The organism is Arthrobacter sp. AL12, from assembly GCF_029960645.1.
Classification (GTDB): Bacteria; Actinomycetota; Actinomycetes; order Actinomycetales; family Micrococcaceae; genus Arthrobacter.
This window is the reverse complement of record NZ_JASBQY010000023.1, coordinates 1-47253: the sequence shown is the minus strand read 5'-3', so window position 1 is coordinate 47253 and position 47253 is coordinate 1. Positions and strand designations below refer to the sequence as shown.

39 protein-coding genes and 2 tRNA genes are annotated in these 47253 nt (G+C 68.0%); 27 read left to right on the top strand and 14 right to left on the bottom strand.

Annotated features, from left to right (window positions below; genetic code table 11):
• The first annotated feature begins 356 nt into the window (after nt 1–356).
• Entirely contained in the window at nt 357–1304 is a 948-nt protein-coding gene (locus QK291_RS17915; protein ID WP_282384142.1) for a hypothetical protein, read from the top strand.
• 343 nt (nt 1305–1647) lie between these two features.
• On the opposite strand, the gene QK291_RS17910 is transcribed toward QK291_RS17915, so the two are convergent.
• Nucleotides 1648–1735, bottom strand: a tRNA-Ser gene (locus QK291_RS17910).
• Nucleotides 1736–1907: 172 nt separating this feature from the next.
• Between QK291_RS17910 and QK291_RS17905 the strand changes: the two genes are divergently transcribed.
• From QK291_RS17905 to QK291_RS17875, 7 genes are all read left to right on the top strand, one after another.
• Nucleotides 1908–2891 (top strand): NAD(P)H-quinone oxidoreductase, encoded by a 984-nt coding sequence (locus QK291_RS17905; protein ID WP_282384141.1) that lies wholly within the window; start codon nt 1908–1910, stop codon nt 2889–2891.
• Between the two features lie 129 nt (nt 2892–3020).
• Nucleotides 3021–3557: a PadR family transcriptional regulator gene (locus QK291_RS17900; protein ID WP_282384139.1), complete on the top strand. Its 537-nt coding sequence runs from the start codon at nt 3021–3023 to the stop codon at nt 3555–3557.
• Nucleotides 3558–3755: 198 nt separating this feature from the next.
• On the top strand, nt 3756–6056 hold the full coding sequence (locus QK291_RS17895; protein WP_282384137.1) for a carbon starvation CstA family protein: 2301 nt from the start codon (nt 3756–3758) through the stop codon (nt 6054–6056).
• A 13-nt stretch (nt 6057–6069) separates the two neighbouring features.
• Complete coding sequence (locus QK291_RS17890) at nt 6070–6261, top strand: YbdD/YjiX family protein (RefSeq protein WP_282384136.1); 192 nt, start codon at nt 6070–6072, stop codon at nt 6259–6261.
• Nucleotides 6262–6473: 212 nt separating this feature from the next.
• Nucleotides 6474–7184 (top strand): bacterial proteasome activator family protein, encoded by a 711-nt coding sequence (locus QK291_RS17885; RefSeq protein ID WP_282384135.1) that lies wholly within the window; start codon nt 6474–6476, stop codon nt 7182–7184.
• A gap of 7 nt (nt 7185–7191) precedes the next feature.
• Entirely contained in the window at nt 7192–7647 is a 456-nt protein-coding gene (locus QK291_RS17880; RefSeq protein WP_282384134.1) for a hypothetical protein, read from the top strand.
• Nucleotides 7648–7755: 108 nt separating this feature from the next.
• Nucleotides 7756–8601 carry an aldo/keto reductase gene (locus QK291_RS17875; RefSeq protein ID WP_282384132.1) on the top strand — a complete coding sequence of 282 codons (846 nt, stop codon included), beginning with the start codon at nt 7756–7758 and terminating at the stop codon, nt 8599–8601.
• Nucleotides 8602–8807: 206 nt separating this feature from the next.
• Here QK291_RS17875 and QK291_RS17870 read toward each other — a convergent pair whose 3' ends face one another.
• From QK291_RS17870 to QK291_RS17860, 3 genes are all read right to left on the bottom strand, one after another.
• Nucleotides 8808–10187: an FAD-binding oxidoreductase gene (locus tag QK291_RS17870; protein ID WP_282384131.1), complete on the bottom strand. Its 1380-nt coding sequence runs from the start codon at nt 10185–10187 to the stop codon at nt 8808–8810.
• Nucleotides 10188–10322: 135 nt separating this feature from the next.
• Nucleotides 10323–10502, bottom strand: a complete 180-nt coding sequence (locus QK291_RS17865) for a hypothetical protein (RefSeq protein ID WP_282384130.1) — start codon at nt 10500–10502, stop codon at nt 10323–10325.
• A 39-nt stretch (nt 10503–10541) separates the two neighbouring features.
• Complete coding sequence (locus QK291_RS17860) at nt 10542–11522, bottom strand: hypothetical protein (RefSeq protein WP_282384129.1); 981 nt, start codon at nt 11520–11522, stop codon at nt 10542–10544.
• 68 nt (nt 11523–11590) lie between these two features.
• Here QK291_RS17860 and QK291_RS17855 point away from each other — a divergent pair, with 68 nt between their 5' ends.
• Nucleotides 11591–12064 carry a DUF2231 domain-containing protein gene (locus QK291_RS17855; RefSeq protein ID WP_282384128.1) on the top strand — a complete coding sequence of 158 codons (474 nt, stop codon included), beginning with the start codon at nt 11591–11593 and terminating at the stop codon, nt 12062–12064.
• Entirely contained in the window at nt 12061–14940 is a 2880-nt protein-coding gene (locus QK291_RS17850) for a cation-translocating P-type ATPase (protein WP_348994597.1), read from the top strand. Before QK291_RS17855 ends, QK291_RS17850 begins: the two co-directional genes overlap by 4 nt.
• A 19-nt stretch (nt 14941–14959) precedes the next feature.
• Here the strand turns inward: QK291_RS17850 and QK291_RS17845 are convergent, their stop codons facing one another.
• The 5 genes from QK291_RS17845 to tmk all read right to left on the bottom strand — a co-directional run bounded on the left by QK291_RS17845 (nt 14960) and on the right by tmk (nt 20093).
• Complete coding sequence (locus QK291_RS17845) at nt 14960–16165, bottom strand: MFS transporter (RefSeq protein ID WP_282384127.1); 1206 nt, start codon at nt 16163–16165, stop codon at nt 14960–14962.
• A gap of 289 nt (nt 16166–16454) precedes the next feature.
• A tRNA-Thr gene (locus QK291_RS17840) sits at nt 16455–16527 on the bottom strand.
• Nucleotides 16528–16624: 97 nt separating this feature from the next.
• Nucleotides 16625–18190, bottom strand: a complete 1566-nt coding sequence (locus QK291_RS17835; protein ID WP_282384126.1) for an alpha/beta hydrolase — start codon at nt 18188–18190, stop codon at nt 16625–16627.
• Nucleotides 18191–18297: 107 nt separating this feature from the next.
• Nucleotides 18298–19440 carry a DNA polymerase III subunit delta' gene (locus QK291_RS17830; protein ID WP_282384125.1) on the bottom strand — a complete coding sequence of 381 codons (1143 nt, stop codon included), beginning with the start codon at nt 19438–19440 and terminating at the stop codon, nt 18298–18300.
• Nucleotides 19437–20093, bottom strand: a complete 657-nt coding sequence (tmk, locus tag QK291_RS17825) for a dTMP kinase (RefSeq protein ID WP_282384124.1) — start codon at nt 20091–20093, stop codon at nt 19437–19439. The genes QK291_RS17830 and tmk overlap by 4 nt, the downstream gene beginning before the upstream one ends.
• Nucleotides 20094–20181: 88 nt before the next feature.
• Between tmk and QK291_RS17820 the strand changes: the two genes are divergently transcribed.
• Nucleotides 20182–21414, top strand: coding sequence for a PLP-dependent transferase (locus tag QK291_RS17820; protein ID WP_282384123.1), 1233 nt, complete (start codon nt 20182–20184; stop codon nt 21412–21414).
• A gap of 9 nt (nt 21415–21423) precedes the next feature.
• Nucleotides 21424–21780, top strand: coding sequence for a DUF2516 family protein (locus QK291_RS17815; protein WP_282384122.1), 357 nt, complete (start codon nt 21424–21426; stop codon nt 21778–21780).
• 78 nt (nt 21781–21858) lie between these two features.
• On the opposite strand, the gene QK291_RS17810 is transcribed toward QK291_RS17815, so the two are convergent.
• On the bottom strand, nt 21859–22677 hold the full coding sequence (locus QK291_RS17810) for a class I SAM-dependent methyltransferase (protein WP_282384144.1): 819 nt from the start codon (nt 22675–22677) through the stop codon (nt 21859–21861).
• Nucleotides 22678–22879: 202 nt separating this feature from the next.
• On the opposite strand from QK291_RS17810, the gene QK291_RS17805 reads away from it, so the two are divergent.
• Nucleotides 22880–23626 (top strand): phosphoglyceromutase, encoded by a 747-nt coding sequence (locus QK291_RS17805; RefSeq protein WP_282384121.1) that lies wholly within the window; start codon nt 22880–22882, stop codon nt 23624–23626.
• Nucleotides 23627–23731: 105 nt separating this feature from the next.
• Here QK291_RS17805 and phoU read toward each other — a convergent pair whose 3' ends face one another.
• On the bottom strand, nt 23732–24394 hold the full coding sequence (gene phoU, locus QK291_RS17800) for a phosphate signaling complex protein PhoU (protein WP_282384119.1): 663 nt from the start codon (nt 24392–24394) through the stop codon (nt 23732–23734).
• Between the two features lie 207 nt (nt 24395–24601).
• Here phoU and QK291_RS17795 point away from each other — a divergent pair, with 207 nt between their 5' ends.
• Together QK291_RS17795 and QK291_RS17790 are read left to right on the top strand one after the other, a co-directional pair.
• Nucleotides 24602–25858 carry an ATP-binding protein gene (locus QK291_RS17795; RefSeq protein WP_282384143.1) on the top strand — a complete coding sequence of 419 codons (1257 nt, stop codon included), beginning with the start codon at nt 24602–24604 and terminating at the stop codon, nt 25856–25858.
• Nucleotides 25855–26535 (top strand): response regulator transcription factor, encoded by a 681-nt coding sequence (locus tag QK291_RS17790; protein WP_282384117.1) that lies wholly within the window; start codon nt 25855–25857, stop codon nt 26533–26535. Before QK291_RS17795 ends, QK291_RS17790 begins: the two co-directional genes overlap by 4 nt.
• 83 nt (nt 26536–26618) lie before the next feature.
• On the opposite strand, the gene QK291_RS17785 is transcribed toward QK291_RS17790, so the two are convergent.
• On the bottom strand, nt 26619–27170 hold the full coding sequence (locus QK291_RS17785) for a hypothetical protein (protein WP_282384116.1): 552 nt from the start codon (nt 27168–27170) through the stop codon (nt 26619–26621).
• Between the two features lie 300 nt (nt 27171–27470).
• Here QK291_RS17785 and QK291_RS17780 point away from each other — a divergent pair, with 300 nt between their 5' ends.
• From QK291_RS17780 to rlmB, 6 genes are all read left to right on the top strand, one after another.
• Nucleotides 27471–27953 (top strand): CarD family transcriptional regulator, encoded by a 483-nt coding sequence (locus QK291_RS17780; protein ID WP_024367191.1) that lies wholly within the window; start codon nt 27471–27473, stop codon nt 27951–27953.
• Nucleotides 27954–28122: 169 nt separating this feature from the next.
• Nucleotides 28123–28956, top strand: coding sequence for a 2-C-methyl-D-erythritol 4-phosphate cytidylyltransferase (locus tag QK291_RS17775; RefSeq protein ID WP_282384114.1), 834 nt, complete (start codon nt 28123–28125; stop codon nt 28954–28956).
• 2 nt (nt 28957–28958) lie between these two features.
• Nucleotides 28959–29525, top strand: a complete 567-nt coding sequence (gene ispF / locus QK291_RS17770; RefSeq protein ID WP_282384112.1) for a 2-C-methyl-D-erythritol 2,4-cyclodiphosphate synthase — start codon at nt 28959–28961, stop codon at nt 29523–29525.
• Between the two features lie 42 nt (nt 29526–29567).
• On the top strand, nt 29568–29897 hold the full coding sequence (locus tag QK291_RS17765; protein ID WP_282384110.1) for a hypothetical protein: 330 nt from the start codon (nt 29568–29570) through the stop codon (nt 29895–29897).
• A gap of 55 nt (nt 29898–29952) precedes the next feature.
• Nucleotides 29953–31419: a cysteine--tRNA ligase gene (gene cysS / locus QK291_RS17760; protein ID WP_282384109.1), complete on the top strand. Its 1467-nt coding sequence runs from the start codon at nt 29953–29955 to the stop codon at nt 31417–31419.
• A gap of 123 nt (nt 31420–31542) precedes the next feature.
• Nucleotides 31543–32529 carry a 23S rRNA (guanosine(2251)-2'-O)-methyltransferase RlmB gene (rlmB, locus tag QK291_RS17755; RefSeq protein WP_282384108.1) on the top strand — a complete coding sequence of 329 codons (987 nt, stop codon included), beginning with the start codon at nt 31543–31545 and terminating at the stop codon, nt 32527–32529.
• A gap of 76 nt (nt 32530–32605) precedes the next feature.
• Here rlmB and QK291_RS17750 read toward each other — a convergent pair whose 3' ends face one another.
• Entirely contained in the window at nt 32606–33409 is an 804-nt protein-coding gene (locus QK291_RS17750) for a carbon-nitrogen hydrolase family protein (RefSeq protein ID WP_282384107.1), read from the bottom strand.
• 116 nt (nt 33410–33525) lie between these two features.
• Here QK291_RS17750 and glgX point away from each other — a divergent pair, with 116 nt between their 5' ends.
• Genes glgX through QK291_RS17735 form a run of 3 tightly spaced genes read left to right on the top strand, consistent with a single transcriptional unit; the run spans nt 33526 to nt 36500 of the window.
• The gene (glgX, locus tag QK291_RS17745; RefSeq protein WP_282384105.1) at nt 33526–35640 is read left to right on the top strand and encodes a glycogen debranching protein GlgX; all 2115 of its coding nucleotides are present in this window, start codon (nt 33526–33528) and stop codon (nt 35638–35640) included.
• Between the two features lie 34 nt (nt 35641–35674).
• Nucleotides 35675–36136 (top strand): ribonuclease domain-containing protein, encoded by a 462-nt coding sequence (locus QK291_RS17740; protein WP_282384103.1) that lies wholly within the window; start codon nt 35675–35677, stop codon nt 36134–36136.
• Between the two features lie 7 nt (nt 36137–36143).
• A complete protein-coding gene (locus tag QK291_RS17735) occupies nt 36144–36500 on the top strand; it encodes a barstar family protein (RefSeq protein ID WP_282384102.1) in 357 nt (118 codons plus the stop codon).
• A 105-nt stretch (nt 36501–36605) separates the two neighbouring features.
• Here QK291_RS17735 and glgP read toward each other — a convergent pair whose 3' ends face one another.
• Entirely contained in the window at nt 36606–39224 is a 2619-nt protein-coding gene (gene glgP, locus QK291_RS17730; RefSeq protein WP_282384101.1) for an alpha-glucan family phosphorylase, read from the bottom strand.
• A 142-nt stretch (nt 39225–39366) separates the two neighbouring features.
• Between glgP and QK291_RS17725 the strand changes: the two genes are divergently transcribed.
• Genes QK291_RS17725 through QK291_RS17715 form a run of 3 tightly spaced genes read left to right on the top strand, consistent with a single transcriptional unit; the run spans nt 39367 to nt 46947 of the window.
• Nucleotides 39367–41448 carry an alpha-1,4-glucan--maltose-1-phosphate maltosyltransferase gene (locus QK291_RS17725; RefSeq protein ID WP_282384100.1) on the top strand — a complete coding sequence of 694 codons (2082 nt, stop codon included), beginning with the start codon at nt 39367–39369 and terminating at the stop codon, nt 41446–41448.
• Nucleotides 41445–43241 (top strand): maltose alpha-D-glucosyltransferase, encoded by a 1797-nt coding sequence (gene treS, locus QK291_RS17720; RefSeq protein WP_282384099.1) that lies wholly within the window; start codon nt 41445–41447, stop codon nt 43239–43241. Before QK291_RS17725 ends, treS begins: the two co-directional genes overlap by 4 nt.
• A gap of 1 nt (nt 43242) precedes the next feature.
• Nucleotides 43243–46947 (top strand): 1,4-alpha-glucan branching enzyme, encoded by a 3705-nt coding sequence (locus QK291_RS17715; protein WP_282384098.1) that lies wholly within the window; start codon nt 43243–43245, stop codon nt 46945–46947.
• Nucleotides 46948–47253 lie beyond the last annotated feature (306 nt).

Here is a 47253-nt window from a genome sequence, read left to right as displayed (position 1 = left end):
TCGCGCTGCAACTCCCGATAATTCGGAGGTGTTGCAACGATCGCTTGAACCCGCCCAGCGGCGCATCCGCCCTGATCTGCCCACTAGCGGCGACGCGCAACCGTCCCCAGCGGCGCATCCGGCTTGATCTGCCCGCGACCGGCGACGCGCAACCGTCCCCAGCGGCGCATCCGGCTTGATCTGCCCGCAACCGGCGACGCGCAACCGTCCCCAGCGGCGCATCCGGCTGCCAGCACCTGCCCCACCCCCGGCCACCTCTGGCGCGCCGATGCAATCCGACCGGTTCCACCCAGCCTCCGCGCCGGGGCTGTGGATAACCCGACGCGGCCCGCGCCGGGTTGTGGCCTAATGGGCCCATGGCAACAGCGAAACCGCTGCCGGAGGACCTGGCGGCACGGTCCTTCACTATCAGGGAGGGCCGGCTGAGCGGCATTTCCCCGTGGCGGGCCAAGGCTAAGGACATCCATGTGCCGAGCCGCGGCATCCGTGTGCCGGTCGGACCGCAGCAGTCGTTGCTGGACAGGGTGCGGCCGTACACGGACCTGGGGACGCCAGACACTGTCAGCTACTACTCCGCGGCCGCCGTCCACGCCTTCAAGCTCCCGGGCAGCCTGGCGGAAGGGCGTTCCACGACAAGGTCAAACCTGCTGCACCTGACCAGGGCAGGGTCAGCCGCTCCCCGCAGGAAGGGCGTCGTCGGCCACCGCGCCATGCTGGAGCCTGCCGATATTGTCATCCTGGAGGGCGTCCCGGTCACCTCGATTTCCCGGACCCTGCTGGACCTCGCCGGGACGGGTGCGCTGACGCTTGAGGACCTCGTTGTCATCGCGGACGACCTCGTCTGCGAGCATGTGCGCTACCTGCACCCGCGGACCGCGCGCATGACGTTGGAGGAACTTCAGCGCTATGCCGGGAGCCGCCGCCCGGTGACGGGTCTTCGCCTGCTGAGGAAATCGCTTGGGCTGGCCCGCGTGGGCGTCGACTCGCCCCCGGAAACCAGGCTCCGCCTGCTCTTTGGCCGCTCCGGGCTGCCGGCGTTCGAGCCGAACTACGTCCTGCTGGATGAACAGGGCACTCCGCTGTGGATCGACCTCGGCTGCCCTGAATTCCAACTCGCCGTGGAGTACGACGGCGGCCATCACCTTACGCCTGAGCAGCAGCTCGCCGATGCGCTGCGTAACGAACGCACCGTCGGCGCTGGCTGGCGGCAGTTGGTAATCAACAAACTAGACGTCCGGAATGGCGACGACTGGGTGCTGACGCGGGTGCGGCAGGCCCTCCGGGGTCAGGGATGGCCCGGATAGTCACGCCCAGCGGATGAACACCCATCGCTCCGGATCCACGGCTCGGCCCCGCCGGGCGCGGTCGCGCCGCGCGGGCAGATCAGGGCGCATCAGTGCCTCGCATCCGCCCTGATCTGCCCACTGCCGGGCCAGGTGCCCCGGTCCGCGGTGCGCATCCGCCCTGATCTGCCCACTGCCGGGCCAGGTGCCCCGGCCCGCGGTGCGCATCCGCCCTGATCTGCCCACTGCCCGGCCACGTGTACCCGTCGGCGGCCAACCCGCGTCCGCTCTGTACCGCCGTAAGTCCCGCCACGCAAAAATGCCCCCGGTTCCGCCGTAACAGCGGATCCAGGGGCATCATTCGCGGAAGGTAAGAGATTCGAACTCTTGGTACGGGGTTACCGCACACTGGTTTTCAAGACCAGCTCCATCGGCCGCTCGGACAACCTTCCCTAACGAGTAGTGTTTCATAGGCAGTCGGCAGCAACAAAAAACGAGGTTGCGCTCCCGGACGCGGGTATCTCCTCCGCCTACTCTGGGAGAATGCGCTTCGGATGTGGTGTGCCGAGGGTGCATCCCTGCAAGGAGCTGCAGCAAGTTTTAGTTAGGAATCGGGAGTTCTCCATGAAGGCCGTCTACATTTCAGAGCCGGGCGGACCCGAGGCCCTGGTGGTCCGCGAGGTCCCGTCCCCGGTGCCCGGCACCGGCGAGGTACTGATCGACGTCGTCGCCGCCGGCCTCAACCGCGCCGACGTCCAGCAGCGCAAGGGCCACTACCCGCCTCCGCCCGGGGCCTCCGACATTCCCGGGCTGGAAGTCTCGGGCCGGATCGCCGGCTTTGGGCCCGGCGTCACCAAGCCGTTCTCCGTGGGGGACAAGGTCGTGGCCCTGCTGGCCGGCGGCGGCTACGCCCAGCAGGTGGCCGTTCCGGCCGGGCAGGTCCTGCGGGTCCCGGACGGCATCGACCTGGTCACCGCCGCCTCCTTGCCGGAAGTGGCCGCGACAGTCTATTCCAACCTGATCATGACGGCGCAGCTGCAGCCGGGCGAGACCGTCCTCATCCACGGGGCAACCGGCGGCATCGGCACGATGGCCATCCAGCTCGCGAAGGCCTTTGGCGCCGTCGTCGCCACCACGGCCGGGACGGCGGAGAAGGTCGGCACCGCCAAGGCCTTCCTTGGTGCCGACATTGCCATCAACTACGCCGAGGAGGACTTCCCGGCGAGCCTGCGTGCGCAGAACGGGGGTAAGGGCGCGGATGTCATTCTCGACGTCGTTGGGGCCAAGTACCTCACGCGGAACGTGGATGCGCTGGCGGACTACGGGCGGCTGGTGGTGATTGGCCTCCAGGGCGGGGCCAAGGGTGAACTGGACCTGGGCCAGCTGCTGACCAAGCGCGCCGCGATCATCGCGACGGCGTTGCGCCCGCGGCCCGTGGAGGAGAAGGCCGTGATCATGGACGCTGTCCGCGACGCGGTCTGGCCGCTGCTGACCGATGGCCGGATCCGGCCGCTGGTGGCAAAGACCTTCCCGCTGGAACAGGTGGCTGCCGCGCACCGGTACTTCGACTCCGGTGACCATGTGGGAAAAATCCTGCTGGTTCTCTAGGAGATATTCCGGCAACGGCATATCCGAATTGCTTCGGCGTCACAAATGACGGTAATGTAATTCCATACGCGGTATACACGCGCCTTGGGGCGCGTGTATGCTGTCGTCCCGCTACCCTCCGGGAGCATCATGTCCATCCGTCACAGCCTCTTGGCACTCCTGCAGGACCGGCCACGCTATGGCTACCAGCTGCGGATCGAATTCGAGGACCGCACCGGATCAACCTGGCCCCTTAATATCGGGCAGGTCTACACCACCCTTGATCGCCTGGAGCGCGACGGCCTTGTCCGCAAGGCGGGCGCCAACGGCGAGGGCCACGTCGTCTACACCATCACCCCCGAGGGGCGCGCCGAAGTCCGCACCTGGTTCACCTCGCCGGTTCCGCGGACCAGCCCTCCCCGGAACGAACTGGCCATCAAGCTCGCCCTCGGGCTGACGCTGCCAGGCGTCGACGTCGGCGCCGCCATCCAAGCCCAGCGCGCCGTGTCCATCCGAGCCCTGCAGGACTACACCAAGGCCCGCCGCGACACGGCATCCCAGCACCGGCCCACGGACACCGCCCGGCTGCTGGTGCTGGATTCGCTCATCTTCCAGACCGAGGCCGAGGTGCGGTGGCTTGACCTCTGCGAGGCCCGGCTCATGCAGTTGGCCGGCCCGTCCGCCTGAGGGCCGCCCGTACCCGGTACCTGCGGGTAACATCCGGCGGTGACCGCCCCGCCGCTCGACTCGTTGGCCCGACCGTTCGCCGCGTCCGCGGGACCGTCTGGCGCAAAGCCGTATCCATGGATCGCCGTCGTTGGTAGGGTGCCTTGGGGCACATCTGTCAAGTGGATTTGCCCGGTTGGGGTTTCTCAAGGAGGAGACATGGGCACAATGCCAGATGGCACGTCAAAAAACATACTCGTCGACGACGGCATAACGCCCGATCCGGCCCTGCCGCCCACAGCCGTGGACGAGTCCGTGCGTGAGGCCGAAGAGCGCAAATGGACGCCGACCAAGATCGCCATCTGGGCGGCAATCTCCCTGCTGGGCGCCGTGGCATGGTTCATGCTCGCGATCGTCCGCGGTGAAACGGTCAACGCCATCTGGTTCGTGTTCGCCGCGGTGTGCACGTACCTGATCGGCTACCGCTTTTACTCCAAGGTGATCGAGCGCTTCCTGCTCAAGCCGAACGACCGCCGGGCCACCCCCGCGGAGTACAAGGCCGACGGCAAGGACTATGTCCGGACGGACCGCAACGTCCTGTTCGGCCACCACTTCGCCGCCATCGCCGGCGCCGGGCCCCTCGTAGGCCCGATCCTCGCCGCCCAGATGGGCTACCTCCCCGGCACCATCTGGATCATCATCGGCGTCGTGTTCGCCGGAGCAGTCCAGGACTACGTCGTGATGTTCTTCTCCATGCGCCGCGGCGGACGCTCCCTGGGCCAGATGGCCCGCGAGGAACTCGGCGCCATCGGCGGCACCGCCGCGCTGGTCGCCACCCTGCTGATCATGGTGATCATCGTCGCCATCCTGGCCCTTGTCGTCGTCAACGCCCTGGCCGAGAGCCCGTGGGGTGTCTTCTCCGTCGGCATGACCATCCCGATCGCCCTCTTCATGGGCGTCTACCTGCGCTTCATCCGCCCCGGCAAGATCATGGAAGTCTCGCTGATCGGCTTTGTGCTGCTCATGGCCGCCATCATCGGCGGCGGCGTCGTCGCCGCCACCGAATGGGGCGACGCCCTCTTTACGCTGGACAAGGTCACCATCGCCTGGGCCATCATCATCTACGGCTTCATCGCCGCCATCCTGCCGGTCTGGCTGCTCCTCGCGCCGCGTGACTACCTCTCCACCTTCATGAAGATCGGCGTCATCGTGATGCTGGCACTGGCCGTCATCGTGGTCCGCCCGGAAATCACCGTCCCGGCCTTCAGCGAATTCGCCAGCCGCGACAATGGTCCCGTCTTCCCGGGCTCCCTGTTCCCGTTCCTCTTCGTCACCATCGCCTGCGGCGCGCTCTCGGGATTCCACGCCTTGATCGCCTCCGGCACCACACCGAAGCTGATCGAAAAGGAACGCCAGACCCGCTACATCGGGTACGGCGGCATGCTGATGGAGTCCTTTGTGGCCGTCATGGCTCTCGTCGCGGCGATCTCCATTGACCGCGGACTCTACTTCGCCATGAACTCCCCGGCAGCCCTCACTGGGGGCACCGTGGAAACCGCGGCCGCCTGGGTCAACAGCCTCGGACTCTCCGGCGTCAACATCAGCCCGAACTTGCTCGCCGAAACGGCCGCCAACGTCGGCGAAGCCAGCATCGTCTCCCGCACCGGCGGCGCCCCGACCCTGGCCGTGGGCCTTGCCCACATCATGCAGCAGTTCATCGGCGGCACCGCCATGATGAGCTTCTGGTACCACTTCGCCATCATGTTCGAGGCGCTGTTCATCCTCACCGCGGTCGACGCCGGCACGCGCGTTGCCCGCTTCATGCTGCAGGACTCGATCGGCAACTTCGTGCCGAAGTTCAAGGAGCACTCCTGGCGTCCCGGCGCCTGGCTTTGCACCCTAGTCATGGTCGGTGCCTGGGGCGCCGTGCTGCTGATGGGCGTCACGGACCCGCTGGGCGGCATTAATACGCTGTTCCCGCTGTTCGGCATCGCCAACCAGCTGCTGGCCGCCATTGCACTGTCCGTCTGCCTGGCCATCGCGGCGAAGAAGGGCTCCTTCAAGTACCTCTGGATCGTGGCGATCCCGATGGCCTTCGCAGCCGTCGTGACCATCACGGCCAGCTATCTGAAGATCTTCTCCTCCACTCCGGCTGTCGGCTACTTCGCCAACAACGCCGCCTTCTCCAAGGCACTCGAGGAGGGCAAAACCTCCTTCGGCACGGCCAAGACCGTCCCGGCGATGGAAGCCGTGATCCGCAACACCGCGATCCAGGGCTGGCTCTCGGTCATCTTCGTGGTGCTCAGCATCATCGTCATCACGGCGGCCCTGATCGCCACCGCGAAGGCGTTCCGCAACGCCAAAGCAGGCCTGGCCACCACCAGCAACGAGGATCCGGCGCTGCCGTCGCGTGTCTTCGCCCCGGCCGGCCCGGTTCCCACCGAACCCGAGCGGGCGCTCATGGCCCAATGGAACCAGCTGCCGGCGGACAAGCGGACCGAGAAGTCCGCCCACCACTAATACGGAGGCACAGATGAATGCTGTAGTTGCGGGCTTCCGGGGATTCGCCCGGTACCTGGGCGGTGTCATGGGTGCGGATGGGTACACCAAGTACCTCGCACATCATGCCGAAGCCGGCCACGGCACCCAGCCGATGACCGAGCGGGAGTTCTGGCGGGACCAGACGGACCGGCAGGACGCCAACCCGCAGGGCCGGTGCTGCTGACCGGTTTCGGCTGAGCGGCGCCGCCGCTGCCTGGACCGTTTGTTGCGCATTTCCTTGGGTCCGGGTGGGGACCGGCGGCTGCCCCGCTCCGCGGCCCCCCGCCCGCGCCGCTCCCCGCTCCGCGGCCCCCCGCCCGCGCCGCTCCCCGCTCCGCGGCCACCCGCCCGCGCCGCTCCGCACTCGGCGGCCCGGGCTCGTGAGAGTATGAAGCCATGAGCGATCCCCACGACACTCAGCCCGGCGGCGGGAGCCCCCTTGAGGGCGCCACCCTGATCCCCCGGCCGGCCGGCGACGACGCAAACGCGGCCCGGGACCAGCCGCTGGAGCCCGGACAGCCCGGACAGCCCGGGAGACTGCGGGGCCAGGGACAACCCGTCCAGCCCGGGCAACACACCGAGGGACGCCCCAAAACCAGCCAGCTCCAGGGCCTCGTCGACGAACCCGCGAAGGTCATGCGGATCGGCACCATGATGAAGCAGCTACTGGACGAAGTGAAGTCCGCTCCGCTTGACGACGCGGCGCGCGTCCGGCTGGCAGAAATCCATGAACGCTCCATCAAGGAACTGGAAGACGGCCTCGCGCCGGAACTGGTCGAGGAACTGGAACGCATCACCCTTCCCTTCCCGGAGGACGGAACCCCCTCGGATGCGGAACTGCGGATCGCCCAGGCCCAGCTGGTCGGCTGGCTGGAGGGACTCTTCCACGGGATCCAGACCGCCCTCGCGGCTCAGCATGCAGCCCGGGAGCACGCCGCGGCGCAGGCGCAGCTCCGTCAGCTGCCGCCCGGTACGGTGATTGCGCCCGGAGTCGTCATCGGCGAGAACGGGGAACCCCAACGCGCCGCTGCACCCAGGCCCGGCGCGGGTCACCCGCAGCCTGCCGTCCCCGCAGACCCGGACCGCGGTCCCGGCCAGTACCTCTAGGGCATCCTTGGGATTCTTCAGCGCCGCCCGGCAGGGGCGGAAAGACGACATCGAACTCGGCAAGGGCCTCTGGCGCCGAGCCCATGACCGGTTCACCCGCGGCCTCGACCGCTACCACCAGGTTCTCGCCGGTGTGGAGGACGATGCCCTCTACGACGAACTCCTGGCGATCGCGAACGAGCTCACGGTGCTCTCCGGGCGGGTCCGGCAGATCTGCGCGGAGGCCCAGCGGCGTTCACCCAGCGAGGGACTGGACATTCCAGGGCGGCTGGCAGGAGTCCACCGCGCCCTGTCCACAGCCGGGAACTCCCTGGCGACCACGGCCGAGGCAGCCGCGATGCTCCGGCTCGCCGTCGGCCCCGTCCCGGCCGGGGCGGTGTCGGTGCGGCGCCGCGCCGAGTCGGTGCTGGAACAGGTCAACGACGCCGAACGCCGGCTCGCGGAGGCGGCCGCCACCGACTGAGGGTTGCGGACTGACCCTGGCAAGGGCGGGAAAATTCCCGGTTAAGCGCCTAGCTTAGCTGCGCCCCTTAAGCTGGCGGTATGCCGGGGACGTTGGCAGGATAGCGGGATGACTTTTTCTCCGGTACTGACTTTCAATGACGGCAACACCATTCCCCAGCTTGGCTACGGGGTGTGGCAGGTGGAAGACGACATCGCCGAGAAGGTGGTTGTCCAGGCTTTCGAGGCAGGCTTCCGCCACATCGACACCGCCAAGATCTACGGCAATGAAGCAGGCGTGGGCCGGGCGATCGAGCGCTCGGGCCTCAAGCCCGAGGAAATCTTCATCACCACCAAGCTGTGGAACGCGGACCAGGGCTACGAGTCCACGCTGAAGGCCTTTGAGGAATCCATGGACCGTCTGGGCCTGGAGACTCTGGACATGTACCTGATCCACTGGATGCAGCCCAAGCAGGACAAATACGTGGACACCTGGAAGGCTCTCATCGAGCTGCAGAAGCAGGGCCGCGTGAAGACCATTGGCGTCTCCAACTTCACCAAGGCGGGCCTGCAGCGTCTCATCGACGAGACCGGCGTTGTGCCGGCCATCAACCAGGTCGAGCTGCACCCCTTCTTCAACCAGGCCGAGCTGCGCGAATTCAACGCGTCCAAGGGCATCCTTACCCAGGCCTGGTCGCCGCTGGGCCAGGGTGGCGAGCTGCTGGAGAGCTCCATCATCGGCCAGATCGCGGCCAAGCATGGTGCCACCCCGGCGCAGGTTGTCATCGCCTGGCACCTGGCCGTCGGCAACGTTGTTATCCCCAAGTCCGTGACCGAATCCCGCATCCGCGAGAACTACGCCGCGCTGGACGTCAGCCTGGACGAGACGGATGTGCAGGCCATCAACGGCATGGACAAGTCGGCCGAGGGTGCCGGCCGCATCGGCGCCGACCCGGCAGTCTCCGACTTCGCCTAAGCCAACCCGCTTGGCCGAGAGGCCAGCGGTTCGGCCTATTCGCGGCTGAGGCGACGGGTTTCCCGGAGCCACAGCAGGGCCCTCACCCGACCGGTGGGGGCCTTTCTCGTGCCCGGCAGTCGTTTCAGGGCGGGCTGAGGTAGCCTTCTGGTCCAAACGCAGCGGCACGGAGTCGACGACGGCCCGGCCGTCCCTCCCAGTCGTCGCTAAGGGCGGATGTTCTGATTCATCCGGAAGACGTTGTCCGGGTCCCATGCGCGCTTGAGCCCGAGCAACCGCTCGTACTTCCCGTCGCCATAGATCGCCCGCGAGTCCCCGCGCGATTCGGCGACGTCGTTGACGTAGCGGCCCCTGGCGGCGAACGGCCCGACCTCCGCCATTCCCGCCCGGGCCCACTCACGGCACGGCCCGTCGAGCTCCGGATCGTCCCACTGAATCTCGGCGCCCATCCAGTAGGCCGCTGCGCGGCCCGTGAACGCGGTTGCATCCTCCGGCACCTCTGCGATCGCCCGGCCCCAGGACCAGAAACCGAACTCGCCGCCGGCTCCCTGAGGAATCCCGTGTGTGTGCTGGACCGCCATATCGACGAGCTCCTCGGGCAGGCTGCGGAGGAAGGCGCTCTTCATGTAGAAGCGGTGGCCCCACGCCGAGGACACGTCTGCGAGGCGCTGTGCTACCAGGTGGGGTTTCGGCTCGATCGAGCCGGCAACCGGCGGTCCGAACCCACGCAGCCGTGCGAGATCCCGCTCGGCCCCGCGGGGCTGCCCACAGTGCAAAACGGAGACAGCGGCTATCGGCCGGCCCCCGATCCCTGCCGGGAAGGCCTCCGCCGGGAGCGCCAGGCGGAGATAGAAGCCGAGCCACAGCTCGTCCGGGCCCGTCTCTGCGATCTCAGTGAAAAGCTGCGCGAGCTCGCCGGCGCGCTCGATCGGGTGGACGACGGTCCCGTGCGTGATGGGATGGTCAAGCGGGTGGAGGGCGTATTCGAACGACGTCGCAACGCCGAAGTTTGCGCCGGCTCCACGGACACCCCAGAAGAGCTCGGGGTTTTCGTCCGACGAGGCGCGGACGATCCCGCCGTCGGCCGTCACGAGCTCCACCGCACGGAGGTTGTCAATCGTTAGCCCGAACTTCCGCTGCAGTCGGCCCATCCCGCCGCCAAGCGTGAGACCGCCGACGCCGGTGTGGGAGACCACGCCGACAGGGCATACGAGGCCGACTGCCTGTGCCGCGTCGTCCAGATCTGAGAGCAGCGCCCCGCCGGCGCAGACAGCCGTGCGGCGTCCGGGATCGATCGCCGCGCCGCGCATTCGCGAGAGGTCGATGACTATACCGTCGTCGCATGTAGAGAATCCGGGGATGCTGTGGCCGCCGCCGCGCACGGCGACGACGAGTTCCTGTTCGCGGGCGAACCGGAGGGCCGCCACGACGTCGGCCGTTCCGTTCGGCCGGACGACGAGGCCCGGCCTGCGGTCGACCAGACCGTTCCAGACCGCACGGGCAACGTCGTACCTCGGTTCGCCCGGCCTGATCACCTCGCCGCCGAAGCCGTCCGCAAAGGCCCTCAGGTTGCGGGTGTCCAACATGGCTTCATGGTAGGGCGGGGGTGCGGAGGTTTCCAGAGGAAAACGGTCGAGCGCATATGGGGATCAACGAGTAAGAGCAGCTGGCCGGCGGGCGTGTCCGCACTCGATCTCAATCAACCTCACCGGGCAGTAAGGCTAGGCTGCCCTGCGGCCTTCCTGCGCCGGCACCGCGTCAATGATGGCCCAGCCCTGCTCGTCGGCGAGCCGTCGGCTGGCGAAGCGTTCGGCGTCGGAGACGTCGTCGAAGGTCTCGGTGCGGATGCGGCCGCAGTCCGTGTCCAGGTACGTGACTTCAAAGTACTGGTTGGCTTCCATGCATTAAGTGTGGCGCCGGCCTCCGACACTTTCCGGTCATCAGCGCGGTGTGTCGCCCAGCCGCAGGACCCGTTCCCGGGCAAGGTCCTCGGTGCGCCGCGCCTTGGCTGCCGCCCGCGCTGCCTGCTGGGCCCGGGCGGCGGCCAGCTCGCGCCGCTTCCTGGCAGCCTTGAGCTCCTGCTCGCGCTCGGCAAGCTGTTCCCGCAGCGTCCGCACCGCGTCGGCGAGCTCTGTGGCCAGGGCCATGGACCCGGCCAGCTCCTCTTCCTGCTGCCGGGATTCCTGCGCGGCCGCTGCCGCGGCATCTTCGGCGTCCTTGAGCAGCGTCCGGGCACGTTCCAGCACGGAGGGAGTGGACGGCCGCGGTTCCTGCCGGACCGCGCGCAGGCGGGGCTGCTCCGCCGCTTTCTCCGCTGCGGTTCCGGAACCCGCTACGGTCCCGGTCCGCGCTGCTTTTCCGGCTGAGCCGGGGCGAACCGGTTCGGCCTCCGCAGCAATCACCAGGCCGGGCAGCGCCACAGCGCCGGACAGATCCACCACGTCCACGCCGTCGGCGGAGAGCCCCCGGAGCAGGCGGCCGGACTGCATGGCGGCCGCGGCCCCCGCATCCGCTGTCGCCGCGCGCAGGGTCGCTTCCACCTCCGCGGCGATCGCACCGCTGATCTTCCGTCCCTGCTGTTCGGCGACCTCCCTCGCTGCCTTGACCGCGCTGCCCAGGAGCTGGCGCCGAACGTGTCCCAGCCGCCGGAGTTCCGCGGCGTCGAGGGAGGACTGCGCCGCGCGCATCGCCGTCCCCAGCCCGGCGAGTTCCCGGAGAATCCCCGGCCGCCGGGCGGCGAGCATGTTCACCGCCCACGCCGCCACAGACGGTTTGGGCAGGGACCGCACCTCCGCGGCGAGGGTCCCCTGCTCCTTCGCGGCAGCGGCGTCTTTGGCTGCTGCTGTCCGTGCGGCGACAAAATCGTCGAACGGGAGGGCATAGAGCCGTGCCGCTACGTCCGCCAGCCCCTGCTCTCCCATGCAAGAATCATAGAAGCCCAGCCCTCGGCGACGCAGCCGCCGGGCCGGTCCGAGGGATAGGGGCATACATGATCGAAATAGCGGGCCTCCCGGCCCACATCCTGCTCATCCACGCCGTCGTCGTGCTGGCCCCGATCGCCGGCCTCGCCGCGATCGTGTATGCCGCGGCGCCCCGCTGGCGCGGCTACCTGGCCTGGCCGCTGGCAGTGCTGTCCCTGGTGCTGGTTCCGGTGTCCCTGCTCACAGCGCAGGCCGGGGAGCAGCTCCAAAAGACCCGCCCTGCCTCCGCACTGATCCGTGAACACGCTGAACAGGGGGACGTGCTCAAGGCCGTTTCCGTGGTGTTCTTCGTGGTTGTGGCGGCGGCGCTGATCGTGAGCCACGAGCCCATCGGACGGCGCTTCGCGTTCCTGGGGGCGCTGCGCACCAACAGTGCTGTCCGGATGACCCTGCTGATCGTCGCAGCGGCAGCCGGCGCCTTCTTCGTCTACCAGAGCGTCATCACCGGGCATTCCGGGGCGGCTTCCGTCTGGGCCCGTTGAGCGAACCAGCTCACGGCGGCGGTCCGGGCCAGGCGGCGCACAGTCGTCCGGTCCCGGCCGCCGCCGGCGCCCTCCCCTGGCACCTCCGCCGAGCCACCGAAGCCCTGCACACGCTCGACGTCAACGCTGACACCGGTTTGGACTCGGACGAGGCGGACCGGCGCCTGGCCCTCTACGGCGCCAATCAGCTCCGCTCCGCACCCACGGTGCCGCTGTGGCGGAAGATCGTGCGGCAGTTCCAGGACCCGCTGATCTACCTGCTGCTGGCGGCCATCGCCATCTCGGTCCTTGCCTGGGCGGTGGAAGGTGCCGCCGGCGTGCCGGTTGACGCCCTTGTGATCGGGGCCGTGGTCCTGCTCAACGGCGTCCTGGGCTTCGTGCAGGAAAACAAGGCCGAGAGCGCCGTCGCGGCGCTTCGGCTGATGACGGCAGCGAACTCCATGGTGCTGCGGGACGGCCAATTGAAAACCGTGCCGTCCGCTGAACTGGTGCGCGGTGACATCCTGGTCCTCAACGAGGGGGACTCCGTCGGTGCCGACGCCCGGCTGATCACGGCAAGTTCCCTGGGCGTTGCCGAGTCCTCGCTGACCGGCGAAAGCGCCCCCGTCTTCAAGGACCCCATGGTCCTCGGCGGTGATGTCCCCCTCGGCGACCGGCTGAACATGGTCTACAAGGGGACGGCCGTGGCGCAGGGCGTGGGCCGGGCGGTGGTGACCGGAACCGGGATGGACACCGAGGTCGGCGCGATCGCGGGATTGCTGGCCGCCGCCGAGGACGCCCCCACCCCGCTGCAGCGCGAAATTGCCGGCGTCAGCAAGCTGCTCGGCATCACCGTGATCGCGATCGCCGTCGTCGTGATGGCCACGATCATCATCGTCAACGGGGTGTCGACGCTGAGCGGGCTCGTCACCGTCCTGCTGCTGGGGGTCTCGCTCGCCGTGGCGGCAGTGCCGGAGGGCCTGCCCGCCATCCTGTCCGTGGTGCTCGCCATCGGGGTCCAGAACATGGCCAAACGCAACGCCGTGGTCAAGGAGCTGCACTCGGTGGAAACCCTTGGCTCCGCCTCGGTGATCGCCTCGGACAAGACCGGAACGCTGACCCGCAACGAGATGACCATCTGCCGGATCACCACAGCCTCCGGCCAGGTCGAGCTCACCGGTGTCGGGTACCGGCCGGAGGGCGGGGTTCTCCACAACGGCAACGAAGTCCCTGATCCTGCGCTGCTCCGGGAGGCACGCATGGTGCTGGCCGGTGGCTCCTTCGCCAACAACGCGCAGCTGCGGGAGCATGGCGGTGAATGGGAGATCCAGGGCGACCCGACCGAAGCGGCGTTCCTCGTCGCGGCCCGGAAGCTGGAAGGCGTCACAGACCGGACCGGGGAGTTCGAGCGGCACGGCGAGATCCCGTTCACCTCGGAGCGGAAACTGATGTCCGCGCTGGCCCGCCACCGCGAGGCCGGCACCCTGTCCCTGGTCACCAAGGGGGCCCCGGACGTCCTGCTGAAGCGCTGCACCGGGCTGCAGCTCGGCGGGGAGGTTGTTCCGATGGACGTGGAACGCCGGGCCCGGGCCCTTGGCGACGTCGAGGAGCTCTCGTCCCAGGCCTTCCGCACGCTCGGCGTGGCCTACCGCCGATACACCGAAGCGGACCGTCACGAAGCGGACATCCTCGACGAGGAGGACGAGAGCACGCTGGTGTACGTCGGCGTCGTCGGAATCCTGGACCCGCCCCGGGCGGAAGCGGCCTCCGCGGTGGCCGAGGCGCGGCGGGCGGGCATCCGCGTCGTGATGATCACCGGGGACCACCCGCTCAGCGCGGCCCGGATCGCCGGGGACCTCGGGATCGCCAAGCCGGGGGAGCGCGCGGTGACGGGCGCGGAGCTGGATGCCCTGGACGACGACGGGCTGCGCAAGGTCACCCGGGACACCTCGGTGTACGCGCGGGTGGCGCCGCAGAACAAACTGCAGATCATCACTGCCTTGCAGGCCCAGGGCAACGTGGTGGCGATGACCGGGGACGGTGTCAATGACGCGCCGGCCCTGAAAACCGCGGACATTGGCATCGCCATGGGAGTCACGGGCACCGAGGTCACCAAAGAGGCCTCGAACATGATCCTCGGCGACGACAACTTCGCCACCATCGTCTCCGCGGTGCGGCAGGGCCGGGTCATCTTCGAGAACATCGAAAAGTTCCTGCGTTACCTGCTCTCCTCCAACATGGGCGAGGTGTTCACGGTCTTCCTCGGCGTCGTGTTCGCCGGCGCCATGGGCCTGGCCGCAGCGAGCCCCGGCGAAGTCGCGGTGCCCCTGCTGGCGACGCAGATCCTGTGGATCAACCTCGTGACCGACTCCGGCCCCGCCCTGGCGATGGGCGTTGACCCGGAAATCGACGACGTCATGGCGCGCCGGCCCCGCCAGCGCGGCGACCGGATCCTCGGCCCCCGGATGTGGCTGGGTATCCTGAGCATCGGCCTGGTCATGGGCGTCGCATCCCTGCTGTCCATCGATATCTTCCTGCCCGGCGGGTTGGTCCCGGGCGGCAGTGACTCACTCGACGTCGCACGGACCGCCGGCTTCACCACCCTCGTGTTTGCCCAGCTGTTCAACGCCTTCAACTCCCGTTCGGAGACGACGTCGGCCTTCCGCCGGCTCTTCGTGAACAAATGGCTCTGGGGATCGGTGCTGCTCGCGACGGTGCTCCAGGTGGCGGTCGTCGAGCTGCCCTTCCTCCAGCGCGCCTTCGGGACGGCGTCCCTGGACCCCGGCCACTGGGCGGTCTGCGTGGGGATGGCCTCGACCGTGCTGTGGTTCGATGAGCTCCGCAAAATTGTCCTGCGGGCGGGCGAGCGGCGGCGCGGGGTGCAGGCCCGCGGATGACAAGGGCCGGGTCACGGCTCTAGGGCTGCCGCAGGGGGCCGCGGGTCCTGCGGAGCGCCACAACCAGCACCACGAACGAGAGCAGTTGCAGGACCGCCACGGCTGCGATCAGCAGCGGGCGGGTGCCATAGAGTGCGCCGTATAGGACGCCGCCGGCCAGCGCCCCGGCCCCTTCGAAGGCTGCGAAGACGCCGTACGCCGTCCCTTGGCGCTGCTCGGGCACCAGATCGGCAACCAGCGCCTTCACTGTCGAATCCTGGATGCCCAGGGCAGTACCCCAGACGAGGACGCCGATAAAAGCTACCGCGGCCGCCGGCGCGAGGGCCAGCACCGGCACGGCAGCGACCAGCAGGGGAAGGGCAAGGAGCACCCGCCCGCCGGAACGGTCATAGATGACGCCGCTGGCGAGAGCGCCCAGGGCCGCCGCCGCCATCGCGCCTGCGTACAGCAGCGCAACCACCGCCACCGGAATGGCCGCCGTTGTCGTGAGGTGGAACGAAATGACACCAAAGGCAACGAGCCCGGCGCTCCAGAAGAAAGCGGAGACAGCGAACAGCGCAAAGCTCCCGGAAAGCAACGACACCGGACGGCCGGCCGCGCCCGGGGGTGCCGGTTCGACTGCCTGCGGACCTCCACCAGCTTCTGGCGGCGGCTGGCGGGGGCCGGGATCCGGCACCCGGTGCCGTAACCAGAGCAGCAGGAAGATGGCCGCCGCTGCCGGAACGGACAGCGCCGAAAAAGCAGCCGACAGGTTTCCGGTGGCTGCGAGTACCGCGGCGACCAGGACAGGCCCCAACAGGGCTCCGACGAGGTCGAGGGACTTGTGGACGGCGAAGCCGCGGCCGCGGCCCACGGGCTTGGCGACCGCGGCCAGCAGCACGGTCTTAGCCGGGCTGCGGACGGCTTTGCCGACCCTGTCCCCGATGATGAGCACTGAGGCCAGGACCAGGCCAGCTTCTCCGGCCCAGGGTGCCACGGCGAGCAGGGGCACGCAGACCGCTGTGAGCGCGTATCCCGCCAGCGTGAAGGTCCAGTATTTGCGGGTCCGGTCCGCCCACGGCCCGAACAGCAGGCGGAGTCCCTGCGCCGCGGCTTCGGCGCCGCCCGTCACGAGGCCGACGACCAGGGCGGAGGCACCCAGCTGGGCGAGCAGGGGGCCCGACAGGGGCCGCGCGCCGTCCGAGACGACGTCGGCGGCCAGGCTGACGAGGCCAAAACCGATCACCGGACCCCAGAGAGTCCGGCGGTTGGCCCCTGGCAGGGCGGATCCCCTCACCCGCTCGCGGGCTGACAAGCTTCGGTGGGACCGGCCCATTTCCCAAGACTCGCGGACGGTCTGTGGAAGGGCAAGGGGCCCGGCGGCCCGCTCGCAGCCGGCGGCCTTCCGGACACCCGGCGGGGGTGCCTGTAGTGCCGGGCCTTGACGTAATCGCCTTCATCTCGGAGGCCTTGCCCGTACCCGGGGCAAAAAAACGGCCCCGGCGACTGCGCCGGGGCCGATAGATGAAAACTCGAGCTTCCTGCCAGAATCGAACTGGCGACCTTCTCATTACGAGTGAGACGCTCTACCAACTGAGCTAAGGAAGCGACCGCATAAAATGTCCGGGCGGTGGCCCGGGCGCTTCATGCCAGAGACAACTGTAGTAGAGTCCTCCGGCCCGGGTCAAAATGAGTGCCGAGCGCCTCAGCAGACGGTGTTGTCCGGCGGGGTCTTGCCGTCGACCAGGTAACCGTCCACGGCATTGCCGACGCAGTCGTTGGAGCGGCCGTAGGCGGTGTGGCCCTCGCCCTGCCAGGTCAGCAGCGAGGCGTTACCCAGCTGCTTGCGCAGCTCGCTCGCCCATTCGACCGGCGTAGCCGGGTCGCCGGTCGTGCCGACCACGAGGATGTCGGTCGAGCCTTGGTATTCCACCGGTGCCGGGGTGCGGACGCTCTGGTGCGGCCACTCCTTGCAGCTGGTGCCGCCGTAGGCGAAGTACTTGCCGAAAGTGGGCGAATCCAGCCGGAGCTGCTGGTCGTCCGCGCGCATTGCCGCGGTGTCCGTGACCATCGGGTAGTCCAGGCAGTTGATGGCGCTGAAGGCAAAGGTGCTGTTCGAGGAATAGCTGCCGTCGGGTTCGCGTTCGGCGTTGAAGTCGGCCAGCCGCAGGAACGGCGAGGCGTCATTCTTCAGGGCAGCGCCGAGGGCCTGCGTGAGCAACGGCCAGTTGTCGTCGTTGTACAGCGGGACGATCAGGCCGGTGACCAGGGTGGACGCCGAGACTATCCTGCCGTCCTTGGCGCGCATCGGGTTCGCTTCCACGGCCGCGATCAGGTCCCGGATCTGCTCGATCCCGTTGTCGACGCCGCCGCTGAGCGGGCAGCCGTTGGACTGGAGGCACTTTTCCACGTAGGCGCGGAGGGCTTTTTCAAAGGCTTTGGCCTGACCGCTGGTGAGCTCCTCGGAACTGAGGGAGGGATTCATCGCGCCGTCCAGGACCATCGTGCCGACGTTGTCAGGAAACAGCGCGGCGTAGGTCGAACCGAGGAATGTCCCGTAGGAAAAGCCCATGTAGTTCAGCTTCGTGTCGTTCAGGGCAGCACGCAGGATGTCGAGGTCCTTGGCGGAGCTCTCCGTGTCGACATGGCCCAGGAGGGGCCCAGTCTTTTCCTGGCACCGGTCGGCGATCACCTTGTTGTCCGCCAGGGTTTCGGCCAGGCCGGCATCGGTGTCCATGTCGTAGATCTTTGCGCGGGCGGCGTCGCGTTCCTGATCCGTCAGGCAGGTGACCGGGGCGGAGCGCTTCACCCCGCGCGGGTCGAAGCCCACGATGTCAAAGTTGGCGCGGAGCTTCTCCGAGAAGTGCGTGGTTCCGGCGTCCTTGACGAAGTCATAGCCCGAGCCGCCGGGTCCGCCCGGGTTGATGAGCAGGCTTCCTTTGCTGTTGCCTTTGGTGGACAGCTTGATTGCCGCGATCTCGATGCGGTCGCCGTCGGGCTTGCTGTAGTCCAGCGGAACCTCGATCTTGGCGCACTGGAAGTCCGTCTCGCAGGCGGTCCAGTCGGTCTGCTGCGTGTAGTAGCTGCGGAGCTCTGCGGGCGCGGAGGACGCGATCTCAGGATTCGGGGTGCTGGCGCTCTTGGCGCCGCCGTCGCCGGCGCCGAACAAGGTGCACGAGGAGAGCACCACGGCCAGGGCCATGGCGCCGGCTGCCCGCATGCCGATCGCAAGGGATCGGGATCTGGCGGGCACTGCTCGTGCAGACTTCATGCGGTTCTCCTTGGCGGATCGGATCGGGGCGGACGGGCTGGCACTGCACACCGGACCGGTGCTGGGCTGATGGCCGGACCACCGGGGACGGGTCACTCTATGATCCCTCAGATGAGGCTGGCGGCCATCGACTCGATGGCCAGCAGCGGGGCGACGTTGGAAGTCGTGATCCGTTGGCGGGCCTTGTTGATGGCGTCCATGCGGGCAAGTGTTGTTTCGGCGGGGGACTGGCGGGCGAATTCCACGAGTTCGCTCCTGAGTTCAACGTTGACCAGCTCCACGGCGTTCCCCATCTGGATGATCAGCACATCCCGGTAGAAGGACAGCAGATCGGTCAGGGTGCGGTCGAGGGAGTCTGTCACCGACCGCTTGGCGCGGCGCTTCTGGTCGTCCTCGAGCTGCTTGAGCTGTCCGCGCATGGCCGGCGGCAGCGTGCCGCTCTCGGGCGCGCCGAGGGTGGCGAGCAGCGCGGCTTTTTCCGCCGCGTCGCGCTCGTCGTTGGAGCTGTTGGCTTCCGCGGTGGCGATCTTGACGAGTTTTTCCGCCATCAGCACCGCGGCGGTGACGCCCCGGAGGCCCAGCGGGAACCGCACTGTTTCGAGCCGCCGTTCGCGGGCTTCGGGGTCCCGTGCCAGCCGGCGGGCGATCCCGACATGGCTTTGCGCTGCCCGGGCGGCACGTTCGGCGACGGCCGGGTCAACGCCGTCGCGCTTGACCAGCAGGGCCGCGACGTCGGCCGCGGGCGGAAGCCGCAGCGCCACCGCCCGGCACCGGGAGCGGATGGTGACGAGGACGTCGGCCGGGGACGGCGCGCACAGCATCCAGATGGTGCGGGGGGTCGGTTCTTCGATCGCCTTGAGCAGCACGTTGGTGGTGCGTTCGGCCATCCGGTCCGCGTCCTCCACGACGATGATGCGCCAGCGCGCCGAGGCCGGCCGGTTCCCGGCGGTGGAGACCAGTTCGCGGGCCTGGGCGATGGTGATGGTGACCTTCTCGGTGCGCACGAACGCGACGTCTGAGTGGGTTTCCCCGAGGATGGTCAGGCAGGCCGCGCATTCATCGCAGCCGCGCCGGCTGACATCGTCCTGGTCGCAGTTCAGGGCGGCGGCGAAGGCCTTCGCCGCGTTGGACCGCCCGGAACCCGGCGGGCCGGTGAAAAGCCACGCATGGGTCAGGCCGTCGCCCTCGGAAGCCTGGCGCAGTTGGGCGACGACGGCGGGCTGGCCCTGGAGGTCGTCCCAGACGCTCATGCCCTCACGCCCCGGGGGAGGGCCAGCAGCGGCTCGACCCGTTCGAGGATCCGCAATGCCAACTTCTCGACCGGGAGGTGGGCGGGAAGGACGAGATACCGCTCGGGCCGGTCCGCGGCGAGGGCGAGGAACGCGGTCCGGATCCTGGCGTGGAACTCGTCCGCCTCAGATTCCAGCCGGTCCTCGGCCGCGTCCCCCGCGGTGCGCCGTCGCCGGCCGACCTCGGGGTCAACGTCGAGAAGTACGGTGAGGTCCGGCTGAAGGCCCGAGGTGGCCCACTCGTTGATGTTGCGGACGGCGTCGGTGCCCAGGTCCCGGCCGGCGCCCTGGTAGGCGACCGAGGAATCGATGTAGCGGTCGGTGAGGACGACCTCGCCGCGTTCCAGGGCCGGGCGGATGACCTGGCTGGCGTGGGCGGCGCGGGAGGCCGCAAAAATGAGGGCTTCGGTGTGCGCGTCGATGTGGCCGTGGCCGTGGTCCAGGACCAGGGAACGCAGCTTTTCGCCGATCGGAGTGCCGCCCGGCTCCCGGGTCCGCAGCACCTTGAGGCCGCGCGATTCAAGGGCCGACGCCAGCTCGGCCGCCTGCGTGGACTTGCCGGCGCCGTCGCCGCCTTCGAAGGCGATAAACAGTCCGGGATTATGGGTAGTCACTGCTCTAGCGTACCGACAATCCCTGACAGTAACGTGCCTGGACGTAACGCCTTGGCTGCCCTGAGGGGCGCCGAAGTACCCTGTGACCATGAGTCTTTCCGATGCACAGGCAGCCTCCCTCTCCGCTGAAACGGTCGTGGTGGCGGCGGGCCGCCCGCCCCGTGAACGCGACGAACCGGTCAACCCCCCGCTGGTGCTCTCCTCGACCTATTACGGCACGGGACCGCTGGGCGACGGCGACCGCGGCTACGGCCGGTATTCCAACCCCACCTGGGACCCCTTCGAGGAAGCCCTCGGCCAGCTGGAGGGCGCGGAGCTCCCTGGCCTGCTCTATGCCTCCGGCCTCGCCGCCGTCAGCTCCGCACTGTCCCTGGTTCCTGCCGGGGGAGTGCTGGTCATGCCGTCGCACAGCTACGCCGGATCCCTGGTGATGGCCACGGAACTGGCCGCGAAGGGGTTCCTGGAGCTGCGCACGGTGGATATCGCGGACACCGATGCCGTCCGGGCGCAGCTCGCCCCGGCGGACGGGCGGCCCGCCGGCATGCTCTGGCTGGAGAGCCCCACCAACCCGATGCTAGGCGTCGCGGACATCCGCGCGCTGACGGCGGCCGCGCACGCGGCAGGCGCCATAGTCGTCACGGACAACACCTTTTCCACCCCGCTCGTGCAGCAGCCGCTGGCGCTGGGTTCGGACGTCGTCCTGCACTCGGTGACGAAATACCTCTCCGGCCACTCCGACGTCGTGCTGGGCGCCCTGGTGACGTCCGACGCCGGACTGCGGGCCGCGCTGCTGCACCACCGCACCATCCACGGCGGAATCGCCGGGCCGTTCGAGGCCTGGCTGGCGCTGCGCGGGCTGCGCACCCTGGCCCTGCGGGTGGAGCGCGCGCAGGCCTCGGCGGCGGTCCTGGCCGGGCGGCTGAGCACGCACCCCAGGGTCGGAAGCGTCCGGTTCCCGGGTCTGCCCTCGGACCCCGGCCACGAACGGGCCAGGAGCCAGATGAAGGGCTTCGGCTCGGTGCTTTGCATTGAAATGGCCCCGATCGCCAGCGGGGGGAACAGCGCCGACGGCAGCGTCGACGGCGGTCACGGCGGCCTCCTCAGTGGGGCCGATGCCGCGGACCGGATGATCCGGGCCCTGAAGCTGTGGCTCCCGGCCACCTCCCTGGGCGGGGTGGAGTCGCTGATCGAACGGCGGCGACGGCACACGGCCGAGCCCGCCAGTGTCCCTGACAATCTGGTCCGGCTGAGCGTGGGGATCGAAAACGTCGAGGACCTTTGGTCCGATTTGGAGCAGGCCCTGGCCAGCTTGGACGGCTAGGCTGGGGGCATGGACGGACGAGCGCTTATTTACTATGTCGAGACCGGGGTCTACTTTCTCCTGGCCCTCGTAGCCCTGGCCCTTGAGGTATGGGCTTTCTTCGATTGCCTGCGGCACAAGGCGAACGCCTTTGAGGCCGTGTCCAAGCGCACCAAGACATTTTGGCTGGCCGTCACCGGCGGCGCCATGGCCGTGGGCCTGCTGTCCCTGCTGGGCGGCGGAGGCGGCGGCCTCCTGGGTCCGCTGGGACTGTTCGGTCTCGTCGCCGTGACGGCGGCGTCCGTTTACCTTGCCGACGTCCGCCCCGCCGTCAAGGACGCGGGCCGCGGCGGGAGCCGCAACACGGGTCCCTACGGCCCCTGGTGACCTAGCCGGCCGCCACGCTCGCGAGCTCACCCAGGGAATCCTGCCGGCCGGGCCCCTCACCGTCATCTCAGAGCCCCACTAAGGACCCGGCGCGACGGCGTCCCAGCCCACCGTCAGTTCGCCCAGCCGCCACCGGGCCGGACCATCCTGGACCCGCCAGCCGGCGTCGAGCAGTGACCGGCACATCGCCGTCCAGCGCTGCCGGTTCCCGAACGACGCCAGCGGAGCGGCCTCCAGCCACGCCTGGTCCATCGCCTGCAGGAAGGCATGGATCCTCTCGCCGGGCACGTTGCGGTGGATAAGGGCTTTCGGGAGCCGCTCGGCCACCTCCGAGGGCAGCACAAAACTGCCGAACCGCATCGACAGACTCAGGCTCAGCGGCCGCTCGGCGTCCAGCGCCACCCACGTGACCCGGCGGCCGATCTCGTCGCAGGTGCCGTCGATGAACAGACCGTCCGGGGCCAGCCGGCCCTGGACCAGGCGCCAGATGGCCGCGACGTCGGCCTCCTCGTACTGCCGGAGCACATTGAAGGCCCGCACCAGGACGGGCCGGCCGGCCACCGGCAGTTCGAAGCCGCCCAGACGGAAGCTCAGCCCGGGCCGTTCCAGTTCCCGGGCCAGCTGGACACGCTCGGGCTCGATTTCGACGCCGACCACCCGCACGTCGGGCCGGACCGCGGACAGCCGTTCAAAGAGTTCGACGGCGGTGGCAGGGGACGCGCCGTAGCCCAGATCGACGGCGAGGGGATCAGCCGCCGCGCGCAGCCGCCAGGCCTGCGGGCCGGTCAGCCAGCGGTCCAGCCGGCGCATCCGGTTGGGGTTGGTGGTGCCGCGGGTAATGTTGCCCACCGGCCTGCCCGCCCGGGGTCCGACATTAGCCACGCCGCCTTTTCCCATGACATGGGTCTGCGGGGACGCCACCCGCTCAGCCTTCTGCACCACCAGCCCACCCTATCCTCCAACCAGTTCCCTCTAACGCGGGGTCACCTCCGGCCCATGCGGCCCCCCGGGACGGGCGCGGAGTGACCCCGCGTTGCAGTGTGGCGCGGGCTTTGTAACCCGCGGCGCTGCCCGGGGCTGCTCAGCTAGGATGAAAACCATGACTTATAAGCTGATTTTGCTGCGCCACGGCCACAGCGAATGGAACGCCAAGAACCTGTTCACCGGCTGGGTGGACGTTGACCTCAACGACCAGGGTCGGGCCGAGGCGGTCCGCGGCGGCGAGCTTCTCGTGGAGCACAACATCCTCCCGGACGTCCTGTACACCTCGCTGCTGAAGCGGGCCATCAACACCGCCAACATGACCCTCGACAAGGCCGACCGCGGCTGGATCCCGGTCAAGCGGGACTGGCGGCTCAACGAGCGCCACTACGGCGCCCTGCAGGGCAAGGACAAGGCCCAGACCCTCGCCGAATACGGCGAGGAGCAGTTCATGACCTGGCGCCGGTCCTACGACACCCCGCCGCCGCCGCTGGACGACGACTCCGAGTTCTCCCAGGCACACGATCCGCGCTACGCGGACCTCGGCGACGCCCTGCCCCGCACCGAATGCCTCAAGGACGTCCTGGTCCGCCTGCTGCCCTACTGGGAATCCGACATCAAGGAAGACCTCAAGGCCGGCAAGACAGTACTGGTCACGGCCCACGGCAACTCGCTGCGCGCCCTGGTCAAGCACCTGGACGGCATCAGCGACGAAGCGATCGCCGGACTGAACATCCCCACCGGCATCCCGCTGGTCTATGAACTGGATGAGAACTTCAAGCCGCTGAACCCGGGCGGAACCTACCTCGACCCCGAGGCCGCGGCCGAGGCGATCCAGGCAGTCGCCAACCAGGGCAAGAAGTAGCGCTCCGACGCAATCACGGAAACGCACGACGCCGGCCGGTCACCTCGCAAGGTGACCGGCCGGCGTCGTTGTTTCTGCTGCGCTGCCGTCCCGAACTGGGGAGGGCTAGCTGTGCTCGATGCCGTTCGGCTGCCAGGCGCCGGTAACCAGGTACGTGACCTTCTGGGCCACGGAGACGCCGTGGTCGGCGAAGCGCTCGAAGTAGCGGCTGGCAAGGGCGACGTCGACCGTCGTTGCGGGGGACTCGTGCCAGTCGCTGCGGGCGATCGCCTGGAAGACGCTCAGGTGCAGGTCGTTCACGGCGCTGTTGGCCTTCAGGATGTCCCGGGCCACCTCGAGGTCCCGGGTTTCCAGCAGTACCGTGAGCTTCCGGGCGATCAGCAGGTCATACTCGGCGAAGCTCTTAAAGGTCTCACGCAGCTGCGCGGGCACTACAGTGGCCGGGTAGCGGAGACGGGCCAGCTGGGCGAGGTGGCGGGCGAGGTCGCCCATCCGCTCCAGGGAGGCGCTCATCCGGAGGGACCCCACGATCATCCTCAGGTCGCTGGCCACAGGGCCCTGCAGGGCGAGGATGTCGATGGCGCGCTCGTCCAGGCTGTTCTGCAGGAAGTCGATCCGTGCATCGGCCGCGATGACGTCCTCGGCCAGATCGATGTCGGCGCCGTCGAAGGCAGTCGTGGCTTTCCCAATGGCTTCGCTGACCAGCTTTGAGATCTCGACGAGCTGTTCCCCTACTTGGGCGAGCTCTTCCTGAAAAACCTTGCGCACGTGTGCGTCCTTTCCTTGGAAATATTGCCGGCCACCACAGCGGCGGGCCCATTTCGGTTCACCTGTCGGCGCTTCAACTGTCCAGTGTTCCAGCGTCCGATGAACTGTTACGCCCCAATAGATGAACGTTAGCTGAACCGGAGTGGGAATAGCGGGAGATTACAGTTTCCGACGCGGGGCAGAGCATAAGCTGGAGCCGTGGACCCAATGCTTATCGGCGTGATCGCCGGCCTGATCGGCCTGTCGCTTGGCGTCTTCGGCGTGCTCGCCTTCCGGGTCAGTGAGCAGCAGCGCAAGCTCGTGGACGTGGAGTTCGAGGACCCCGCACTTCCCGAGGGCGCCGCTGAGGTGCTGGCCGCCGTCGGCCGGGCGTTTGTGGTGGTGGACGCGATCGACGGCGTCGTCCGCGCCAGCCCCGCCGCGTACGCCTACGGACTGGTGCGCGGCCACACCCTGGTCCATGAGCAGCTGCTGGAGATGACCGCGAAGGTGCGGCGCGACGGCGTCATCCTCGAACGGCTCCTCGAACTGCCGCGGGGCCCGCTGGGCCAGGGAACCATCGTGGTCCAGGTGCGGGCGGCCGTGATCGCGGAGGAATACATCCTCCTGCTGGCCGACGACCGGACCGAAGTCACCCGCACCGAGGAAGTCCGCAACGACTTCGTCGCCAACGTCTCCCACGAACTGAAGACGCCGGTCGGTGCCATCTCGCTGCTGGCCGAGGCGCTTGAGTCCTCCGCCGACGACCCGGAGGCCGTGCGCCGGTTCGCCCGACGCACCCACAAGGAATCCGCGCGCCTGGCGGCCCTGGTGCAGGACATCATCGAACTCTCCCGGCTGCAGGGCTCCAACGTCGCAAAGCAGGGCCGGGCCGTGAAAATCGACACCGTCGTCACCGAAGCGGTGGACCGGTCCCAGCTGCCGGCGGAAAGCAAAAACATCGACCTCGTCGTGGGCGGCCAAACGGACTCCATGGTCTACGGCGACCAGGACCAGCTCGTGACGGCGCTGCGGAACCTGATCGACAACGCCATCCGCTACTCCCCGGAAAACACCCGGGTCGGCATCGGCATCCGGGCCAAGGACGGCCTCGTGGCCGTCTCCGTCACGGACCAGGGCGAGGGGCTCAGCCCCGAGGACCAGGAACGCGTCTTCGAGCGCTTCTACCGCGTGGACGCCGCCCGGTCACGCCATACCGGCGGCACCGGCCTGGGCCTGAGCATCGTCAAGCACGTGGTCGCCAACCATGGCGGCGAGGTCACGCTCTGGTCCAAGCCCGGGCAGGGCTCCACGTTTACCATCCGGCTTCCGGAGCTGGAGGGCCAGGACCTCGCCGGCGTTGCCGACGCGGTGGAGCCCGCGGAACGGGCAGCCGCCCAGGCGGCGGCCACCGGCCCGACCCAGCACCACAGACCAACCCGACGGGACGCCGCCGGCGCCCATGAGCAAGGAGCTACCGCTTGAGCAGGATTCTGATTGTCGAGGACGAGGAGTCGTTCAGCGACCCGCTGTCCTATCTACTGGGCAAGGAAGGATTCGAGGTGGAGGTGGTGGACAACGGGCTGGACGCCATCACCGAGTTCGACCGCAACGGCGCCGACCTGGTGCTGCTGGACCTGCAGCTGCCGGGCCAGTCGGGCACCGAGGTCTGCCGGCAGCTGCGGCAGCGCTCGTCCGTCCCGGTCATCATGCTGACGGCCAAGGACGCGGAGATCGACAAGGTCGTCGGGCTGGAACTGGGCGCCGACGACTATGTCACCAAGCCCTACTCGTCGCGGGAGCTGGTGGCCCGGGTCCGGGCCGTGCTGCGCCGCCAGGGCGAGCCCGAGGAGCTGGTTCCCAGCACCGTGCAGGCGGGACCGGTCCGGATGGACATCGAACGGCATGTCGTCACGGTCAGCAGCGAACAGGTTTCCCTGCCGCTGAAGGAATTTGAACTGCTGGAAATGCTGCTGCGGAACTCCGGCCGGGTCCTGACCCGCGGGCAGCTGATCGACCGGGTCTGGGGTTCGGACTATGTGGGGGACACCAAGACCCTCGATGTCCACGTCAAACGGCTCCGCAGCAAGATCGAACCGGATCCCTCGGCGCCCCGGCACCTCATCACGGTCCGCGGCCTGGGCTACAAGTTCGAGCCCTGAGCCCTGAGCGGGCGGAACGCACAGAACCAACAGAAAGGAAGGGGCGCCCGGTGACCGGGCGCCCCTCCTTTTCTGTACGGGAGCTAGTGGTTCGCGCTGCCCGTCGGCGACGGGGTCGGCGTGGCCGAGCCGGTGGGCTCGCTGCCGGCCGGCAGGTACTGCTTGTAGTCGGCGATCGTTCCGTCCAGCACCGGCACGGTGAACGTGGACTTCTGGTTGGTGCCGTCCTCGCTGATGCTGACCTCGACGAGGGAACCCGGGATGCCGCCCGTGGTGCTCAGGATGGCCTCGTCGGTGGAGTCATTGAGCAGCGTGTAGGCGTTCCGCTTGACCGGGACCTCGGTCTGGGACCCGCCGGCACCGGCGATGGTCAGTGTCACGTCCTCGGAGGACGAGTTGTACACGGCGCCGATCACACGGCCGGGCTTGTCCTCACCGGCAGAGATGATCATCATGTTGCGCAGCTGAAGCGCGCCAACATTGGCCTGTGTTCCGTCCGAGGCCGCGTACTGCGCGGCGGTCGACTGGGGGTTGGTGTAGCCGCAGCCTGTCACGGACAGCAGGCCGATGCCCAGAGCAGCCGTTGCCATTACCAGCTTGCCGCGCTGGCCCCGGTTCGTCGCAGTGAAACCCACGTCTCGCACTCCTTGAGAGTCTTGGAACATTATTCAGCCATAGCCTATCGGCAATCCCCGTCAAACGATGATTCGGGCCGTACACAATCCCGTCGCTCCGTGGCCGGCCGGGTCCCGGCGGGCGAGGGCGGTCACCCTTGGCACCGGCGGGGCTATGCACTAATATCCGCGTTCGTCAAGGGGTCTGACGGTGCCGTTTAGGGTCATTTTCCCCGGATTTACGCGGTTCTTGGGTGCGATCCGTGGCAATCGTATGCCTTAAACGTGATAAACTGGTCTGCGGGAAAGGGGAATGTCCACATGGTTTTTGAGGTCGGCGAGACAGTAGTTTACCCTCACCACGGTGCAGCCAAAATTGAAGAAATCAAGATGCGCACTGTCAAGGGCGAAGAGAAGATGTATCTCAAGCTCAAGGTGGCTCAGGGTGATCTGACCATTGAAGTTCCAGCAGAAAACGTTGACCTTGTTGGGGTCCGGGATGTAGTGGGCAAAGAAGGTCTGGAGCACGTGTTTGAAGTGCTGCGGGCCGAGTTCACTGAAGAACCCACCAACTGGTCACGTCGATACAAGGCAAACCTGGAGAAGCTTGCTTCCGGTGACGTCATCAAGGTGGCAGAGGTCGTCCGCGACCTGTGGCGCCGCGATCACGACCGGGGTCTCTCCGCAGGAGAGAAGCGCATGCTGGCCAAGGCACGCCAGATTCTGATTTCAGAACTGGCGCTGGCTGAAAAGACTGATGAAGAGAAGGCCGCAAGCGTTCTCGACGAGGTCCTGGCTTCCTAAGCAAGTCGAACAGACAAGAATCGAACCCCGGTAGCGTAACGGCTGCCGGGGTTTCTTTTTGCCCTTGTGGCCGTTGACCTGTCAGTTCCGGTCGTTCACAACGCCCCGGAAGCACCGGGACTGATAGCTCAGTGGGATGCGCGGGGCGCCGGGACGTAGTCTTGTGCCCATGGACTCAGCACCGACCAACACATCAGCGGCCGGCCCCGTCACCGCGGTCATCGTCGTGGCTGCCGGCTCCGGCCAGCGCCTGGGCTACGGCATGCCAAAAGCCAAGGTTCCGCTGGGCGGGGACAGCATCCTCACGCACGCCCTCAGGGGTGTCGCCGCGGCCGGGATCGCGCAGCAGATCTGCGTCGCCATCCCTCCCGGCGATACGGAACTCCACGCCCTTTGTGAGGCCTTCACCAAAGAGCTCACGGCGGAGCGCCGGCGCACCTCCGCCGCGGGGGCGGGCATGCAACTCCCGGTCGTGACAATTGTCGACGGCGGCGCCACCCGTGCCGCGTCGGTCCGCGCCGCGCTGGCCGGACTCCTCCCGGCCACCGAGGCCGTCCTGGTCCACGACGCCGCCCGCGCACTGACTCCGGAGGCTGTCTTCCACCGGGTGTCGCACGCCCTGGCGGCCGGCGCCGTGGCCGTCATCCCGGTCATGCCCGTCGTGGACACGGTCAAGACGGTGAAGGCGACCACGGGCGACGGCGCCGCCATCGCCCCGGAGCTCGTCACCGGCACCACGGCCCGGGAGACCCTCCGGGCCGTGCAGACCCCGCAGGGCTTCGAGCTCGCCACCCTCCGGCGCGCCCACGCCACGGCGGCCTCCCTCGACGCCGCACACGCGGCCGCGGTAACCGACGACGCCATGCTGGTGGAACTCCTCGGCGTCCCGGTCCACGCGGTGCGCGGCGCCAGCCAGTCGCTGAAGATCACCACGCCGCTGGACCTGATCATCGCCGAGGGCCTGCTCGAAGGCCCGCTGGGCGCCCGCTGGGTGGAAGGCTGAGCATGTCCGGGAACCAGAACGCCCCGCTGCCGGTGATCCCGCTGCCGGTGTTCCCGCTGCCGGTGATCCCTAGGACCGGAATCGGCATCGACGTCCACGCCTACGCCGCCGAGGACGCGCCCCAGCCGCTCTGGCTCGGCGGCCTGTTCTGGGACGGGGAGCGCGGACTGTCCGGCCACTCCGACGGCGACCCCGTCGCGCATGCAGCCGCCGACGCCCTGTTCTCCGCCTCCGGCACCGGGGACCTCGGCGCGCACTTCGGCACCGACCGCCCGGAGTATGCCGGGGCATCCGGCGTGACCCTGCTGGCCGAGGCTGCGCGGATCGTCCGCGCCGCGGGCTTCGAAATCGGGAACATCGCCGTGCAGTTCGTGGCCAACAAGCCCAAGTTCGGCCCCCGCCGGGAGGAGTCCCAGCGGGTCCTCAGCGAGGCCGCGGGCGCCCCGGTGAGTGTCTCTGCCACCACGAGCGACGGCCTGGGCTTCACCGGCCGCGGCGAGGGCATTGCGGCCACGGCGACAGCCCTCGTCTACCGCACCGGCTCGGCGTCTCCGGAGTCTGTCGCCTAGGCTTGACGGAACACCCCTTCCCGCAACACCAGGAGACCCCCTGTGAAAAAGCTGCTGCCCGCCGTCGTCCTGCTGGCCGGACTCCTGCTGACCGGGTGCACCGCGACGCCGAAGCTGAGCGTCCCGGAAAGCTGCGCGTTCCTCAACCAGGACACCTTCGTCCCCACCGGCAACCAGCAGCAGCAGGCGGAGCAGATCTCGAAGCATTACCAGGAGGTCGCCGACAAGGTGGCGCCCGAGGTGGCCGACCCGATCCAGAAGATGGCGGACATCATGAAGCAGGTGGCCGGCACCGCACTCGGGGCCAGGAGCGGTGAGCAGACCAAACAGCTCACCGAACAGAACAACAGGATCGGCGGGTACTGCAAGTAGGCCGGGGGCGGGGGGCCCGCGCAGGGGCCGGATCGCCATCGGCTAATCTGGAGCGGTGACCCTGCGCTTCTATGACACTGCATCCGCCGAAGTCCGCGACTTCGTCCCCCTGGTTCCGGGCAAAGTGAGCCTCTACTATTGCGGTGCCACGGTGCAGGGCATGCCGCACGTCGGGCACATCCGCTCCGCTATCGCCTTCGACCAGCTGACCCGCTGGCTGGAGTACCGGAACTTCCGGGTCACCGTGGTCCGCAACGTCACCGACATCGACGACAAGATCCTCGCGAAGTCCGCCGCCTCCTTCGGCCCCGACTTCGAGGACGAGCCCGGCGCCGTCCGGAATGAGGAATGGTGGGCGCTGGCCTACCGCTACGAGCAGGAATTCCTCAAGGCCTACGACACCCTGGGCGTCTCCCGCCCCACCTACGAACCGCGCGCCACCGGACACATCCCCGAAATGCACGCCCTGATCCAGCAGCTGATCGACCGCGGCCACGCCTACCCGGCCCCGGACGGCTCGGGCGACGTCTACTTCGACGTGCGCTCCTGGGACAAGTACGGCTCGCTGACCCGGCAGAAGGTCGAGGACATGCAGGGCGCCCCGGACGTGGAAGCCCAGTTCAGCAGCAGGAAGAGGGATCCGCGCGACTTCGCGCTCTGGAAGGGCCACAAGGACGGGGAGCCGACGACGGCGAGCTGGGCCTCGCCGTGGGGCGCCGGCCGTCCGGGCTGGCACCTCGAATGCTCCGCGATGGTCACCAAGTACCTCGGCGCCGAGTTCGACATCCACGGCGGCGGGCTGGACCTCAGGTTTCCGCACCACGAGAACGAGATGGCCCAGTCGCAGGCTGCCGGCCACGGGTTCGCCAACTTCTGGATGCACAACGGCATGGTCACCTACGCCGGCGAGAAAATGTCCAAGTCCATCGGCAACACCGTCAGCCCCGCCGAGATGCTGGAGCTGGCCCCGCCGCGCGTGGTCCGCTACTACCTCGGCCAGGCCCAGTACCGCTCGGTGCTGGACTACCAGCCGTCCTCGCTGCAGGAGGCCGCCGCCGCCGTCGAACGCATCGACGGGTTCGTCAGCCGCGCGCTTCGGAGCACCCCGACGCAGGACGGCGCTGTCGGCTTCTTCAGCTACGGAACCGTCCCCGACGCCTTCGCGGCCGCCATGGACGATGACCTCAACGTCCCGCAGGCCCTGGCGGTGCTCCACGACACCGTCCGCGCAGGCAACACCGCACTCACCGCCGGGGAACTCGACGCCGCCCGGCAGGCACTGCTCAGCGTCACCGACATGCTGCGTGTCCTTGGTCTCAGCGATACCGCGGGGCCCGCCGTGGACGAACAGAGCACCACCGCCCTCGGCGTCCTCGTCGAAGCGCAGCTCGCGGCCCGCGCCCGGGCCCGCGCCAGCAAGGACTGGGCCGCTTCGGACGCCATCCGCGACACCCTCGCCGCCGCCGGCGTCGTCGTCGAGGACGGCCCGGACGGCGCAAACTGGAGCCTCAAGCGCGGCTGATCCGGTCCGGTTCCCGGCGCTGCACCGGGGACCGGCCATGCCCTGCGGTCGAGGATTTAACTCGAGTCAGTAGACTGGAGTTCAGACTTATCAACGAATCGCGTATTTAAAAGGGTGGAACTCATGGCCAACAACGGTCGCCGGTCGGTCAAACTGAAGAAGGGCCCCTCCGTCGGAACCGGCGGTCACGGCCGCAAGGCACTTGAGGGCAAGGGGCCGACGCCCAAGGCGGAGGACCGCCCGTACCACAAGGCCCACAAGAACAAGCAGCTCGCGGAACGCTCCGCGGCCAAGCGCCCGGGCGCCCCCCGCAACCCCGGTGCGCGTTCCGGCCCCAAGGGCCGCGCCACCGAGGAAGTCGTCACCGGACGCAACTCCGTCGTGGAGGCACTTCGCGCCGGCATCCCGGCCAAGGCCCTGCACGTCGCTATCCGCATCGAGATGGATGACCGCGTCAAGGAGTCCCTGAAGCTGGCGGCCGAGCGCGGCATCCCGCTGCTCGAGACCGGCAAGCCCGAGCTGGACCGGATGACCGACGACGCCATCCACCAGGGCCTCGTGCTGCAGATCCCGCCGTACGAATACCAGGACGCCTACGAGCTCGCCGAGGAAATCCTCGCGAGCTGGAAGAAGGGCCACGTCGCCAACGCGCCGCTCTTCGTCGCGCTGGACGGCATCACCGATCCGCGCAACCTCGGGGCGATCATCCGCTCGGTCTCGGCCTTCAGTGGCCACGGCGTCATCGTCCCGGAACGCCGCTCCGTCGGCGTCACCGCCTCCGCCTGGAAGACCAGCGCGGGAGCAGCGGTCCGCGTCCCCGTGGCACGTGCGGCCAACCTGAACAACACGCTGAAGGCTTTTAAGAACATGGGCATCTATGTTCTGGGGCTCGACGGCGACGGCGACGTGTCGCTGCCCGACCTCGCCTTGGCCACCGAGCCGGTCTGCATTGTTGTGGGATCCGAGGGCAAGGGCCTCAGCCGGCTGGTCCGCGAAAACTGCGACCAGATCGTCTCCATCCCGATCGACTCCGCGATGGAGTCGCTGAACGCCTCCATGGCCGTGGGCATCTCCCTCTACGAGATCTCCCGCCAGCGCGCCGTCAAGTAGTCCAACAGCACAGCAACGCGGGGTCACCTCGCGCCCCTCCGAGGCCCCAAAATGGGCGCGAAGTGACCCAGCGGTGTTAGAACTTGTGGCGGTTGGCGAGGACCGGGAGTTTGGCCCGGGCTTCCTTGACGGCGGCGGGGTCCAGGTCTGTGAACAGCAGGCCGGGGGCGCCGTCGAGCTCTTCGAGGACCTCACCCAGCGGGGACACGACGACGGAGTGCCCGACGCCGGTGGGCGCCGCACCTTTGGGCTCGATTCCCTGGCTGGCCGGGTCGCCCTGGCCGCAGGCGAGGACCACAGTGGTGGAATCCAGGGCGCGGGCGCGGGCCAGGAGCTTCCATTGTTCGGCCTTGCCCGGGCCGGATCCCCAGGAAGCGCAGACAATGTTCACCTCGGCCCCGCGATCCGCGTTCTCGGTAAAGAGATCAGGGAACCTGATGTCGTAGCAGGTCGCCAGGCCGAACGTCACGCCGTCGAACTCGAAGGTGACGGGCACAGTGCCGGCGTCGACCGTGTCCGATTCCGCGAAGCCAAAGGCATCAAAGAGGTGGATCTTGTCGTAGCTGGCCTCGATGCCGCGGCCGGTGACCAGCAGGGTGTTGCGCACCTTGCCGCCGTCGTCCGGTGTTCCCGGGGTGAACATCCCGGCGACGATCACAATCCGGTGTTCCGCCGCGATGCTGCGCAGCCGCGATGCCCATGGGCCGTCCAAGGGCTCGGCGATGTCCAGCAGCGAATTCCCGAAGGCGCGCATGGTGGCCTCGGGGAATACCACGAGCTCCGCCCCGCCGGCTTTGGCGCGGGCCGCGTAGTCCGCCACGAGGGCCAGATTTCCGGCAAGATCGCGTCCGGTGATGATTTGAGCGAGTGCAATCCGCACTATTACCTCCATTTTCGGCGCTTGTTCAAGTCTGCAACGTCGCTTTTCCGTAAACTGCAGTTCGTCAGGAAATCAGAAACCGGGTCTATTTGTTCCGCCCCGCTAAACTTTAAGCAATGGTTATGACCTACGTAGACACAGCTTCCACCGTAGACGCCTCCCGGGCGTTTCCGCTGGGAATCAGCGTTCCGAACACCGGTTCGCCGGTATTTGACGACCCTCGGAGTGCCTTCGCGAACGTGGCGGTCTACGCGCCCGGCGTGGCCACCCTGGAAATCGCCTACCAGGCGCCCGGCGGCACCTGGCAGCTCAGGACACTGCCGAACGTGACCGACGGCGTGCACCACGGGATCGTCGAAGGCATCCCGGCCGGTTCGCGCTACGGATTCCGGGCGACCCCCGATCACGAGGCGCTCCCGTTGTCCATGCCCGCTACGGACTTCGACAGCAGCGGCGAGCAGCCGCTGCTGCTGGACCCCTATGGCCGGGCCGTGGACGAGCGCGAGGACTTCATCACGAGCGTCCGGATGGACGGCGACTTCGACTGGGGCAACGACCGCGGCCCCAGGACTCCGTGGCGCAACACCATCATCTACGAGGCACACGTCCGCGGCCAGACCAAGCTGCACCCCGACATCCCCAAGGACCTCCAGGGCACCTACGCCGGGCTGGCGCACCCGGCCATGATCGAGCACCTGATCTCGCTGGGGATCACCGCCGTTCAGCTCCTCCCGGTGCACTTCCACGTGGACGAACCGCACCTGCAGAATCTCGGGATGCCGAACTACTGGGGCTACAACACGGCCGCATTCTTCGCCCCGCACCCCGGCTATGCCACCGAGGCCGCGCAGGCAGCGGGCCCGAAGGCCGTCCAGGACGAGTTCAAAGGCATGGTCAAACTGCTGCACGCCGCCGGCCTTGAGGTTATCCTCGACGTCGTCTACAACCACACGGCCGAGGGCGGCAGGGACGGCCGGACCCTCAGCTTCCGCGGCCTCGGGGAGATGACCTACTACCGCAACGACGGCCACGGCAGTTATGTGGACAGCACCGGCTGCGGCAACTCCCTGAACTTCGGCGAGCCCCGCGTGGTGCAGCTGGTGCTGGATTCGCTGCGTTACTGGGTGACCGAGTTCCACATCGACGGCTTCCGCTTCGACCTTGCCGTGACGCTGGCCCGCAACGCCGCCAACGAGTTCGATCCCCGCCACCCGTTCCTGGTGGCGATCGGGGCCGACCCCATGCTGTCCGCCACCAAGCTCATCGCCGAACCCTGGGACATCGGCTACGGCGGCTGGCAGACCGGCCGTTTCCCGCCCGGCTGGGTGGACTGGAACGACCACTTCCGCGACGCCGTCCGCAGCTTCTGGCTCGCTGACCGCGCCGCGATCGACGCCGGCGGTCAGGGCGGCTCGGTGGCGCGGCTCGCGGACGCACTCTCGGGCTCCGCGAGCCTGTTTGAACCCTCCGGCCGTTCCCGGCTCGCTTCGGTCAACTTGGTCACCGCCCATGACGGCTTCACCCTGGCCGACCTCGTGTCCTACGACCGCAAACACAACGAGGCCAACGGTGAACAGAACCGCGACGGCCACGGGGACAACCGCAGCTACAACCACGGCTTCGAAGGCCCTACGGAGGATGAGGACATCCTCGCCCGGCGTGAGCAATCCAGCCGCAACCTGATGGCGTCGCTGATGATTTCCCAGGGCGTGCCAATGATCACCGCCGGCGACGAGATCGGCCGCACCCAGCAGGGCAACAACAACGCCTACTGCCAGGACAACGCCATCGCCTGGATCGACTGGACCAGCACGCCCGAATCCCACTCGATGCTGCGCACCACCAAGCGGGTGATCCGGCTGCGCAAGGAATTCCTGGCCGGGCAGCCGCATGACTACCCGGCCCGCGAGAAACAGTCGTACTTCCACTGGTTCGACGAGCGCGGCGAGCCGATGGCCGGGGAACGCTGGCAGGATCCGGGGCACCGGGTGGTTCAGCTGCTGCTCGGGTCCGACGACGGCCACGTGGACGGACTCGTGGTGGTCAACGGCGGCGCCGAGGACATCAAGGTCACGCTGCCGCTGCTCACCAATGAGGAAGGGACCGGCAACCGGCTCTTCGAGCTGCGCCTGACCACCTCCGGGCTCCACGACCGGCGCCAGGGCGTCCGGGTCGCTTCCGGTGAGCGGGACGTTGTGCAGGCCAATTCCATCAACATCTACCGCACGTAGCCCGGCCCCCACCCAGGCAAAAGGAAAACTGCGCATGAAGGTCCAGCGGCTGACGGCCCTGCTTGCCCTGCTGCTCGGACTGGCGGTGCTGGCGTTCGTGCTGGCAGGGGTCCCGGGGAGCGGAACGGCGCCGTCCGGCGCCGGCACCAGGAGCGTCGTCCCTGCAGAGCGCGCAGCTCCAACGGCGCCGCCTGCCCCCGCGAACCCGTCCGGGCTGCCGGAGGTGAAGGCCTCGGAGCTTCCCGCCGAAGCGCGACAGACACTTGGGCTCATCACCAGGGGAGGGCCGTATCCCTACAGCAGGGACGACGTCACGTTCGGCAACTTCGAGCGCATTCTTCCGCGGAAATCCTCCGGCTATTACCGGGAATACACGGTCCGGACCCCGGGTGAATCCGACCGCGGTGCCCGCCGGATCGTGGCCGGGCAGGCCGGCGAGAAGTATTACACGGCGGACCATTACAACTCGTTCAGATTCATTATCGAAGGCAAGTAAGGAACCCATGAAGATTTACTCCGCAGACACCTGGACCATCGAGGAACTGCAGGCCCTGGTGGCGGACGCCGGACGGCGCGCCGTGCTGATTCCCGCCGCCGATACCAAACGGATGGTCCTCGAGACGTTCGCGAAGACCCTGGGCTTCCCGGAGGACTACGGCGTGAACCTGGATGCGCTCAATGACTCCCTGCACGACTTCGCCGATGCCGCCGCCGACGAGGGCCAGTCCCCGATCACCTTCATCTGGGAGGTCCCGGCCGCCTTCCGCTCGGACCGTTCGTTCGGTGTCATCTGCGAAATCCTCCAGGACGCCGAACGCTACTCCGGCAGGAACCTGGCCGTCATCGCCGTCTGCCTCTGATGGCGGCCGCGCACGGCCGTTCCGCGAACCGGTTATCCGTAAGCGTGCGTCTAAGCCAGGAACGAGCGAGCACGCGAAGGATGGCCGGTTTGCGGAACGACGGCTTCAGGCGTTGACGATCAGGCCCAGTTCCGCCTTGGACGCAAGCGCCTCGTGCTTCGGGAGTACCCGGACCGTGTAGCCGAAGGAACCGGACCGGTCGATCACCAAGGTTCCGCTGAAAAGGTGCCGGCCCTTGCCGAGGTCTTCCACCGCCTTCAGCTCCGCCACCGTGACGTCGGCCAGCTCGTCGCCGTCCTCCGCCTTGCCGTAGGCGACCTCGACGGACACATCATCCGGGGTGAGGTCGTGCAGGGCCACATAGGCGTTGACCTGAAGAATGTCGCCGATCTGCGGGTCCTCCGAGACGCCCACCGAGTCCACATGTTCTACCTGGATCTGCGGCCAGGCAGCCCGGACCCGGGAAATCCAGGCCGCGAGGGCCTTGGCCTCGGCAAAATTCTCCGCACCGGCCCGGCGGCCCGCGACGGCGGCCGGCCGGTACAGGACGTTGACGTAGTCCTTGAGCATCCGGTCCGCGGAGACTGCCGGGCCCAGATGGGACATGGTGTGCTTGATCATCGAGACCCAGTGCGTGGGGACCGTCTGCGCTCCTGACTGCGAAGGCCCAGCGGCGCCGGCGCCGTCGGACACCGTGAGTCCGTAGAAGCGGGGGGCCACCTGGGTCTCGAGCAGCTCGTACAGGGCCGCCGCCTCGATGTCGTCGCGTTCCTCGGGGGCCGCGTCGTTGTTGGCGGTCGGAATCGCCCAGCCGTTCTCGCCGTCGTACATCTCGTCCCACCAGCCGTCCAGGACTGAGAGGTTGAGCGAGCCGTTCAGGGCCGCCTTCATGCCGGAGGTGCCGCACGCCTCGAGCGGACGCAGCGGATTGTTCAGCCACACGTCGCACCCCGGGAACAGGGTCCGGGCCATGGCGATGTCGTAGTTGGGCAGGAACGCGATCCGGTGCCGCACCGCCGGGTCGTCGGTGAACCGGACGAGGTCCTGGATCATCTTCTTGCCCGCGTCATCGGCCGGGTGGGACTTGCCCGCTATGACCAGCTGGATCGGGTGGGTCTTGTGCAGCAGCAGGGCCTTGAGCCGCTCCGGCTCGCGCAGCATCAGCGTGAGCCGCTTGTAGGTCGGCACACGCCGGGCGAAGCCGATGGTCAGGATGTCCGGGTCCAGCACCGAATCCGTCCACGCGAGCTCGGCGTCGGCCGCCCCGCGCTTCTTCCAGGCAGCCCGCAGGCGGCGCCGGACGTCTTCCACGAGCGACACGCGCATCTCGCGGCGGAGGGCCCAAACGTCCTCGTCACTGACGTTGTAGGCGAGGTCCCAGCGGCCCTGGGCCTCCGCCTCGGCGCCGAACTGGTCACGCGCCAGCTGGGACACCCGCGGGTCCACCCAGGTGGGCACGTGCACCCCGTTGGTGACCGACGTGATGGGCACCTCGGAGTGGTCGAATCCGGGCCACAGTGCGGAAAACATGCCGCGGGACACGACGCCGTGCAGCTTGGCGACGCCGTTGGCACGCTGGGCCAGGCGAAGGCCCATCACGGCCATGTTGAACACGAACGGGTTGCCGTCCGTGTAATCCTCGCGGCCGAGGTCCAGGATCTTTGCCACCGGCACGTCCGGCGCCAGCCCGGCGTCGAAGAAGTGCTGGATCTGCGAGACCTCGAAGCGGTCAATGCCGGCCGGGACCGGGGTGTGGGTGGTGAACACGGTGGAGGCGCGGCCGGCAGCCAGCGCCTCGTCCCAGCTCAGCGGTTCCGCGGCGGACATCATTTCCTGGATCCGCTCCACGCCCAGGAAGCCGGCATGGCCCTCGTTGGTGTGGAACACCTCCGGTGCGGGGCTGCCGGTGAGCTTCTGGAAGGCGCGCAGGGCCTTGACCCCGCCCATGCCCAGCAGGAGTTCCTGCTGGAGCCGGTGGTCGCCGCCGCCGCCGTACAGGCGGTCGGTGATGCCGCGGGCGGCGTCGTCGTTGCCGGGAACGTTGGAATCCAGGAGCAGCAGCGGGACACGCCCGACGTCGGCGCGCCAGACGTGCGCCAGCAGCCGGCGGCCGTTGGGGAGCGGCAGGGAGATCTGGATGGGCCTGCCGTTGCCGTCCGCGGAGGCCTCGCGCAGCAGGGTCAGCGGCAGACCGTCCGGATCGAGGACCGGGTAGGTTTCCTGCTGCCACGCGTCACGGGACAGGGACTGCTTGAAATAGCCCGCCTGGTACAGCAGTCCGACGCCGATCAGCGGCACGCCCAGGTCCGAGGCGGCCTTCAGATGGTCGCCGGCGAGGATGCCGAGGCCGCCGGAGTACTGCGGCAGCACTTCGGTGATGCCGAACTCGGGGGAGAAGTAGGCGATGCACGCCGGTGCGCCGTCGCCAAGGCTCTGGTACCACCGGGGCTGTTCCAGGTACCGGTCGAGGTCCTCGGCGGCCGAGTGGACCCGGCGCACCACGTCCAGGTCCGCGGCGAGGCGCTGCAGCTCCTCCCGGCTGACCAGACCGAGGAAGGTCACCGGATCGTGGTCGCTCTCGGCCCACACCTTGGGGTTCAGGCCCTCGAAAAGCTCCCGCGTGGGCCGGTGCCAGGACCACCGGAGGTTGGTGGCCAGCCGGGCCAGCGGCCGGATCGACTCGGGAAGAACGGTTCGGACGGTAAATCTGCGGATTGCCTTCACCTGCGAAACACTAACCGACAAGTTGGGGGCTCGGAACCGGTTTGAGTTTCTTTTGCATAAATGACGGTCCGCCTCCCAGAAAACGCCGGGAAAAAGTGAGCAGCCTTAGCAATCCGGCCGTTTTGTCGATAACGTCGAGGCTGTGACAACTAACTCGCGAACCAGTGCCGTGTCCAAGCAAAAGCCGAAGGCCCTGATTACGGAGGGCCTCCGCTTTGGCCGTTTTCCAATCACCGCCGTGCAGCCTGCAGTCGAAGGCGGCAATTTCCCGGCCAAGGCCGTTGTGGGGGAAACCCTGGTGGTGGGTGCCACCTCCTTCCGTGAGGGCCACGACCGGCTCGGCGTCAGCGCCGTCCTGCTCGACCCCCGGGGGAAGGAACGCCAGCGCGTCCGGCTCGCCCCGCCCCGCGGCCCGCGCGGTATGGGCACCGACCGTTGGGAAGGGCTCCTGACCCCGTCCGGGACCGGCAACTGGTCCTTTGTGATCGAGGCCTGGCATGACAGCTACGGCACGTGGCACCACAACGCCGAGGTGAAGGTGGAAGCCGGAATCGACGTCGAGCTGATGCTCGCCGAGGGCGCCTCGCTGCTCGCCGTCGCGTCCGAGGATTCCGCCCGCCCGTCCGCCGACCGGCGGACCCTGCGGATGGCCGTCGTCGGGCTTAACGACTCCAGCAAGTCCGCCGAGGAACGCCTCGCCGCCGGATTCAGCGCCGACGTCGCCGATGTCATCAACCGCCAGCCGATCCGCGAGCAGATCACCGTCTCCGGGCAGTACCCCCTGCTGGTGGAGCGCGAGCTCGCCGGACGCGGCTCCTGGTACGAGTTCTTCCCCCGGTCCGAGGGCGCCGTCCGCAACCACGAGACCGGCGAGTGGACCTCCGGGACGTTCCGCACCGCCGCCCGCCGCCTCGACGCCGTCGCGGCCATGGGCTTCGACATCATCTACATGCCGCCGATCCACCCGATCGGCATCCAGCACCGCAAGGGCCCGAACAACACCCTGCTCGCCGGACCGCACGATCCCGGCTCCCCCTGGGCCATCGGGGCCAAGGAGGGTGGCCACGACGCCATCCACCCGGACCTCGGCACGTTTGAGGACTTCGATGCTTTCGTGGCCCGGGCCGGGGAGCTGGGGCTGGAAGTCGCCCTGGACCTTGCCCTGCAGGCGGCACCGGACCACCCCTGGGTCGAAAGCCACCCCGAGTGGTTCACCACCCGCGTGGACGGCAGCATTGCCTACGCGGAGAACCCGCCGAAGAAGTACCAGGACATTTTTCCGCTCAACTTCGACAACGATCCCGCGGGCCTGTCCAACGAGATCCTGCGCATTGTCTTCCTCTGGGTGAGCCACGGCGTCAAGATCTTCCGCGTCGATAACCCGCACACCAAGCCGGTGTGGTTCTGGGAATGGCTGATCGCCAAGGTCAACAAGAAGCACCCGGACGTCGTCTTCCTCGCCGAGGCCTTTACCCGCCCGGCCATGATGCACGCGCTGGGCCGGGCCGGCTTCCAGCAGTCCTACACGTACTTCACCTGGCGGAACACCAAGGAGGAGCTGGAGGAATACTTCCAGGAGGTCAGCCACGAGTCCCCGGCCTACTTCCGGCCGAACTTCTTCGTCAACACCCCGGACATCCTGACCGAGTTCCTGCAGTACGGCGGTCCGCCCGCGTTCAAGATCCGGGCGGCGCTGGCTGCCACCGCGAGTCCCATCTGGGGTGTTTACGCCGGGTTCGAACTCTACGAGCACGTGGCCCGTCCCGGCGCCGAGGAGTACATCGACAACGAGAAATTCGAGTACAAGGACCGTGACTGGGACGCGGCGGCCGAATCCGGCCGGACGCTGGCACCGTACCTGACCCGGCTCAACGCGATCCGCCGCGCCCATCCCGCCCTGGGGGACCTGCAGAACCTGACTGTGCACGAGAGCACGGACAACGCCACCGTTGTCTACTCCAAGCACAAGACCCTCCCCGACGGCACGAAGGACACCCTGATCATCATCGTCAACGTGGATCCGCACGGCATCCGCGAGAGCACGGTGACCCTGGATCTGACGGCGCTGGAGCTGGACGCGGAAGACCTGACGCACAATGGACGGTTCATGGTGGATGATCTGTTGACCGGCGAGAGCTGGGAATGGGGGGAGTACAACTACGTTCGGCTGGACGCCCATGTCGAACCAGCGCACATTCTTAGCATCCGGAGGCACCACCAGTGAGTTTCAGCCCGTCAAATCCCAACCAGCACTACAGCTCGAAGGGGTCCTATGAGTTGAACGCGCCGGGCCTCCAGCACGACCCGCACTGGTACCGCAAAGCGGTCTTCTACGAAGTGCTGGTCCGGGGCTTCGCCGACGGAAACGGCGACGGCTCCGGCGACTTCCACGGGCTGATCGAGAAGCTGGACTACCTCCAGTGGCTCGGCGTCGATTGCCTGTGGCTCCCGCCGTTCTTCCAGTCCCCGCTCCGTGACGGCGGCTACGACATCTCGGACTACAACTCCGTGCTCGACGAGTTCGGCACCATCAGCGATTTCAAGCGCCTCGTCGCCGAAGCCCACGCCCGCGGCGTCCGAGTGATCATTGACCTCCCGCTGAACCACACCTCCGACCAGCACCCCTGGTTCCAGGAATCCCGCAAGGATCCCGACGGACCGTTCGGCGATTTCTACGTCTGGAGCGACACGGACGAGAAGTACGAAGACGCCCGCATCATCTTCGTGGACACTGAGGAATCCAACTGGACCTTCGACCCGATCCGGCGCCAGTTCTTCTGGCACCGCTTCTTCAGCCACCAGCCGGACCTCAACTTCGAGAACCCCAAGGTCATCGACGCCCTCTTCGACGTAGTGCGGTTCTGGCTGGACCAGGGCATTGACGGGTTCCGCGCGGACGCTATCCCGTACCTCTTCGAGGAGGAGGGCACCAACTGCGAGAACCTGCCCCAGACCCACGAGTTCCTGCGCAAGCTGCGCAAGATGGTCGATGAAAGCTACCCGGGCCGCGTGATCATCGCCGAGGCCAACCAGCCGCCGGCTGAAGTGGTGGAGTACTTCGGGACCGAAGCGGAACCGGAATGCCACATGGCGTTCCACTTCCCGATCATGCCGCGGCTCTACTACGCGCTGCGGGACCAGAAGGCCGCGCCCATCATCGAGACGATGAAGGACACCCCGGCCATCCCCGAAGGCGCCCAGTGGGGCACCTTCCTGCGCAACCACGACGAGCTGACGCTGGAAATGGTCACCGCCGACGAGCGCGCGGCCATGCTCGGCTGGTATGCGCCGGACCCGCGCATGCGCGCCAATATCGGCATCCGGCGCCGGCTTGCGCCGCTGCTGGACAATTCCCGCTCGGAGATCGAGCTCATCAACGCCCTGCTGCTGTCCCTGCCCGGCAGCCCGTTCCTGTACTACGGGGACGAGATCGGCATGGGGGACAACATCTGGCTCGAGGACCGCGACGCCGTCCGCACCCCGATGCAGTGGAACCCGGACCGCAACGCCGGATTCTCCAGCGCGGACCCCGGCAAGCTGTACCTTCCGGTGATCCAGTCGCTGGTCTACAACTACAGCATGGCCAACGTCGAGGCCGAGGCGGCCCACTCGGGTTCGCTGCTGCGCTGGACACGCCAGATCCTCAGCGTCCGGAAGAACCACCCCGCCTTCGGGCTGGGCGGCTTTGAGCACGTCGAGGCTGACCACGACGTCGTCCTGGCCTACCTCCGCGAACTGCCGGAAGGCAACGCGGCCGGTGAGGACAGCGAAACCATCCTGTGCGCCTTCAACCTGTCCCAGCATCCTGTGGCCACCACGCTGCGCGTGCCGAGGTTCGCAGGACGCGGCCTCCGGGACGTGTTCGGCGGCCAGGCGTTCCCGGGGATCTCCGACGACGGAACCCTGACGCTGACCCTGGGCAGCCACGACTTCTTCTGGCTGCGGATCCGTTCCGCTGCCTCCAACCCGTCATCGCCCTACACCCAGGCCATGCCGATCCTTTCAATCGAAGGCTGACATGACCCGACCCACCCTTACCCCGGCCCTGAGCGGACTGCTCGGCGGCTGGCTTCCGCTCCAGCGCTGGTTCCCCGTCAAGAGCCCTGCGTTCAGCTTCGAACCCGCCGGGGGACTGCGCCTTGCCGGCGGTCCCGGCGGCGCTTCAGGCGGGACCGAACTTGAAGTGCTGCTGCTCGCCGTGAGCTACCCGACGCCGGACGGCTCGCGCACCAACGTCGTGCAGGTCCCGCTCAGCATCCGCCGTGCGCCCCTGCCGGGGGCGGACTCGGCGCTGATCGGACAGCTGTCCGAACCCGTCCCCGCCGGCGCTGCCGCCGGCGCCCCCGGCGCCCTTTGGGTTTACGACGGCCTCCACGACGCCGAGTTCATCGCGGCGTGGCTGGAACTCATGCGCCACGGCGGCACCACCCCGGACGGGGACGCCGCCGGCCATCTCGTGGAATCCGGCTACGTCCTGCCCCGCGCGACCGGCGTGGTCAAGGTCCTCACCGGGGAGCAGTCCAACAGCTCCGTGATCGTCGACGACGGCGAGTCGGCCGCGATCCTGAAGTTCTTCCGTGTCCTCTCCGAGGGACAGAACCCGGAGGTGGAAATCGGCGCCGCCCTGACCGCAGAGCGCACCGTTGAAGTGCCGGCCACCCTCGGCTGGGTGACCGGAGAGTGGGCCGAGGCACGCGCCGGGGCCCCGGACGCCAGCCCCGCACGCGGCGAACTGGCCGTGGCGCACGAGTTCCTCGCCGGCGGACAGGATGCCTGGCGGCTCGCCGTCGACGCAGCGAGCGAGGGCCGGACTTTCACCTCCGAGGCGCACGCCCTGGGCGCCGCGACTGCCACGGTGCACCGCCGCCTGGCGCATGCCTTGGGTGTCGCGTCCGAATCCGTCCCGGGAGGCGACATTGCGCCCGGCGTAGCCCAGCGGGTGCGGCAGTCCTGGGCGCAGGCAGGGACCGCCGTCGGCCCTTACGGAGAGGCGCTGGACCGGCTCCTGGAACGCCTCGAGGGCAGCGGTGCCGGGCCCCTGCAGCGGATCCACGGCGACCTCCACCTGGGCCAGATCCTGCAGGTTCCGGGCGGCGCCGGTAAGGCGCCGCGCTGGGCCATCCTGGACTTCGAGGGGGAACCCCTCCGGCCGATCTCGGAGCGCAATTTCCCGGACGTCCCACTGCGCGACGTCGTCGGAATGCTCCGGTCCTTTGACTACGCCGCCGGTGCGGCCGTCCGCGAGCGTCCGGAGGCGGACGTTCCGGAGAACTGGGTGGACGACTGCGCCGAGGCTTTCCTGGCCGGGTACGCCGAAGTCATCCCCGGCAGCATCGACCGCGATTCGCCGCTCTTCGTCGCGCTTTGGCTCGACAAAGCCCTTTACGAAGTCATCTACGAACTACGCAACAGGCCCGACTGGCTCTCCATTCCGGTCCACGCATCACGCCGTCTCCTCGGCAGTACAGGCTCCGGCGTTCCTGCCGAAGCCGCAGCGGAAGGTATCAAAATGACAGGCTCAGCACGTATCGATCGTCCCGGAAGTCCACTGCCGGTGGACGCGGACACCCTGGCGAGGGTCGCCGCCGGCGAACACCACGCGCCGCACTCCGTCCTGGGCGCGCACCTCGATGACCACGGACACGTCACCATCCGCACGGTCAAGCACCTCGCCGAAACCGTTTCCGTTGTGACCGCGACCGGCACCTTCCCGATGAAGCACGAGTCCGGCGGGGTGTGGGTTGCCGTGCTGGAGCCGCTGGAGACGGGCCACGTGCCCGACTACCGGCTGGAAGTCAGCTATGAGGGCAAGGCGCCGGAGGCGGCGGACGACCCGTACCGGTACCTCCCCACCATTGGTGAACTCGACCTGCACCTGATCGGCGAAGGCCGCCACGAGCGGCTCTGGGATGTGCTCGGCGCGCATGTGCAGCACTACAAGTCCGCCCTGGGCGACGTCGACGGCGTGTCCTTTGCCGTATGGGCGCCTAATGCCCAGGCAGTGCGCGTCAAAGGCGATTTCAACGGCTGGGACGGCCGTCAGCATTCGATGCGGTCCCTCGGATCCTCCGGGGTCTGGGAACTTTTTATCCCCGGCGTTATAGCAGGGGCGTGCTACAAATTCGAGATCCGGACCAAAGACGGTTACTGGGTGGAGAAGGCGGACCCGATGGCCTTCGGCACGGAGGTTCCGCCGCTGACGGCATCGCGTGTTGTGGAGCCTTCCTACGCGTTCAAGGACGCGGAATGGATGGAAGCCCGCGCCGCCCGGGATCCGCACAACTCGCCGATGAGCGTTTACGAAGTGCACCTTGGCTCCTGGCGGGTCGGGCTCAGCTACCGGGAACTGGCCAAGGAACTGGTCGAATACGTTAAGTGGCTCGGTTTCTCGCATGTGGAGCTCATGCCGGTGGCGGAGCACCCGTTCGGCGGGTCCTGGGGCTACCAGGTCACGTCCTACTTCGCCCCGACGTCGCGCTTCGGCCACCCGGATGAGTTCCGGTACCTCGTGGATGAACTCCACCAGGCCGGCATCGGTGTGCTCCTGGACTGGGTGCCGGCGCACTTCCCCAAGGACGAGTGGGCCCTGGCACGGTTCGACGGCGAAGCGCTGTACGAACACTCCGACCCCAACCTGGGCGAGCACCCGGACTGGGGAACGCTGATCTTTGACTTCGGCCGCAGCGAAGTGCGCAACTTCCTGGTCGCGAACGCGCTCTACTGGTTCGACGAGTTCCACATCGACGGCCTGCGCGTGGATGCCGTGGCCTCGATGCTCTACCTCGACTACTCCCGCGAGGAGGGGCAGTGGCAGCCGAACCGCTTCGGCGGACGGGAAAACCTCGAGGCCATCTCCTTCCTGCAGGAAGTCAACGCCACGGTCTACAAGACGCACCCCGGTGCGGTCATGATCGCCGAGGAATCCACCGCCTTCCCGGGCGTCACCGCGCCCACAAGCCAGGGCGGCCTGGGCTTCGGGATCAAGTGGAACATGGGCTGGATGCACGACTCGCTCAAGTACATGGCCGAGGATCCGTTCAACCGCCGGTGGCACCACGGGACCATCACCTTCTCCATGGTCTACGCGTACACGGAGAACTTCCTGCTTCCGATCAGCCATGACGAGGTTGTGCACGGGAAGGGTTCGATGCTCCGGAAGATGCCGGGGGACCGCTGGCAGCAGCTGGCGAACCTCCGGGCCTTCCTGGGCTACCAGTGGGCCCACCCGGGCAAGCAGCTCATCTTCATGGGCACCGAATTCGGCCAGGAAACCGAATGGTCCGAGCAGCACGGCCTGGACTGGTGGCTGGCAGAAAATCCGGCGCACCGCGGGATACAGCTCCTGACCAAGGATCTCAATGAGCTCTACAGCGCCACCCCGGCGCTCTACGAGCGGGACAACGATCCCGCCGGCTTCCAGTGGATCAACGGCGGGGACTCCAGCCGCAACGTCCTGACCTTCATCCGCCGGGATGCCGCGGGCAACGCGCTGGTGTGTGCCTTCAACTTCTCGGGGGCCCCGCACGCGGACTTCCACCTGGGGGTCCCCTCGGCGGGGCAGTGGCAGGAAGTGCTGAACACCGACGCCGACGCGTACGGCGGCTCCGGTGTCCTGAACGAGGGAACCCTCACGGCCCCGGACCTGGCCATCGACGGTCAGCCGGCCACCCTCATCGTCACGCTGCCCCCGCTGGGTGCCGCGTACTTCCAGCCGGTGGGCTGACCCCGGACTGCCGTCCCTGACGGCCGGCCCGGCATCGTCGAAGAGCCCGGAATCCCCGCGATTCCGGGCTTTTCGATGCCCTGCCGCAGGCCGTCTTTCCGCCACTTTGTCAGCAGGGCTAAGTGGTGGTAGAGTTTATTTCCGCGCTGCTCCCCGGAGTTGAACGGCCACCACGATCCAGATGCCTCACGGCAAGATGGAGCCGGGGTCGCCGATTTGACAAGGGTGAAGCGGCCCGGTAAGTTAGTTTAGTTGCTCCGGAGCGATCCACGGCTGAGGTTGTGGTGGTGCCGGGTGTGTCTGTTG

What these genes read in the sequence shown, in the direction of transcription:
- QK291_RS17815 (WP_282384122.1), top strand. Translation starts at nt 21,424, where the DNA reads ATGGACGGACGAGCGCTTATTTACTATGTCGAGACCGGGGTCTACTTT.
- QK291_RS17905 (WP_282384141.1), top strand. Translation starts at nt 1,908, where the DNA reads ATGAAGGCCGTCTACATTTCAGAGCCGGGCGGACCCGAGGCCCTGGTG.
- ispF (WP_282384112.1), top strand. Translation starts at nt 28,959, where the DNA reads ATGTCCGGGAACCAGAACGCCCCGCTGCCGGTGATCCCGCTGCCGGTG.
- QK291_RS17735 (WP_282384102.1), top strand. Translation starts at nt 36,144, where the DNA reads ATGAAGATTTACTCCGCAGACACCTGGACCATCGAGGAACTGCAGGCC.
- QK291_RS17875 (WP_282384132.1), top strand. Translation starts at nt 7,756, where the DNA reads ATGACTTTTTCTCCGGTACTGACTTTCAATGACGGCAACACCATTCCC.
- QK291_RS17860 (WP_282384129.1), bottom strand. Translation starts at nt 11,522, where the DNA reads ATGGGAGAGCAGGGGCTGGCGGACGTAGCGGCACGGCTCTATGCCCTC.
- rlmB (WP_282384108.1), top strand. Translation starts at nt 31,543, where the DNA reads ATGGCCAACAACGGTCGCCGGTCGGTCAAACTGAAGAAGGGCCCCTCC.
- QK291_RS17820 (WP_282384123.1), top strand. Translation starts at nt 20,182, where the DNA reads ATGAGTCTTTCCGATGCACAGGCAGCCTCCCTCTCCGCTGAAACGGTC.
- QK291_RS17865 (WP_282384130.1), bottom strand. Translation starts at nt 10,502, where the DNA reads ATGGAAGCCAACCAGTACTTTGAAGTCACGTACCTGGACACGGACTGC.
- QK291_RS17870 (WP_282384131.1), bottom strand. Translation starts at nt 10,187, where the DNA reads ATGTTGGACACCCGCAACCTGAGGGCCTTTGCGGACGGCTTCGGCGGC.
- QK291_RS17780 (WP_024367191.1), top strand. Translation starts at nt 27,471, where the DNA reads ATGGTTTTTGAGGTCGGCGAGACAGTAGTTTACCCTCACCACGGTGCA.
- QK291_RS17915 (WP_282384142.1), top strand. Translation starts at nt 357, where the DNA reads ATGGCAACAGCGAAACCGCTGCCGGAGGACCTGGCGGCACGGTCCTTC.
- QK291_RS17895 (WP_282384137.1), top strand. Translation starts at nt 3,756, where the DNA reads ATGGGCACAATGCCAGATGGCACGTCAAAAAACATACTCGTCGACGAC.
- glgX (WP_282384105.1), top strand. Translation starts at nt 33,526, where the DNA reads ATGGTTATGACCTACGTAGACACAGCTTCCACCGTAGACGCCTCCCGG.
- QK291_RS17900 (WP_282384139.1), top strand. Translation starts at nt 3,021, where the DNA reads ATGTCCATCCGTCACAGCCTCTTGGCACTCCTGCAGGACCGGCCACGC.
- QK291_RS17885 (WP_282384135.1), top strand. Translation starts at nt 6,474, where the DNA reads ATGAGCGATCCCCACGACACTCAGCCCGGCGGCGGGAGCCCCCTTGAG.
- QK291_RS17890 (WP_282384136.1), top strand. Translation starts at nt 6,070, where the DNA reads ATGAATGCTGTAGTTGCGGGCTTCCGGGGATTCGCCCGGTACCTGGGC.
- QK291_RS17795 (WP_282384143.1), top strand. Translation starts at nt 24,602, where the DNA reads ATGCTTATCGGCGTGATCGCCGGCCTGATCGGCCTGTCGCTTGGCGTC.
- QK291_RS17830 (WP_282384125.1), bottom strand. Translation starts at nt 19,440, where the DNA reads ATGAGCGTCTGGGACGACCTCCAGGGCCAGCCCGCCGTCGTCGCCCAA.
- QK291_RS17805 (WP_282384121.1), top strand. Translation starts at nt 22,880, where the DNA reads ATGACTTATAAGCTGATTTTGCTGCGCCACGGCCACAGCGAATGGAAC.
- QK291_RS17835 (WP_282384126.1), bottom strand. Translation starts at nt 18,190, where the DNA reads ATGAAGTCTGCACGAGCAGTGCCCGCCAGATCCCGATCCCTTGCGATC.
- QK291_RS17740 (WP_282384103.1), top strand. Translation starts at nt 35,675, where the DNA reads ATGAAGGTCCAGCGGCTGACGGCCCTGCTTGCCCTGCTGCTCGGACTG.
- QK291_RS17775 (WP_282384114.1), top strand. Translation starts at nt 28,123, where the DNA reads ATGGACTCAGCACCGACCAACACATCAGCGGCCGGCCCCGTCACCGCG.
- QK291_RS17715 (WP_282384098.1), top strand. Translation starts at nt 43,243, where the DNA reads ATGACCCGACCCACCCTTACCCCGGCCCTGAGCGGACTGCTCGGCGGC.
- QK291_RS17855 (WP_282384128.1), top strand. Translation starts at nt 11,591, where the DNA reads ATGATCGAAATAGCGGGCCTCCCGGCCCACATCCTGCTCATCCACGCC.
- QK291_RS17810 (WP_282384144.1), bottom strand. Translation starts at nt 22,677, where the DNA reads ATGGGAAAAGGCGGCGTGGCTAATGTCGGACCCCGGGCGGGCAGGCCG.